General features: G+C 60.1%; 56 protein-coding genes and 1 tRNA gene (2 of these 57 only partly in view). 25 read left to right on the forward strand and 32 right to left on the reverse strand.

Annotated elements, in window-relative coordinates:
• Positions 1 to 136 carry the beginning of a PaaI family thioesterase gene (locus CAF74_RS10610; RefSeq protein WP_085746340.1) on the reverse strand. It extends 248 nt beyond the left edge of the window, so 136 of the gene's 384 nt are visible here — the first part of the coding sequence; the start codon lies at positions 134 to 136; its stop codon lies beyond the left edge, outside the window.
• Positions 136 to 2,460 carry a Tex family protein gene (locus CAF74_RS10615; RefSeq protein WP_085746341.1) on the reverse strand — a complete coding sequence of 775 codons (2,325 nt, stop codon included), beginning with the start codon at positions 2,458 to 2,460 and terminating at the stop codon, positions 136 to 138. The genes CAF74_RS10610 and CAF74_RS10615 overlap by 1 nt, the downstream gene beginning before the upstream one ends.
• A 360-nt stretch (positions 2,461 to 2,820) precedes the next feature.
• Between CAF74_RS10615 and ompR the strand changes: the two genes are divergently transcribed.
• Positions 2,821 to 3,561, forward strand: coding sequence for a two-component system response regulator OmpR (gene ompR / locus CAF74_RS10620; protein ID WP_007952694.1), 741 nt, complete (start codon positions 2,821 to 2,823; stop codon positions 3,559 to 3,561).
• Positions 3,562 to 3,675: 114 nt separating this feature from the next.
• Positions 3,676 to 4,989 carry an ATP-binding protein gene (locus tag CAF74_RS10625; RefSeq protein WP_007952691.1) on the forward strand — a complete coding sequence of 438 codons (1,314 nt, stop codon included), beginning with the start codon at positions 3,676 to 3,678 and terminating at the stop codon, positions 4,987 to 4,989.
• A gap of 84 nt (positions 4,990 to 5,073) precedes the next feature.
• Here the strand turns inward: CAF74_RS10625 and rimK are convergent, their stop codons facing one another.
• The 3 genes from rimK to CAF74_RS10640 form a co-directional block, all read right to left on the reverse strand.
• Entirely contained in the window at positions 5,074 to 5,979 is a 906-nt protein-coding gene (gene rimK / locus CAF74_RS10630) for a 30S ribosomal protein S6--L-glutamate ligase (RefSeq protein WP_007949201.1), read from the reverse strand.
• Complete coding sequence (locus tag CAF74_RS10635) at positions 5,976 to 6,395, reverse strand: ATP-dependent zinc protease (RefSeq protein ID WP_230737646.1); 420 nt, start codon at positions 6,393 to 6,395, stop codon at positions 5,976 to 5,978. Before CAF74_RS10635 ends, rimK begins: the two co-directional genes overlap by 4 nt.
• 75 nt (positions 6,396 to 6,470) lie before the next feature.
• Positions 6,471 to 7,250: an EAL domain-containing protein gene (locus tag CAF74_RS10640; RefSeq protein WP_007952688.1), complete on the reverse strand. Its 780-nt coding sequence runs from the start codon at positions 7,248 to 7,250 to the stop codon at positions 6,471 to 6,473.
• Between the two features lie 116 nt (positions 7,251 to 7,366).
• Here CAF74_RS10640 and CAF74_RS10645 point away from each other — a divergent pair, with 116 nt between their 5' ends.
• Positions 7,367 to 7,774, forward strand: coding sequence for an RNA-binding S4 domain-containing protein (locus tag CAF74_RS10645; protein ID WP_007952687.1), 408 nt, complete (start codon positions 7,367 to 7,369; stop codon positions 7,772 to 7,774).
• A 67-nt stretch (positions 7,775 to 7,841) separates the two neighbouring features.
• Here the strand turns inward: CAF74_RS10645 and CAF74_RS10650 are convergent, their stop codons facing one another.
• Positions 7,842 to 8,642 carry a phosphatase PAP2 family protein gene (locus tag CAF74_RS10650; protein WP_085746342.1) on the reverse strand — a complete coding sequence of 267 codons (801 nt, stop codon included), beginning with the start codon at positions 8,640 to 8,642 and terminating at the stop codon, positions 7,842 to 7,844.
• 104 nt (positions 8,643 to 8,746) lie between these two features.
• Here CAF74_RS10650 and hslO point away from each other — a divergent pair, with 104 nt between their 5' ends.
• Positions 8,747 to 9,649 carry an Hsp33 family molecular chaperone HslO gene (gene hslO, locus CAF74_RS10655; protein WP_085608616.1) on the forward strand — a complete coding sequence of 301 codons (903 nt, stop codon included), beginning with the start codon at positions 8,747 to 8,749 and terminating at the stop codon, positions 9,647 to 9,649.
• Between the two features lie 181 nt (positions 9,650 to 9,830).
• On the forward strand, positions 9,831 to 11,372 hold the full coding sequence (locus CAF74_RS10660) for a phosphoenolpyruvate carboxykinase (RefSeq protein WP_007952682.1): 1,542 nt from the start codon (positions 9,831 to 9,833) through the stop codon (positions 11,370 to 11,372).
• A gap of 174 nt (positions 11,373 to 11,546) precedes the next feature.
• Here the strand turns inward: CAF74_RS10660 and CAF74_RS10665 are convergent, their stop codons facing one another.
• The 5 genes from CAF74_RS10665 to CAF74_RS10685 all read right to left on the reverse strand — a co-directional run bounded on the left by CAF74_RS10665 (position 11,547) and on the right by CAF74_RS10685 (position 14,578).
• A complete protein-coding gene (locus CAF74_RS10665) occupies positions 11,547 to 11,819 on the reverse strand; it encodes a type II toxin-antitoxin system RelE/ParE family toxin (RefSeq protein ID WP_085608617.1) in 273 nt (90 codons plus the stop codon).
• The gene (locus CAF74_RS10670; RefSeq protein WP_085746566.1) at positions 11,819 to 12,262 is read right to left on the reverse strand and encodes a hypothetical protein; all 444 of its coding nucleotides are present in this window, start codon (positions 12,260 to 12,262) and stop codon (positions 11,819 to 11,821) included. Before CAF74_RS10670 ends, CAF74_RS10665 begins: the two co-directional genes overlap by 1 nt.
• A gap of 157 nt (positions 12,263 to 12,419) precedes the next feature.
• On the reverse strand, positions 12,420 to 12,719 hold the full coding sequence (locus CAF74_RS10675; RefSeq protein ID WP_007952679.1) for a hypothetical protein: 300 nt from the start codon (positions 12,717 to 12,719) through the stop codon (positions 12,420 to 12,422).
• 347 nt (positions 12,720 to 13,066) lie between these two features.
• On the reverse strand, positions 13,067 to 14,194 hold the full coding sequence (locus tag CAF74_RS10680; protein ID WP_085746343.1) for a hypothetical protein: 1,128 nt from the start codon (positions 14,192 to 14,194) through the stop codon (positions 13,067 to 13,069).
• A gap of 102 nt (positions 14,195 to 14,296) precedes the next feature.
• A complete protein-coding gene (locus CAF74_RS10685; RefSeq protein WP_085746344.1) occupies positions 14,297 to 14,578 on the reverse strand; it encodes a hypothetical protein in 282 nt (93 codons plus the stop codon).
• A gap of 304 nt (positions 14,579 to 14,882) precedes the next feature.
• Here CAF74_RS10685 and CAF74_RS10690 point away from each other — a divergent pair, with 304 nt between their 5' ends.
• The 4 genes from CAF74_RS10690 to CAF74_RS10705 all read left to right on the forward strand — a co-directional run bounded on the left by CAF74_RS10690 (position 14,883) and on the right by CAF74_RS10705 (position 19,263).
• Positions 14,883 to 15,386 (forward strand): hypothetical protein, encoded by a 504-nt coding sequence (locus CAF74_RS10690; RefSeq protein ID WP_007952668.1) that lies wholly within the window; start codon positions 14,883 to 14,885, stop codon positions 15,384 to 15,386.
• Positions 15,387 to 15,538: 152 nt separating this feature from the next.
• Positions 15,539 to 17,467 carry an ATP-dependent DNA helicase RecQ gene (locus CAF74_RS10695; RefSeq protein WP_085746345.1) on the forward strand — a complete coding sequence of 643 codons (1,929 nt, stop codon included), beginning with the start codon at positions 15,539 to 15,541 and terminating at the stop codon, positions 17,465 to 17,467.
• A 109-nt stretch (positions 17,468 to 17,576) separates the two neighbouring features.
• Complete coding sequence (locus tag CAF74_RS10700) at positions 17,577 to 18,800, forward strand: 3-hydroxyacyl-CoA dehydrogenase (protein WP_085746346.1); 1,224 nt, start codon at positions 17,577 to 17,579, stop codon at positions 18,798 to 18,800.
• A gap of 31 nt (positions 18,801 to 18,831) precedes the next feature.
• Positions 18,832 to 19,263, forward strand: a complete 432-nt coding sequence (locus tag CAF74_RS10705; protein ID WP_085746347.1) for a thioesterase family protein — start codon at positions 18,832 to 18,834, stop codon at positions 19,261 to 19,263.
• A 65-nt stretch (positions 19,264 to 19,328) separates the two neighbouring features.
• On the opposite strand, the gene CAF74_RS10710 is transcribed toward CAF74_RS10705, so the two are convergent.
• The 4 genes from CAF74_RS10710 to CAF74_RS10725 all read right to left on the reverse strand — a co-directional run bounded on the left by CAF74_RS10710 (position 19,329) and on the right by CAF74_RS10725 (position 24,261).
• Positions 19,329 to 19,808, reverse strand: coding sequence for a YMGG-like glycine zipper-containing protein (locus tag CAF74_RS10710; RefSeq protein ID WP_011331978.1), 480 nt, complete (start codon positions 19,806 to 19,808; stop codon positions 19,329 to 19,331).
• Positions 19,809 to 20,096: 288 nt separating this feature from the next.
• Positions 20,097 to 22,445 (reverse strand): FdhF/YdeP family oxidoreductase, encoded by a 2,349-nt coding sequence (locus CAF74_RS10715; protein WP_085746348.1) that lies wholly within the window; start codon positions 22,443 to 22,445, stop codon positions 20,097 to 20,099.
• Entirely contained in the window at positions 22,442 to 23,281 is an 840-nt protein-coding gene (fdhD, locus tag CAF74_RS10720; RefSeq protein WP_085746349.1) for a formate dehydrogenase accessory sulfurtransferase FdhD, read from the reverse strand. Before fdhD ends, CAF74_RS10715 begins: the two co-directional genes overlap by 4 nt.
• A 92-nt stretch (positions 23,282 to 23,373) precedes the next feature.
• On the reverse strand, positions 23,374 to 24,261 hold the full coding sequence (locus CAF74_RS10725) for a LysR family transcriptional regulator (RefSeq protein ID WP_085746350.1): 888 nt from the start codon (positions 24,259 to 24,261) through the stop codon (positions 23,374 to 23,376).
• 137 nt (positions 24,262 to 24,398) lie between these two features.
• Between CAF74_RS10725 and lysM the strand changes: the two genes are divergently transcribed.
• On the forward strand, positions 24,399 to 24,839 hold the full coding sequence (gene lysM / locus CAF74_RS10730) for a peptidoglycan-binding protein LysM (RefSeq protein WP_039764611.1): 441 nt from the start codon (positions 24,399 to 24,401) through the stop codon (positions 24,837 to 24,839).
• A gap of 93 nt (positions 24,840 to 24,932) precedes the next feature.
• On the opposite strand, the gene yrfG is transcribed toward lysM, so the two are convergent.
• Positions 24,933 to 25,595, reverse strand: coding sequence for a GMP/IMP nucleotidase (gene yrfG / locus CAF74_RS10735; protein WP_085746351.1), 663 nt, complete (start codon positions 25,593 to 25,595; stop codon positions 24,933 to 24,935).
• 88 nt (positions 25,596 to 25,683) lie between these two features.
• Between yrfG and nudE the strand changes: the two genes are divergently transcribed.
• Both nudE and cysQ read left to right on the forward strand, forming a co-directional pair.
• Positions 25,684 to 26,250, forward strand: coding sequence for an ADP compounds hydrolase NudE (gene nudE / locus CAF74_RS10740; RefSeq protein WP_085746352.1), 567 nt, complete (start codon positions 25,684 to 25,686; stop codon positions 26,248 to 26,250).
• A gap of 5 nt (positions 26,251 to 26,255) precedes the next feature.
• Positions 26,256 to 27,089: a 3'(2'),5'-bisphosphate nucleotidase CysQ gene (cysQ, locus tag CAF74_RS10745; protein WP_085746567.1), complete on the forward strand. Its 834-nt coding sequence runs from the start codon at positions 26,256 to 26,258 to the stop codon at positions 27,087 to 27,089.
• Positions 27,090 to 27,102: 13 nt separating this feature from the next.
• On the opposite strand, the gene CAF74_RS10750 is transcribed toward cysQ, so the two are convergent.
• The 7 genes from CAF74_RS10750 to rfbB are packed head-to-tail and all read right to left on the reverse strand — an operon-like array spanning position 27,103 to position 34,194.
• A complete protein-coding gene (locus CAF74_RS10750) occupies positions 27,103 to 27,558 on the reverse strand; it encodes a YiiD C-terminal domain-containing protein (protein ID WP_085746353.1) in 456 nt (151 codons plus the stop codon).
• A gap of 40 nt (positions 27,559 to 27,598) precedes the next feature.
• Entirely contained in the window at positions 27,599 to 28,987 is a 1,389-nt protein-coding gene (locus tag CAF74_RS10755; RefSeq protein WP_007952638.1) for a sigma-54 dependent transcriptional regulator, read from the reverse strand.
• Positions 28,984 to 30,792, reverse strand: coding sequence for an ATP-binding protein (locus tag CAF74_RS10760; RefSeq protein WP_085746568.1), 1,809 nt, complete (start codon positions 30,790 to 30,792; stop codon positions 28,984 to 28,986). The genes CAF74_RS10755 and CAF74_RS10760 overlap by 4 nt, the downstream gene beginning before the upstream one ends.
• 36 nt (positions 30,793 to 30,828) lie before the next feature.
• Complete coding sequence (gene rfbD / locus CAF74_RS10765; protein ID WP_085746354.1) at positions 30,829 to 31,698, reverse strand: dTDP-4-dehydrorhamnose reductase; 870 nt, start codon at positions 31,696 to 31,698, stop codon at positions 30,829 to 30,831.
• Positions 31,695 to 32,240 carry a dTDP-4-dehydrorhamnose 3,5-epimerase gene (gene rfbC / locus CAF74_RS10770; protein ID WP_085746355.1) on the reverse strand — a complete coding sequence of 182 codons (546 nt, stop codon included), beginning with the start codon at positions 32,238 to 32,240 and terminating at the stop codon, positions 31,695 to 31,697. Before rfbC ends, rfbD begins: the two co-directional genes overlap by 4 nt.
• Entirely contained in the window at positions 32,237 to 33,112 is an 876-nt protein-coding gene (gene rfbA, locus CAF74_RS10775) for a glucose-1-phosphate thymidylyltransferase RfbA (protein WP_085746356.1), read from the reverse strand. Before rfbA ends, rfbC begins: the two co-directional genes overlap by 4 nt.
• Positions 33,109 to 34,194: a dTDP-glucose 4,6-dehydratase gene (rfbB, locus tag CAF74_RS10780; RefSeq protein ID WP_085746357.1), complete on the reverse strand. Its 1,086-nt coding sequence runs from the start codon at positions 34,192 to 34,194 to the stop codon at positions 33,109 to 33,111. Before rfbB ends, rfbA begins: the two co-directional genes overlap by 4 nt.
• 272 nt (positions 34,195 to 34,466) lie before the next feature.
• Here rfbB and CAF74_RS10785 point away from each other — a divergent pair, with 272 nt between their 5' ends.
• From CAF74_RS10785 to CAF74_RS10795, 3 genes are all read left to right on the forward strand, one after another.
• Positions 34,467 to 37,379, forward strand: a complete 2,913-nt coding sequence (locus CAF74_RS10785; protein WP_085746358.1) for an aminotransferase — start codon at positions 34,467 to 34,469, stop codon at positions 37,377 to 37,379.
• Between the two features lie 179 nt (positions 37,380 to 37,558).
• Positions 37,559 to 38,665 (forward strand): agmatine deiminase, encoded by a 1,107-nt coding sequence (aguA, locus tag CAF74_RS10790; protein WP_007952634.1) that lies wholly within the window; start codon positions 37,559 to 37,561, stop codon positions 38,663 to 38,665.
• Positions 38,666 to 38,910: 245 nt separating this feature from the next.
• Positions 38,911 to 39,123, forward strand: coding sequence for a hypothetical protein (locus tag CAF74_RS10795; RefSeq protein ID WP_085746359.1), 213 nt, complete (start codon positions 38,911 to 38,913; stop codon positions 39,121 to 39,123).
• 65 nt (positions 39,124 to 39,188) lie between these two features.
• On the opposite strand, the gene CAF74_RS10800 is transcribed toward CAF74_RS10795, so the two are convergent.
• Positions 39,189 to 41,279, reverse strand: a complete 2,091-nt coding sequence (locus CAF74_RS10800; RefSeq protein WP_085746360.1) for a TonB-dependent siderophore receptor — start codon at positions 41,277 to 41,279, stop codon at positions 39,189 to 39,191.
• A 255-nt stretch (positions 41,280 to 41,534) separates the two neighbouring features.
• Between CAF74_RS10800 and CAF74_RS10805 the strand changes: the two genes are divergently transcribed.
• The 6 genes from CAF74_RS10805 (at position 41,535) to CAF74_RS10830 (ending at position 46,253) form a co-directional block, all read left to right on the forward strand.
• Positions 41,535 to 42,203: a DsbA family protein gene (locus tag CAF74_RS10805; protein ID WP_085746361.1), complete on the forward strand. Its 669-nt coding sequence runs from the start codon at positions 41,535 to 41,537 to the stop codon at positions 42,201 to 42,203.
• 299 nt (positions 42,204 to 42,502) lie between these two features.
• Positions 42,503 to 43,807, forward strand: coding sequence for an OprD family porin (locus tag CAF74_RS10810; protein WP_085746362.1), 1,305 nt, complete (start codon positions 42,503 to 42,505; stop codon positions 43,805 to 43,807).
• 233 nt (positions 43,808 to 44,040) lie between these two features.
• On the forward strand, positions 44,041 to 44,787 hold the full coding sequence (locus CAF74_RS10815) for a 2OG-Fe dioxygenase family protein (protein ID WP_085608635.1): 747 nt from the start codon (positions 44,041 to 44,043) through the stop codon (positions 44,785 to 44,787).
• 79 nt (positions 44,788 to 44,866) lie between these two features.
• Positions 44,867 to 45,244, forward strand: a complete 378-nt coding sequence (locus CAF74_RS10820) for a GNAT family N-acetyltransferase (protein WP_007952618.1) — start codon at positions 44,867 to 44,869, stop codon at positions 45,242 to 45,244.
• Entirely contained in the window at positions 45,241 to 45,957 is a 717-nt protein-coding gene (locus CAF74_RS10825; RefSeq protein WP_085702720.1) for an AzlC family ABC transporter permease, read from the forward strand. The genes CAF74_RS10820 and CAF74_RS10825 overlap by 4 nt, the downstream gene beginning before the upstream one ends.
• Complete coding sequence (locus tag CAF74_RS10830) at positions 45,936 to 46,253, forward strand: AzlD domain-containing protein (protein WP_007952614.1); 318 nt, start codon at positions 45,936 to 45,938, stop codon at positions 46,251 to 46,253. The genes CAF74_RS10825 and CAF74_RS10830 overlap by 22 nt, the downstream gene beginning before the upstream one ends.
• Here the strand turns inward: CAF74_RS10830 and CAF74_RS10835 are convergent.
• Entirely contained in the window at positions 46,170 to 47,096 is a 927-nt protein-coding gene (locus tag CAF74_RS10835) for a LysR family transcriptional regulator (protein ID WP_085647967.1), read from the reverse strand. The genes CAF74_RS10830 and CAF74_RS10835 overlap by 84 nt on opposite strands.
• A 628-nt stretch (positions 47,097 to 47,724) precedes the next feature.
• On the opposite strand from CAF74_RS10835, the gene CAF74_RS10840 reads away from it, so the two are divergent.
• The 3 genes from CAF74_RS10840 to CAF74_RS10850 are packed head-to-tail and all read left to right on the forward strand — an operon-like array spanning position 47,725 to position 49,328.
• A complete protein-coding gene (locus CAF74_RS10840) occupies positions 47,725 to 47,943 on the forward strand; it encodes a 4-oxalocrotonate tautomerase family protein (protein ID WP_007952610.1) in 219 nt (72 codons plus the stop codon).
• Positions 47,940 to 48,584 (forward strand): DsbA family oxidoreductase, encoded by a 645-nt coding sequence (locus CAF74_RS10845; RefSeq protein ID WP_085746363.1) that lies wholly within the window; start codon positions 47,940 to 47,942, stop codon positions 48,582 to 48,584. The genes CAF74_RS10840 and CAF74_RS10845 overlap by 4 nt, the downstream gene beginning before the upstream one ends.
• A 33-nt stretch (positions 48,585 to 48,617) precedes the next feature.
• Entirely contained in the window at positions 48,618 to 49,328 is a 711-nt protein-coding gene (locus tag CAF74_RS10850) for an SDR family NAD(P)-dependent oxidoreductase (RefSeq protein ID WP_085611183.1), read from the forward strand.
• 58 nt (positions 49,329 to 49,386) lie between these two features.
• Here CAF74_RS10850 and CAF74_RS10855 read toward each other — a convergent pair whose 3' ends face one another.
• Entirely contained in the window at positions 49,387 to 49,653 is a 267-nt protein-coding gene (locus CAF74_RS10855; protein ID WP_039764643.1) for a DUF3077 domain-containing protein, read from the reverse strand.
• A 527-nt stretch (positions 49,654 to 50,180) separates the two neighbouring features.
• Here CAF74_RS10855 and CAF74_RS10860 point away from each other — a divergent pair.
• The gene (locus CAF74_RS10860) at positions 50,181 to 50,606 is read left to right on the forward strand and encodes a type II toxin-antitoxin system HicB family antitoxin (RefSeq protein WP_085746364.1); all 426 of its coding nucleotides are present in this window, start codon (positions 50,181 to 50,183) and stop codon (positions 50,604 to 50,606) included.
• A 114-nt stretch (positions 50,607 to 50,720) separates the two neighbouring features.
• Here CAF74_RS10860 and CAF74_RS10865 read toward each other — a convergent pair.
• The 6 genes from CAF74_RS10865 to CAF74_RS10890 form a co-directional block, all read right to left on the reverse strand.
• Positions 50,721 to 50,796, reverse strand: a tRNA-Thr gene (locus tag CAF74_RS10865).
• Positions 50,797 to 50,872: 76 nt separating this feature from the next.
• Positions 50,873 to 51,688, reverse strand: coding sequence for an FkbM family methyltransferase (locus tag CAF74_RS10870; protein ID WP_085746365.1), 816 nt, complete (start codon positions 51,686 to 51,688; stop codon positions 50,873 to 50,875).
• Between the two features lie 344 nt (positions 51,689 to 52,032).
• A complete protein-coding gene (locus tag CAF74_RS10875; protein ID WP_085746366.1) occupies positions 52,033 to 53,268 on the reverse strand; it encodes a methyltransferase in 1,236 nt (411 codons plus the stop codon).
• Positions 53,249 to 53,938 carry an ABC transporter permease gene (locus CAF74_RS10880; protein WP_007952568.1) on the reverse strand — a complete coding sequence of 230 codons (690 nt, stop codon included), beginning with the start codon at positions 53,936 to 53,938 and terminating at the stop codon, positions 53,249 to 53,251. The genes CAF74_RS10875 and CAF74_RS10880 overlap by 20 nt, the downstream gene beginning before the upstream one ends.
• Positions 53,935 to 54,630 (reverse strand): ABC transporter permease, encoded by a 696-nt coding sequence (locus tag CAF74_RS10885; protein ID WP_085746367.1) that lies wholly within the window; start codon positions 54,628 to 54,630, stop codon positions 53,935 to 53,937. Before CAF74_RS10885 ends, CAF74_RS10880 begins: the two co-directional genes overlap by 4 nt.
• Positions 54,631 to 54,708: 78 nt before the next feature.
• Positions 54,709 to 55,334, reverse strand: partial view of an ABC transporter substrate-binding protein gene (locus CAF74_RS10890; RefSeq protein WP_039764659.1) — the 3' portion only. The gene runs 124 nt beyond the window's last position; only the last 626 of its 750 coding nucleotides appear in the window; the start codon falls outside the window, past its right edge — the gene reads right to left on this strand; the stop codon is at positions 54,709 to 54,711.

Raw genomic sequence — 55,334 nt, forward strand, 5'->3', positions numbered from 1 at the left:
GCAGCTTGCCGCCGCGATTGCGCAGTTCGGGTTCCAGCGCCAGGACGACTTGCGCCACCCCGGTTTCCAGGCTGTGCAGGCGGCAGCCCAACAGCTTGAAAAACGCGCTCTCGACGAGCCCGGCTGGCATATCCATCAGCGTTTCTTCAACTGCTTGGCGTTGGCAAACAGCGACGCCATCGCGTTATTCACCGGAGCCGCCGGGGTGCTTTCCTTGCGTGGCGCCGAACCCTGCGACTGGCGTGGCGCCGAGCCCGGACGCGAGCCACGGGCACCATCGATCTTCTCGCCCGGGGTGTCGCTCATGCGCATCGACAGGCCGACGCGCTTGCGCGGGATGTCGACTTCCATGACCTTCACTTTCACCACGTCACCGGCCTTCACCGCTTCGCGCGGATCCTTGATGAACTTCTCCGACAGCGCCGAAATGTGCACCAGACCGTCCTGATGCACGCCGATGTCGACGAACGCACCGAACGCGGTCACGTTGGTCACCACGCCTTCGAGGATCATCCCCAGTTGCAGGTCCTTCAGGTCCTCGACGCCTTCCTGGAACTCGGCAGTCTTGAACTCCGGACGCGGGTCGCGGCCCGGTTTTTCCAGTTCCTGCAGAATGTCGGTGACGGTTGGCAGACCGAAAGTCTCGTCGGTGAATTTCTTCGGATCCAGACGCTTGAGGAACGCCGCGTCACCGATCAGCGAGCGAATGTCGCGGTCGGTTTCAGCGGCGATGCGTTGTACCAGCGGATAGGCTTCCGGGTGAACGGCCGAGGAATCCAGCGGGTTGTCGCCGTTCATCACACGCAGGAAGCCGGCGGCCTGTTCGAAGGTTTTCTCGCCCAGACGCGCGACTTTCTTCAAGGCCGCGCGGGTCTTGAACGCGCCGTGTTCGTCACGGTGGGCCACGATGTTTTGCGCCAGGGTCGCGTTGAGGCCGGAGATCCGCGCCAGCAGCGCCACGGAGGCAGTGTTTACGTCCACGCCCACGGCGTTCACGCAGTCCTCGACCACGGCGTCCAGGCCGCGCGCCAGTTTCAGCTGCGACACGTCGTGCTGGTACTGGCCGACACCGATGGATTTCGGATCGATTTTCACCAGTTCGGCCAGCGGATCCTGCAGACGACGGGCGATCGATACCGCGCCACGGATCGACACGTCCAGATCCGGGAATTCCTTGGCTGCCAGTTCCGATGCCGAATACACCGATGCGCCGGCTTCGGAGACCATGACTTTGGTCATTTTCATCGCCGGGTATTTTTTGATCAGTTCGATCGCCAGTTTGTCGGTTTCACGGCTGGCGGTGCCGTTGCCGATGGCGATCAGATCGACCGAGTGCTTGGCGCACAGGGCGGCCAGGATGGCGATGGTCTGATCCCATTTGTTGTGCGGCACGTGCGGGTAAACCGTGGCGTGATCCAGCAGCTTGCCGGTGGAGTCGACCACCGCAACCTTGCAACCGGTACGCAGGCCCGGGTCGAGGCCCAGAGTCGCGCGCGGACCGGCCGGGGCGGCCAGCAGCAGGTCGTGCAGGTTGTGGGCGAACACGTTGATCGCTTCGGTTTCGGCGCCGTCGCGCAGCTCGCCCAGCAAGTCGGTTTCCAGGTGGGTGTAGAGCTTGACCTTCCAGGTCCAGCGCACCACTTCACCCAGCCATTTGTCGGCCGGACGGTTCTGGTTCTGGATGCCGACGTGCTGGCCGATCATGCCTTCGCACGGGTGCAGGGTGCCCGGCAGTTCTTCGCCGACTTTCAGCGCGGAGCTGAGAATGCCTTCGTTGCGGCCACGGAAAATCGCCAGCGCGCGGTGCGACGGCATGCTTTTCAGCGGTTCGTCGTGTTCGAAGTAATCGCGGAATTTCGCGCCTTCCTCTTCCTTGCCGGCGATCACGCGGGCACTGAGGGTGGCTTCCTGCTTCAGGTAGGTGCGCAGTTTTTCCAGCAAGTTGGCGTCTTCGGCGAAGCGCTCCATGAGGATGTACTTGGCGCCTTCCAGTGCAGCCTTGGCATCGGCCACGCCTTTTTCGGCGTCGACGAAGCGCGCGGCTTCGGTTTCCGGGGTCAGCGACGGGTCGTTGAACAGGCCGTCGGCCAGTTCGCCGAGGCCGGCTTCCAGGGCGATCTGGCCCTTGGTGCGGCGCTTCTGCTTGTACGGCAGGTACAAGTCTTCGAGGCGGGTCTTGGTGTCGGCGAGTTTGATTTCGCGCTCCAGCTCAGGGGTGAGTTTGCCCTGCTCCTGAATGCTGGAAAGAATGCTGATGCGCCGTTCGTCGAGTTCTCGCAGGTAGCGCAGACGCTCTTCCAGATGACGCAGTTGGGTGTCATCGAGGCTGCCGGTCACTTCTTTCCGGTAACGGGCGATGAAGGGAACGGTAGAGCCTTCATCGAGTAGCGCGACGGCCGCTTCGACCTGTTGTGGGCGTACGCCGAGTTCCTCGGCGATGCGGCTGTTGATGCTGTCCATAAAACCACCTGACAAATTGTGAAAGCAGTCTCGCAGGCGCGTAAATAAAGGCCCGGAGTCTGGTGGGGCGGCTTGATGCTGGCCGCTGCCTGGGTCAAAAGGCATCCCATTGACCCGTGAAATCGAACAATTACTGCGGCGCCCATGAAAATAAGGGACGGCCACCTGCGGTAACGATTCAGACGTTGCCTGACACAAAAGGCCGCGCATTATAACCAGCGTTCTGTCATTCGGGGGCGACGCAGTCTGTAGGCACAAGCCCCGGTTTTCTGGCAGTGAAGGAAAAATCTGCTAACAATGCACACGGTGCGTATAACGGCAGCTACGCCATAATGCGCGCCGAGCTAAAAGGAGCATCCAATGAGCAGCACTGCACAAACTGCTGAAGGCGAAAAAATTCTCATCGTTGACGACGATCCGGGGCTGAGCAGCCTGCTGGAACGCTTTTTCGTCAGCAAGGGCTACCGTGCCCGCGCCGTACCGAATACCGAGCAGATGGATCGTCTGCTGTCGCGTGAAGTGTTCAACCTGGTCGTCCTCGACCTGATGCTGCCGGGCGAAGACGGCCTGACCGCTTGCCGCCGCCTGCGGGGCGCGAACAATCAGATTCCGATCATCATGCTTACCGCCAAGGGCGACGAACTGAGCCGTATCAAGGGCCTGGAACTGGGCGCCGACGATTACCTGGCCAAGCCCTTCAACCCGGACGAGCTGATGGCTCGCGTCAAAGCCGTGCTGCGCCGTCAGGCCGCGCCGGTGCCGGGCGCGCCGGGCAGTGAAGAAGAAAACGTCACGTTCGGCGATTACGTGCTGTCCCTGGCTACCCGCGAACTCAAGCGCGGCGACGAAGTGCACATGCTCACCACCGGTGAGTTTGCGGTACTCAAGGCCCTGGTGATGAACGCTCGTCAGCCGCTGACCCGCGACAAGCTGATGAACCTGGCCCGTGGCCGTGAGTGGGATGCCCTTGAGCGTTCCATCGACGTGCAGATTTCCCGTCTGCGCCGGATGATCGAACCCGATCCGTCCAAGCCGCGCTACATCCAGACCGTCTGGGGTGTCGGCTACGTATTCGTGCCGGATGGCAACTCCACCAAGTGATGGGTGATTTGTAGGAGCGGGTCTGCGGGAAACGGTCGGAAACGCCGTCAGCGCAGACTCGCAATCCGCAATATGCGAGCATTGCTCGCTCCTGCAAGTGTGTAGCGGTTATCCATGAAAACCCCCGTCTGGTTCCCCCAAAGTTTTTTCTCCCGCACCCTGTGGCTGGTGCTCATCGTCGTATTGTTTTCCAAGGCATTGACCCTGGTTTATCTGTTGATGAACGAGGACGTGCTGGTGGATCGCCAATACAGTCACGGCGTCGCCCTGACGTTGCGTGCCTACTGGGCCGCCGACGAAGAGAACCGCGCGAAAATCGCCGATGCCGCGACCCTGATCCGCGTGGTCGGTGCCGGTGTGCCGGAAGGCGAACAGCACTGGCCGTACAGCGAAATCTACCAGCGGCAGATGCAGGCGGAACTGGGTGCCGACACCGAAGTGCGCTTGCGCATGCACTCGCCGCCGGCCTTGTGGGTTCGCGCGCCGAGCCTGGGGGATGGCTGGCTGAAAGTCCCGCTGTATCCACACCCGTTGCGTGGCCAGAAAATCTGGAACGTGCTCGGCTGGTTCCTGGCGATCGGCCTGCTGTCCACGGCGTCTGCGTGGATTTTTGTCAGCCAGCTCAACCAGCCACTGAAGCGTCTGGTCTACGCTGCCCGGCAACTCGGCCAGGGCCGCAGCGTGCGCCTGCCTATCAGCGACACCCCCAGCGAAATGGCCGAGGTTTATCGCGCCTTCAACCAGATGGCCGAAGACGTCGAGCAGGCCGGTCGCGAGCGTGAGCTGATGCTGGCGGGGGTATCCCATGACCTGCGGACGCCGCTGACCCGTCTGCGGCTGTCACTGGAGTTGATGGGCGATCGCACCGACCTGACCGACGACATGGTGCGTGACATCGAAGACATGGACGCGATCCTCGACCAGTTCCTCGCCTTCATTCGTGATGGTCGGGACGAGTCGGTGGAGGAGGTGGATCTCAGCGATCTGGTGCGTGAAGTGGCGGCGCCCTATAACCAGACCGAAGAGAAAGTGCGCCTGCGCCTGGAGCCGATCCAGCCGTTTCCGTTGCGTCGGGTGTCGATGAAGCGCTTGCTGAACAACCTGATTGGCAACGCGTTGAATCATGCTGGCGGCAGCGTGGACGTCGCGGCGTATGTATCCGGTGACACCAGTGCGCCGTATGTGGTGCTGAGCGTGATGGACCGTGGGGCGGGGATCGATCCTTCCGAACTTGAGGCGATCTTCAACCCGTTCACCCGTGGCGATCGTGCCCGGGGCGGGAAGGGCACCGGGCTGGGCTTGGCGATCGTGAAGCGGATTGCGTCGATGCACGGCGGCAATGTCGAACTGCGCAACCGCTCCGGTGGCGGACTGGAAGCACGGGTTCGATTGCCGCTGGGATTGATGCTGCCAAGAGATGCCGTTTAACGGCAGCCTCAAGCGGCAAGTTTCAAGCTACAAGCTACAGCGGCTTTTACTCGCCACTTGCAGCTTGTAGCTCGCCGCTGTTTTTTATCCCTTGCCTTTTGTGCGGGTCATGTTCGGCCCGCCATTCTTCTCGAGATGCTCGATGATGATCCCCGCCACGTTCTTGCCCGTGGTGGTTTCGATCCCTTCCAGCCCCGGTGACGAGTTCACTTCCATCACCAGCGGCCCGTGGTTCGAGCGCAGGATATCCACACCCGCCACCGCCAGGCCCATGACCTTGGCTGCACGCAACGCGGTCATGCGTTCTTCCGGGGTGATTTTGATCAGGCTGGCGCTGCCGCCCCGGTGCAGGTTGGAGCGGAACTCGCCGGGCTTGGCCTGACGCTTCATCGCCGCGATCACCTTGTCGCCGACCACGAAGCAGCGGATATCGGCGCCGCCGGCCTCCTTGATGTATTCCTGCACCATGATGTTCTGCTTCAGGCCCATGAACGCCTCGATCACCGACTCTGCCGCCGTCGCGGTTTCACACAACACCACGCCGATCCCCTGGGTGCCTTCCAGCACCTTGATCACCAGCGGCGCACCGTTGACCATGTCGATCAGGTCGGGAATGTCGTCCGGCGAGTGGGCGAACCCGGTCACCGGCAGGCCGATGCCCCGTCGTGACAGCAGCTGCAACGAACGCAGCTTGTCCCGCGAGCGGGCGATGGCCACCGATTCGTTGAGCGGAAACACCCCCATCATTTCAAACTGGCGCAACACGGCGCAGCCATAAAACGTCACCGACGCGCCGATCCGCGGGATCACTGCGTCGAAACCCTCCAGCGGTTTGCCACGGTAGTGGATCTGCGGTTTGTGGCTGGCAATGTTCATATAGGCGCGCAAGGTGTCGATCACCACCATTTCATGCCCGCGTTCGGTTCCGGCTTCGACCAGACGGCGGGTGGAATACAGACGCGGGTTCCGCGACAGCACAGCGATCTTCATGCAACACCTGTGGAGGAGGTAGATACCGGGAACACCGGCTTGTCTTGTACATATTTGATGCCCGGATTGACCACCAGCTGGCCGTCGATCAGGGCTTTGGAACCGAGCAACAGGCGATAGCGCATGGACTTGCGGCAGGCGAGGGTGAACTCGATTGGCCAGACCCGGTCACCCAAGGCCAGGGTGGTGCTGATCACGTAGCGCACCTGGGCCTGACCGTTCGAACTCTTGATAGTCTTGCGTGCCACCAGCGGCGCTTCGCATCGCCGATGGCGTAACTGCACGACGGTGCCCAGGTGCGCGGTGAAGCGCACCCACTTCTCGCCGTCACGTTCGAACGGCTCGATGTCGGTGGCATGCAGGCTGGAGGTGCTGGCGCCGGTGTCGATTTTTGCCCGAAGGCCGGCGACTCCCAGATCCGGAAGCGCCACCCACTCGCGCAGACCGATAACGGTCAAATGGTCAAATGTCTTCAATGGAAAAACCAACGATTAACGCGTCCACGCTTCAGGGGACACCTGGGCTAACGCTTTGAATGCGGGTCTGGCGAACCAGTAACCCTGCATCAGAAATATTCCGCAGTCCGCCAGGAAATCCCGTTCACCCGCACTCTCTATGCCTTCGGCGATGACTGTAACGTCCAACTCCGCACAGATTGTGACAATCCCCCGAACGATAGCCTGACGAACACGGTCACGGTCGATATCGCGGATCAGCGCCATATCGAGCTTGATCAGGTCCGGTTGGAAATCGGCCAGCAGATTGAGCCCCGAATAGCCGGCACCGAAATCGTCGATGGCCGTCTTGAAGCCGAATTCGCGGTATTCACGCAGAATATTGGTCAAATGGCGATAGTTATCTACGTGCTCGCTTTCCAGTGTTTCGAAAATCAGCCGGTCGATCGGGAAATTGTGTTTTCTGGCAGCCTCCAAGGTGCTGCGAATGCATAACTCTGGACGATAGACGGCGTTGGGCATGAAGTTGATCGACAAGTGTGTCTGCATATTAAGCTCGGCTGCGCCTTCGATGGCGCGAGTCCGGCAGAGCTGGTCGAAACGGTAGCGGTTATCTTCTGTAACCTGATCCAACACGGTTAAAGCGCCTTCACCAGCCGCACCACGAACCAGTGCCTCGTAGGCGTACACCGACTCGTCACGCAGATCCACGATGGGCTGATAAGCGAACGAAAAATCGAAGCCCAGCGGCTCGCTTTGCTGGCAGCCCAGGCACCCGGATTTGGGCGAGGTCAATGAAGACGGAAATTTGGTCACTCGATCACTCCATGCCGTTGAACCGGCGAAGATCACAGTTTATCTGGAGGGCCGGATTCTTGCGCCCGACAGAATCGGTAGTACAGTTCCGACTACTGGCTGAACGAGGAATTCATATGGCGCAAAAACAGGAAGAGGACGACAAGGTCCGTCTCGACAAGTGGCTGTGGGCCGCGCGTTTTTTCAAGACTCGCGCTTTGGCCAAGGCTGCCATCGAGAGCGGCAAGGTGCATTGTCGGGGAGAGCGCTGCAAGCCTGGCAAAGAGCCACGCATTGGCGATGAGTTCGAGATTCGCACGGGCTTCGATGAGAAGACCGTTGTGGTTCAGGCCCTGTCGATTGTGCGTCGCGGCGCACCTGAGGCGCAGACGCTGTATGCCGAGACCGAGGCGAGTATTGCCAAACGTGAAGCGGCTGCGGCGATGCGCAAGGCGGGCGCCCTGGGCGTGACCACCGACGGTAAACCGAGCAAGAAGCAGCGTCGGGATCTGTTTAAATTTCGTGGGAACAGTAGCGGCGAATAAAAAAACGCAGCCTGCCGGCCTGGGTTCAAGACCCGCCGGCGGCTGCGTTTTTTTCAGTAACCGTTGATTACTGCGCGGACACCACACTCATCCGCGAAACCATCGGCAGTTTGCCCAGCAGCCGGAAAACCGGCGCCGTGACCTTCAACCAGAAGTTCGCCGCGTGATAAGCAAACGGCGTGTAGTAACCCCAGCCCAGTGCCCACACCGCCAGCAGCATGCCGCCGATATAATCGTCCTGGCCCCAATGAGCACCGGCGACCAGACGCGGCAACATGAACAGCAGTGCCAGACCCCAGATCACCAGAAACTGACCAGCCGTACGGCTGAACACGCCCATGAATAGCGCCCAGATCAGCAGCACCGAGGCGTGGTCACCGGGGAAACTCTGGCTCGAGCGGTCCTTCAGTTCCCAGGTCTTCTCCAGATGCGGGAAGTAATCGCTGATATGCACGGCACCTTCGAGCACCATCGACGGGCTGCTGTGCTGCCAGCCCATGTGATCGGCGAACTTGGAAAACAGCGCGCGGATCACCACCATCAGCAGCAGGATCGAAAAAAATCCGAAAAAGGCGCGACGCACGTCAATCGCCCTGAACACCCAGTCGCCCTTGATAAGCAGCGCCAGCAGAATCAGGCCGACGACGATGTCGAACGGTCGCAGACTTGCAATTGCCCAGATGTGGAGCCATATGGGGTTGCTGGCCAGCGGTGCATTGAGTGAGCGGAACAGCCACTCGTCGAAAATCACACACAGCATCTGACCCGTAGGCCATAACCAGAAAGCCAGTAGTGCCAATGGCACAACGTTGCACAGAACCAGCCGGCCGAGGTTCCACCTTGATTGGAACAAACCCGGATTGTTCATAAAATGCCTCCCGTGGCTGAACATCGGCATCAAAAAGGATGCCAGAAGCGCGGGATTTTCATTCTTTGTAACCATTTTGTCATCACATTCAGATACCCAGACCTATGACCGATTTCCTCGATACCGATTACACCCAACGCTTCATCTTCGATGACAGCGACACGCGCGGCGAACTGGTGTCGCTGGAGCGCAGCTATGCCGAAGTGCTCGCCAAGCACCCGTACCCGGAGCCGGTTGCGCAATTGCTGGGCGAACTGATGGCTGCCGCCTCGTTGCTGGTGGGCACCCTGAAATTCGATGGCCTGCTGATTCTTCAGGCCCGTTCCGAAGGCCCGATTCCGCTGCTGATGATCGAATGCTCCAGCGAGCGCGAAATCCGCGGCCTGGCGCGCTATCACGCCGAGCAGATTCCTGCCGACGCGACCCTCGGTGATCTAATGCCGAACGGTGTCCTGGCCTTGACCGTCGACCCGATCGCCGGCCAGCGTTACCAGGGCATCGTCGACCTCGACGGCGAAACCCTGTCCGACTGTTTCACCAACTATTTCGTCATGTCCCAACAGGTTGGCACTCGCTTCAAGCTGTGCGCCGATGGCCGTCGTGCCCGTGGTCTGCTGCTGCAGCAACTGCCGGCCGATCGCCTGAAAGACGAAGAAGAACGCGCAGCCAGCTGGCAGCACATCACCGCGCTGGGCAACACCCTGACCGCTGATGAACTGTTGAGCCTGGACAACGAAACGGTTCTGCATCGCCTCTACCATGAAGAGCAGGTTCGTCTGTTCGATGTGCAGAAACTGCGCTTCCACTGCAGCTGCTCCCGCGAGCGTTCGGGCAATGCACTGGTCAGCCTGGGGCTGGAAGATGCGCAGGCGCTCGTGGCCGAGCAAGGTGGAAAAGTCGAGATCGATTGCCAGTTCTGCAACCAGCGCTACCTGTTCGATGCGGCAGATATCGCTCAATTGTTCGCTGGAGCGGGCGTTGAGACGCCGTCAGATACCCGGCACTAAAACGGTTCAGCGCAGGTAAATTCACTGCTCAACGACGGAATTACGCCGTTACGACGGGAGGGCCCTACTCTTTTTGGGCTTTTCTGGCATAATCCGGCCCACTTTTTTCGCGGTAGTAGTGCACGACTTTCTACTACAAAACGTTTGGAGCACACTCGGCCACTGGCCGACGGGGAACCTCATGACGCAAGCCAATAACGCCGTGTACACCGATCTGAGTGTTGATGATCTGGTAAAAGAAGCCCTGAACCGCGGTGAAGGCGAGCTTGCCGATACCGGCGCTCTGGTTGTTCGCACCGGTCACCGCACCGGCCGTTCGCCAGTCGACCGTTTCATCGTCGAAGAGCCTTCCACCCAGGCTGCCATTGCCTGGGGCCCGATCAACCGCAAGTTCCCGGCCGACAAGTTCGACGCGCTGTGGGCTCGTGTTGAAGCATTCAACAACGCGCAAGAGCATTTCGTTTCCCACGTGCATGTAGGCGCGGCCGAAGATCACTACCTGGCCGTGAAGATGACCACCCAGACTGCCTGGCAGAACCTGTTCGGTCGTTGCCTGTTCATCAACCCGGCCCAGTACAACCCGGCCGGTCGCGAAGAGTGGCAAGTGCTGAACGTCGCCAACTTCGAGTGCGTGCCAGAGCGTGACGGCACCAACTCCGACGGTTGCGTGATCATCAACTTCGCCCAGAAGAAAGTGCTGATCGCCGGCATGCGTTACGCCGGTGAAATGAAGAAAGCCATGTTCTCCGTGCAGAACTTCCTGCTGCCGGCCGCTGACGTGCTGCCAATGCACTGCGCTGCCAACATCGGCGAAGAAGGCGACGTGACCCTGTTCTTCGGTCTGTCGGGCACCGGCAAGACCACTCTGTCCGCCGACGAAAGCCGTTACCTGATCGGTGACGACGAGCACGGCTGGGGCGAAGGCGTTGTCTTCAACATCGAAGGCGGTTGCTACGCCAAGTGCATCGACTTGTCCGAGAAGAACGAGCCGGTCATCTGGAAAGCCATCAAGCACGGCGCGGTACTGGAAAACGTCGTGATCGACGACGCCAAGCACGCCGACTACGCCGATGTCAGCCTGACCCAGAACAGCCGCGCGGCCTACCCGCTGGAGCACGTTGCCAAGCGTTCCGAGAAGAACCTGGGCGGCGAGCCAAACGCTGTGATCTTCCTGACCTGCGACCTGACCGGCGTCCTGCCGCCAGTGTCGATCCTCAACGAAGAACAAGCGGCCTACCACTTCCTGTCCGGCTACACCGCTCTGGTGGGCTCGACTGAAATGGGTTCGGGCAGCGGCATCAAGTCGACCTTCTCCACCTGCTTCGGCGCACCGTTCTTCCCGCGTCCGGCCGGCGAATACGCTGAACTGCTGATCAAGCGCATCCGCGGCTTCGGCTCCAAGGTCTACCTGGTCAACACCGGCTGGACCGGCGGCGGCTACGGCGTCGGCAAACGCTTCAACATCCCGACCACTCGTGCAGTGATCGCAGCGATCCAGAGCGGCGCGCTGATCGGTGCAGCCACCGAGCACCTGGACACCATCAACCTGGACGTGCCACTGGCCGTACCGGGCGTCGAAACCAACCTGCTCAACCCACGCAACACCTGGGCTGACAAGGCTGCGTACGACGAAGCTGCCAAAGCACTGGCCGGTCTGTTCATCGAGAACTTCAAAAAGTTCGAAGTGAGCGACGCGATCAAGGCTGCCGGGCCTAAGTTGTAAGGTTGGGTTTGTAGCGAATGAAAAAGCCGCCTCTTGAGGGCGGCTTTTTTGTGGGTGACGGGTTGGATCTCATTGTCAGATCAACTGCCATTATTCCCGCACAATCCGTGTTAAAGAGCCAGAATAATGCTACTTAAGGAGCCGCGAATCCCCTGAGCATTTTCTCTCCAGCCATCATGGCCATTGCCGTCTGGTATGCAGCACTCGTAGTACTTCCACAACATCAACTTTGATTGCGTAGATGATGACGTAGTTTGGAGTGACGACGATTTCGCGGGTACCTTCCGCGATACCTTTTCGGTACAGGGCTGGGTGCTGGCGAGCGCTTTCTCCTTTCAGTTCGAAGGCCTCATCGAGTTCAATCGCTGCAACGGGATTTTCCTGGCTGATACGCTCCATGATGTTGTCTCGGTCATCCAGCGCTTCTTGGCGCCAGACCAACCTCATCAACGTGCTCGCTGACGAAGGGCATCCCGTTTGGCGGCAAATATCCTGCGAGCGTCTTCATCGCTGACGCTGGGTCTTGGGTCATCAATGCTGATTTGTACCTGTTGCTTGACCCATTCTTCATACGCAGCTGCTTCATGAGCTTGTTTCATCGCTTCGGCGCGATCAGGGCGAGCATAGGTTTTTATCTGTAGGGGGTCGTAACTGGAGGCGTCCACATCGAAGTGATTGATGCCCACTCCTTGCAGGTAGGTCACCAGTGTTTCAAGCCGCTTGAACATACGTACCTGGCCACTGCGTTGTGCGGTCAATGAGTATTCTTTGCTTCCTTGCTGAATCTGAATCGACCAGCCACCGGGTTTGGCGACGATATGTGCGCTACTGATCGAACCGTTCTCAAACAGCCGCGTGAGAGTGCTGTGATCAATGGTTTCAGTGGTCATGAAGGCAAGCCCTTGGTTGAACAATGGCTCCCATCGTACGCAATCAATAATAGTTTGCAAAATTCTGATCCTTAAGTTTCGCGCCGGAGATGTCAGCGTCAGTGTTCGAGATAGGGGCAGACAGTTCTAGCTGTGAACACGCCTGCCGAGGAATTCGTCAGGCCGGCGCTTTCCAGTTGAGCATTCGTTGCTGGGCGACCTGGAGCAGGTCATAGCCGTCTTTGGTGAGAAGGTAGAGCGCGTGCGTGATGTGCGGGATGTCTTCTACGTCGGCGTGTTTGAAGCAGAGGCAGTAGAGGGTTTGCAGCAGGTCGCTTGAGGCGCGCAGGCGCTGGACGGCGCATTCGAGGATGTCTTGCGGGTTGGCTTCGGTGTCGATGACGAGGGGCTTGGTGTCGGTGAGGTTGGAGTCGAGTGGGCGGTAGCGATCGGAGTGGAGCTCGTTCCATGATTTCATTTTTTAGATCCTCAATTGCTTCGAATGAAGCCACCACATCGTGACCAAGCGACTGGAGGCGACTGTGTTCGGGTTGGTCAACCGGTGAGGATCATGCACATACCCGGCACGCTCGAAAGCGTCCCAAACACAGCCACCATAACGCTGCTGGCAATTGAGTGCCGGCAGCATACAGCGGACGCGAATGCATGATCCATTCGGGTGACCAAGCCCGAGTCGCTGAATTGGCAGCGACAGTCACAACTATAGGTTTCAGCCCACTGGCGCCGATAGAAGACAAGGCGCCGCTGCGTGTAGGAACGGGATGCAGATTCCGGCAGGCCGTTCCTACAGTTCAATCACGGTTTTCAACGAATCGCCCGATACCCCTCAACATCCAGCACACTCGTGGTCAGCCCGGTCGCCGGGCTGTAGATCGTGCCTTTCACCGTGGAAAACGGAACGCCTTTGCTCCCCAGCGAAACGTACCGTTCGCCCTGATCCAGCTCGGTGAACCAGGTGTAGGAGCACTTCTCCATCGCCTTGTATTTCGCTGCCGCGTTGACGATGGTGGCGGCATGGTTGCGCAGGTCGGCGTCGGTGAGGTTGAGGTTTTTGTCGAGGGCGGTGCCCCAGCGTTTCAGGCAGACCTCGGCAAAGTGGCGGACGATGAGGCCGGGTTCGGCCAGCACTTTTGGACCACTGTTGCCGTCGGCGGAGGCGTTGCCGACCAGGGTGGCGTGACGGCCGGGCATGGGGAAGATGCTGGTCTTGGTGCCGGTCGCGGTTTGCGGGATGACGCAACTGAAGCCCTTGGAGCGCTCATCCCGCGCATAGAAACCCACATATTCTTTTACGTTGCTGTTGAGCTTTACCCGTTGGTCCTGAAAGTTGCCAATACCTGGTACCGGGTCGATGGCAAAGATATTCACTGGAATGTTTTTCAGTGCACTGTCGTTGAACATGGCATTGGCCAGCATATGGCAACTGATACCGCCGCGGCTCCAGCCCACCAGATTGACTTTTGTTGGAATAACACCGTCCTTGCGAAAGGTTTTAATAATCTGTTCCTGTAACTTCTGTTGCGTGACGCTGCGATCGCCATAGTTATATTTGCGCCACAGCCAGGAACCTTCGACTTTTACATCTTCAATCGGAATGCCGGCGGCTTTTAGGCGGTTGTATTCCGCCTCTGTCAGTTTTTCGCGCTGCCAGTCGCACTTGCCTTTGATGATGTTCATCGCGTGCAGGACGTTTTCCTCCCAACCCTTGCCGAACAAGGTACCGCTGAGGCCGTAGTCCTTGGATTTTGTGAACAGTTCATCAGCTTGCAGGTTGCTGGTGCCGGGGCCATCGACCACGATCCATTCGGCGAACTCGCGGCCAACGTGATGAGAGGCAAGTGTGGAAACCAATTCACCGTCCCAATAGTTTTCGTGGGTGTCATCAAACTTTGTCGAACCCGTACCGCAAAAGAAAATAGTCAGCGTAGTCATGTTGTTGCTCTTGGTTGATGTAAGAGCAAACAGGCTAGTTCCGATCTTTGTTGTAATGGAAGTGATGGGTTGTTGCGAGCTTTGTAAGTTGGTCAGCTGGCTTTAACTATTTATTCGTTGTCTGGCAACTTCCAACAAGTCACAGCCGTCCTGCGTCAACAAATAAAGCGCATTGACGATGTTGGGGATATCTTTCACGTCGGCTTGTTTGAAACACAGGCAGTAAAGAGTTTCCAGCAGATCACTGGCGGCACGCAGGCGTTGATCGGCGGCATTGAGCAAATCACCCGGTGATGCTGCGGTGTCGATGACCATGACCGGGTTGTCGCCGTCGCAGGTCTTGAGAGGGCGAAAACGAGTATTCAGCGGTGTGAACATGTTCATGATTGAGGTGTGTCCTTTACGAAGTCGCTTCGGCGGGCCGACACAGTGTTTTCAGTCGCGCCGGCCACTATAGAAGGGCGCCGTCGAGTGGGACAAGACAGCCACAATGGACAGAATTCGTAGGGGTTTTTCCGGGGTTCGGGCATTTGCCCTACGCGTTTTTGCGGCTTTTTCACAGCCAAACCCTGATGGGCGAAATTTCCTACGTGTTTGTCGGGCGATTCCCGTTAAAGATCTGTATGGTGCGCGCCAGAATCCGTGGGGTGTTTCCAAACGTCCGACACAGACTTAAAGGGAATTAGGTATGCAGTGGCTACGAATGGCCTCGATCGTTTTGCTATGGGCCAGTGGTTGTCGTTTGGCGTTGGCCTCCGAGGCGGGCAATGGGCTGGTGCTCACGCAAGTGGAGCGCACCGAATGGCCGGACGCACTCACGACCCAGGCCAGCATCGACACGGCGTCCCGCGCCGAAGTGCTGATGTTCGGCAAGGCACTGCTGGCCAGCGAAGGCCTGGATGAGTCCGGGCTGAAACAACGTCTGGGCGTGCCGCATGTGCAGCTCAAGTCGATCCGCCAGGTGCGTGACGGCCTATGGGATCGTTTGCTCACCACCTATCGCAACGCCAGCCAGAACTGCGACGAGCAAGCGTTCTGTCCTCGGGTGCGCAGTGTCGCCGACCTGCGTCAGTTGGCGGCGGCATTCACTGGTGATATCAGCCCGGCCCATGCACTGTGGGCCAGCAAAAGCCAGGGCGTGCACGAGCAACTATTGAACGAGCAATTGCGAGTGGCGGTGTTGCAGCCGTAGTCCCGCCGTCACAGTCCCGCCGTCACGACGTTGGCCAAAGGCTGGAGGTCGTCGGGTATCATCCCGTATCGATTTGACCCCGACCTTTTCTCGACGCGCTGCGATCGCCCGCTAGGCTGTTGGCATCACAGCGGTCAACGGAGTGACAGCGAATGCACAACACCCTGGAACAGGTTTTCGGTTATCCACAGTTTCGACCCGGCCAGGAGACTGCGATCAGCGCCGTTCTCGCCGGGCGTTCGGCCGCCGCGATATTTCCCACCGGCTCCGGCAAGTCCCTTTGTTACCAGGTGCCGGCGCTCTTGTTGCCACACCTGACGCTGGTGGTCTCGCCGCTGCTGGCGCTGATGCAGGATCAGCTCGAGTTTTTGCGACGACACGGGATTTCGGCAGGCAGCATCGATTCGGCGCAGAGCCGCGAAGATGCCAATGATGTGATGGCACGTGCCCGTTCCGGCGAACTGAAGATCCTGATGATTTCCGTGGAGCGCTTGAAGAACGAGCGCTTTCGCAATTTTTTGCAGCAGGTGCCGATCTCGCTGCTGGTGGTGGATGAGGCGCACTGCATTTCCGAATGGGGCCACAACTTCCGCCCCGACTACCTCAAACTGCCGGACTACCAGCGCCAGTTCAACATCCCGCAAACCCTGCTGCTGACTGCCACGGCAACGCCGAAAGTGATCGCCGACATGCAGGCGAAATTCGCCATCGCGGCAGAAGATGTGGTGACCACCGGTTTCTATCGACCCAACCTCAATCTGCTGGTCGAGCCGGTGCGTGGGCAGGACAAGCGCCGACGGCTGGTGGAGTGGATGAGCGAGCGCGCGGGGCAGCCGAGCATCGTCTACGTCACGCTGCAGAAAACCGCCGAGCAGATTGCCGAACATCTTGAGCGCAATGGCATTCAGGCCGAGGCTTATCACGCCGGTTTGCCCCATGAGCAACGGGACGGGATCCAGAAGCGCTTCATGGGCGGGCAGTCCAATTGCATCGTCGCCACCATTGCCTTCGGCATGGGCATCGACAAGAGCGACATCCGCAACGTGGTGCATTTCGACCTGCCCAAATCCATCGAAAACTACAGCCAGGAAATCGGCCGCGCCGGACGTGACGGGCAGCCCTCCGACTGCCTGGTGCTGGCCAACCGCGACAGCCTCAACGTGCTGGAAAACTTCGTGTATGGCGACACGCCGGAACAGGACGGCATTCGTCATGTGCTCGACGAGTTGCAGGCCGCCGCGCCCGAAGGCCAATGGGAATTTCTGCTCGGGCCGCTGGCGGACCAGAGCAACATTCGTTCGTTGCCTTTGAAGACGTTGCTGGTGCAACTGGAGCTGCGAGGACTGATTGCCCCGCGCTACGCGTACTACGCCGAGTATCGCTTCAAATACCTGCTGGAACCCGAGGCGTTGCTTGAGCGTTTCGAAGGTGAACGGAGGGATTTCGTCGCCGCGATCATCCAGACCTCAAGCCGCGCACGCACCTGGGCCACGGTGAATTTCGAGGCGATGTACGAGCAGTATTCCGCCGAGCGCAACCGGGTGGTGAAGGCGCTGGATTACTTTCAGGAGAAGGGCTGGGTCGAGCTTGAGAGCAAGCAAATGACCGAGGTCTACAACGTCCAGCGCAGCGATTTCGACAGCCAGGCCCTGAGCGCTGAACTGCATGACTATTTCACCCGCCATGAGCAAACCGAAGTGGCGCGGATTCACGCCATGCTCGAGCTGTTCGCCACCGAGCGATGCCTCGGATATCGGCTGGCCGAATATTTTGGCGATCACAATGCACCGCAGCAGTGCGGACATTGCTCGGTGTGTCACGGGCAAGTCGCCCGGCTGCCGGCGCCGCCGGAATTGCCGGCGCTTGTGGATAAAAACTTTACGGAGTTGTGTGGAGAATTTATCCACAGGCACCAGCAGCACGCTGGCAGCGCTCCGTCGGCGGAGCGGTTGACCCGGTTCCTGTGCGGAATCAGCGTACCGTTGTTTACCAAGCTAAAGGCCCGGGCCATTTCCGGGTTTGCGGCGCTGGAAGAATATCCCTACGCGGAGGTTCGGGCCTGGGCTCAGGCGCATCTGTGAGGTCTCGAATCCATCTGGTGAATGTCGATCATCACGGCAATGAACTTCAAAAATGCCCGGTGGCTGACTATGGTGATGGCTGTCTTCGGATCGCCAACAAGAGAACAACATGAGCCAGACATCCTTCGCTATTCAGCAGGCCGCCGTGATCGGCGCCGGCACCATGGGCCGCGGCATCGTCATGTGCCTGGCCAACGCCGGCGTGTCGGTGCAGTGGGTCGATAACAATCCACAGATGCTCGAGCAGGCGCTGGCCACCGTGGCCGATACCTACGCGCACAACGTGCGACAGGGACGGATCGACCAGGCCGAGGCCGATGCGCGGATTGCCCGTATCAGTGCGGCGCCAGACTATGTGGCGATCCGCAATGTCGACCTGGTGATCGAAGCGGTGTACGAGAATCTTGAGCTCAAGCAGAAGATCTTCCGCGAGCTCGATGGCGTGCTGAAGCCCGAAGCGCTGCTGGCGAGCAATACCTCGGCGCTGGACATCGACGCCATTGCCGCCGCGACACGGCGTCCGACTCAAGTGCTGGGCCTGCATTTCTTCAGCCCGGCGCACATCATGAAGTTGCTGGAAATAGTCCGTGGCGCGCAGACATCACCGGCTGTGCTTGAGGCTGCGCTTGAGCTGGGCAAGCGCATGGGCAAGGTCAGTGTGGTGTCGGGTAACTGCCACGGTTTTATCGGCAACCGCATGCTGCATCCGTATGTGCTCGAAGCGCGCAAGATGTTGCTCGAAGGGGCGTATCCGCATCAGGTCGATGCGGCGTTGCAGAGTTTCGGTTTCGCCATGGGGCCGTTTCGCATGTACGACGTGGTCGGCATCGATCTCGAGTGGCGTGCCCGCGAGCTCGCCGGCAAGGGGCAGGACGCGCCCGAGGTTCAGGTGGATAACCGCTTGTGCGAACAGGGTCGCTTCGGTCAGAAGTCCGGCAACGGTTATTACCACTACGAGCCGGGCAGTCGTCAGGCCGAGCATGATCCCGAGGTCGATGCGCTGGTGTTGAGTGTCAGCGAAGGGTTGGGATTTCATCGGCGGGATATCGGCTCGGAGGAGATCCTTGAGCGATGCCTGCTGGCGTTGGTCAACGAGGGCGCGAAGATCCTGCAGGAAGGGATTGCCGAGTCGGCGCATGACATCGATCAGGTCTATCTGAATGGCTATGGCTTCCCGGCGGAGCGGGGCGGGCCGATGGCCTGGGCGGACGATCAGGGGCTGGCCGATATTCACAAGCGATTGCTGGCGCTGGAGACCCGGCAGGGTGATCACTGGCGGCCGGCACAATTGATCGGCGAGCTGGCGGCGCGCGGCAAGGGTTTTTATCTTTAGACTGAGCAGATCACTTCAGGAATCGACACTGATGTCCAACCCGATGCCGCAACGCAGCAATTACCCACACTTCCAGCCGATCACCACGCGCTGGCATGACAACGACGCCTACGGTCACGTCAACAACGTTACCTATTACAGCTTCTTCGACACGGCGGTGAACACCTACCTGATCCAGGTCGGAGGGCTGGATATCCATGACGGCGAGGTGGTGGGATTTGTGGTGAGTTCGTCCTGCGACTACTTCGCGTCGATCGCTTTTCCGGATCGAATCGAGATTGGCCTGCGGGTCGGCAAGCTGGGCAACAGTTCGGTGCAATACGAACTGGCGGTGTTCAAGGAAGGAGAACAGGAAGCCTGTGCCGCCGGGCGCTTCGTGCATGTATTCGTCGACCGGGCATCCAATCAGCCGGTGTCGATTCCGGCCCGATTGCGCGAAGCGCTGGAACGCCTGACGGTGTGACGGACAAAAAAAATCGCAGCCCGGGGGAGCTGCGATCTGGGGGTATCAGCTAACGAGGCCAGGCCTCAGTCGCGATAGTAGCGGTGGTGCTTGCGATGGCCATAGGCATGGCCACGACCTGGGTGACGGTCACGGTAGTAGCGACGATCATCATGGCGACGATCGTAATGACGATCATCGTCATCGCTCTTGTTGCCCATGTAGTTGCCCAGCGCGCCACCCGCGCCGCCGCCGGCTGCTGCGCCGATCAGGCTGCCGGTGGTGCCGCCCATGCTGCGGCCGACCACGTTGCCGCCGGCTGCGCCCAGCGCACCACCGATGGCTGCTTCGCCACGGCTGCGCTTGTCGGCGCCCACCGCACTACCACCCGCGCCGCCCAGGGCTGCGCCAATGGTTGAACCTGTACTGCCGCCTAACGATTGACCGACGACCGAGCCAAGAACCCCGCCCAATGCGCCGCCCACACCTGCTTCGGTGGTGCCTCCGGCAGAAGCGAAGCCACTGACCAGGCCAAGGGACAACAAGAGAATCGAGGAGAACTTCATAGAGGAGCCTCAAAGGGATGACGGCGCGATCCTGAGGCTCTGGAATGGGCGTGACAATCGAAATCCGACGAATAGCACGACCTGTATACAATTCTGCAAGTTGCTGATTTTTGGGCGGAACTTAACGGTTTTTCGCCGGTCTTTATCTACTTCGGACAGGCCGCTTTGATCACAAAGCGGCCTTTTTTGTGGGCGTTTGAAAAGTGTCGGCGAGATCTATCGAGTCTGACTTTCGGACGCGGAGCGTCCACGGCTTCGCTCCCACGCAGAGCGTGGGAGCGATCAGAATCAGGCCGACTTGGCCATGATCAGCCCCGTCTCACTCGCCGCTTCCAACCGGATAGCGATGAATTTCGACGTCGGCGTATGGCTGCCATCGCCGGTGCTTTCCAGCGGCACCAACGGGTTCACCTCTGGGTAATAAGCCGCCGCCTGCCCCGCCGGAATATCGAACGCCAGCAGCGTGAAGCCCTTCACCCGACGCTCACGACCATCGTCCCACAGCGACACGATGTCAGCCTTCTGCCCCGGTTTGAAGCCCAGGCGAATGATGTCCGCCTCGTTGGCGAACAGCACATCACGTTGCCCCTTCACCCCGCGATAGCGGTCGTCGAGACCATAAATCGTGGTGTTGTACTGATCGTGGGAACGCATCGATTGCAGGATCAGGTCCGGCAGTTTGCCGGTGGCGCGGGTGCGTTCGTGGATCAGATCCTTGGGCAGCATGTTCGGTTTGAAGTTGGCCCGACCCGACGTGGTGTTCCACTTGCGCGCGCCGGCGCTGTTGCCGAGGTAGAAACCACCCGGGTTCTTGACCTTCTCGTTGAAATCCTTGAAGCCCGGGATGGTGTCGGCGATCAGTTCGCGGATACGCCGGTAGTCGGCCACCAGCCAGTTCCAGTCCACCGGTTTGCTGCCCAGGGTCGCGGCGGCAATGCCGGCGATAATCGACGGCTCCGAGCGCATCTGGCTCGACAGCGGCTGCAACTGACCGTTTGAGGCGTGCACCATGCTGAACGAGTCTTCCACGGTGACGGCCTGCGGGCCTTCGGTCTGGATATCGATGTCGGTACGGCCCAGGCACGGCAGGATCAACGCGTCCTTGCCGTGAGCCAGGTGGCTGCGGTTGAGCTTGGTGCTGATCTGCACAGTCAGGTCGCAGTTGCTCAGGGCCTGGAAGGTGCGCGGGCTGTCCGGCGTGGCCTGGGCGAAGTTGCCGCCCAGACCGATGAACACCTTGGCGCGACCTTCGGCCATCGCATGAATCGCTTCGACCACGTTGTGCCCGTTGTGACGTGGAACCTTGAACTGGAAGCGACGCTCGAGGGAATCGAGGAACGCCACCGGCGGACGCTCGTTGATGCCCATGGTGCGGTCGCCCTGCACGTTACTGTGGCCACGCACCGGGCACAGACCGGCGCCGGGTTTGCCGATGTTGCCGCGCAGCAGCATCAGGTTGGCGATTTCCTGGATGGTCGGCACCGAGTGACGATGCTGGGTGATGCCCATCGCCCAGCACATGATCACGTTCTTGCCTTTGGCGTACATGCGCGCCGCTTGCTCGATTTCCACCAGGGTCAGGCCGGATTGCGCGACGATCTGCTCCCACGGCGTGTCATCGACGACGCCGAGGTATTCCAGCACGTTGACGCTGTGTTCATTGAGGAAGTCGTGATCGAACACCGCCGGTGCGCCGGCCTTCTGCGCCTCGCGTTCCCATTGCAGCAGGAACTTGGCCATGCCGCGCAGCACCGCCATGTCGCCGCCCAGCGCCGGGCGGAAATACGCGGTGTTGGTCGGCTTGTCGCCGTTGGTGAGCATTTCGATCGGGTGCTGTGGATGCTGGAAGCGTTCCAGACCCCGCTCTTTCAGCGGGTTGATGCACACCACCTGAGCGCCGCGTTTCACCGCTTCACGCAGGGGTTCGAGCATGCGCGGGTGGTTGGTGCCCGGGTTCTGGCCCCAGACGAAAATCGCGTCGGCGTGTTCGAAATCGTCGAAGGTCACGGTGCCTTTGCCGACGCCGACACTCTGCGCCAGCGCCACGCCGCTGGCCTCGTGGCACATGTTCGAGCAGTCGGGGAAGTTGTTGGTGCCGAAGGCGCGCACGAACAGTTGATACAGGTACGCCGCTTCATTGCTGGCGCGGCCGGAGGTGTAGAACTCGGCCTGATCCGGACTCGACAGCGCTCGCAGGTGTTTGCCGATCAGCGCGTAGGCATCGTCCCAGCTGATCGGCTTGTAGCGATCGGTTTCGGCGTCATACACCACTGGCTCGGTCAGGCGACCCTGATATTCGAGCCAGTAGTCGCTCTGTTCGAGCAACGCGGTGACGCTGTGCTTGGCGAAGAATTTGCCGTCCACCCGGCGCTTGGTCGCTTCCCAGTTCACCGCCTTGGCGCCGTTCTCGCAGAATTTGACCATGCCGCTTTCCGGCGAGTCGCCCCAGGCGCAGCCCGGGCAGTCGAAGCCGCCGTTCTGGTTGGTCTTGAGCATCATGCGCAGGTTTTTCAGGGCGTTGTCGCTGGTCAACCAGGCCTGGGCCACGCTGATCAGGGCGCCCCAGCCACCGGCCGGGCCCTTGTAAGGCTTGTAGCGCGGAACGGGTTTCTGGTCGGCTTGATGATGTTGGCTCACGGGTGTTTCTCCATTTCTGGGCTATACACCCGCGGCGCGTTTTTCTGCGGCAGGTGAATGAGATTGAGGTTATGGCGTCGGGCCCATTGCACGGCGAGGCCGGTGGGCGCGGACAGGCTGACCAGGGTCTGAATCCCGGCCCGCAGGACTTTCTGGATCAATTCGAGGCTGCAACGGCTGGTGACAATTGCCAGGCCGCCGGCTGTGGATATCTTTTGCCGGATCAGACCGCCAATCAGCTTGTCGAGGGCGTTGTGCCGGCCGATGTCTTCGCGGCCCAGCAGCAATTCACCGCTGGCGTTCATGAACACCGCCGCGTGCACCGCACCGCAATGCTGGCCGAGCGGCTGAAAAGCGCCGATGTGCTGGCGCAGACCGTCGAGCCATTCGATGGGCGGCAAGGGGGCGCCGGGTAAAACCTTGAGGTCAGGCAGCGCCTGCTCTACCGCTTCCACGCCGCACAACCCGCAACCGCTGGTGCCGGCCAGTTGCCGACGCTGCTGTTTGAGGTTCCAGAAAGCGCGGTTGGCGATGGTCACTTGCGCGTATTGCGCCGAGCCCGAGCCGGTCAGTTGCAGGTCGTAGATGTCCGAGGCGTCTTCGATGATGCCGCTGCCGAGGCTGAAACCGACGATGAAGTCTTCAAGGTCGGTCGGCGTCACCAGCATCACGGCCTGACTGATGCCGTTGTAGGCAATCGCCAACGCGACTTCTTCGGCCAGCGCGGTGCTGGCCGATTCCGCGAGGGGGAGATCGCTGTAGCTGTAGGTCTGACTGGCGGCTGGCGCGGGCGTTTCGAGAGCAGGCGCCGCGCAGGCCGGGCGCTTGGCGTTCATGGCATCACCGACGGATTGATCAACGTTAAGACTAGGCGCGGCAAGATGTCGCGTCTAATCGCTAGTGTCGATCCTTCGATAGATTCCGTCGATCAAGCCTCCGCTGGTGATTTTTGATAGAGCGCGAAACAGGCCTCGGCCAACGCCGATCGTGGGGCGCCGCGACGCATGATCAGCCCTAGTCGGGCAAGGGTCTGGGCGTTTTCGATGGGTTGCAGGCGCAGGTTATCCGTGAGGTTTTCCAGGCCGCCATCGAGTGGCATCACCGCGCAGCACAGCCCGCCGTGCACCGCTTGCAACAATTGGTGAACGGCGTCGGTTTGCAGCAATGGCTGTGGGGTCAGGCCGCGACTGTGGAAGTTATGGTCGATGGACTGGCGAAAGTGCATGCCACTGGTGAGCATGCCCAGGGGCAGTTCGATCAGTGATTCCCAACTCAGCGGCGCTTCGCCAAAGCTGAAGAACCGCTGGTCGTAGAGCAGGCCCATCTGCGTTTCACTGAACGCCAGGGATTCAAACCGCTCGCCGTCGAGGCGGTCCAGGTAGGACACGCCAATGTCGATGCGATTGTTCGCCAGTTGCTCCAGAACCTGTTCCGAGCTCAGCGAGGACAGCTCGAAGCGCAGGTTCGGGTGTTGCGCGTGCAGGCGCTGCATCAACGGCAGCGCATCGAAACTCGACAACGGCACCACGCCCAGGCGCAGGGTGCCGATCAGATTGCCGCGACAGGCCGCCGCTTCCGCCTGCAAGCCGTCGTAGGCCGCCAGTACCGTGCGCGCCCAGGCCAGCACCCGTTCGCCCGGCGCGGTAAAGCCTTCGAAACGCTGGCCACGGTTGACCAATGGCAGGTCGAGTTCTTCTTCGAGGCTGCGCAGGCGCATCGACAGGGTCGGCTGGGTGATGTGGCAGCGGGCGGCGGCCTGGCCGAAATGGCGGGTTTCGTCGAGGGCGATGAGGAATTTCAGCTGCTTGATGTCCATCTTCGCTCCGGGGCGCTGGCAAGGGTGGGCGATTCTACCGCTTGCGCGGGGGCAGGGTCATTGGTCGGGCCGCAACCGGGTTTGTCCAGGGTGGTCTAGGCTTGGGCGTCTGGAACTTAAATCAAGGAGTGTGCGCGATGAGTCTTTTGAGCTTTGTGAAAGAGGCCGGTGAGAAGTTGCTAGACCTGTTGACCCCTGGCAACGCCAATGCCAGCGAGCAATTGAAGGAGCACATCAGCAAGGTCGGGTTGGGTAACCCGAATGTTCAGGCGACCGTGGACGGTGACAAGGTGACGGTCACCGGTGAAGTGGCGAGCCAGGAAGAGAAAGAGAAGATTCTTCTGGCAGTGGGCAACATTGCCGGTGTCGGCAGCGTCGATGACCAGATCACCGTGACCGGGCCGGTTGTGGCGGCGGCGCGTTTTGTGGTCGTGAAGAAGGGCGACACCCTCAGCGCAATTTCCCTGGCGGTGTATGGCAACGCCAACCAGTACAACAAGATCTTCGAGGCCAACAAGCCACTGCTGTCACACCCGGACAAGATTTATCCGGGGCAGACGCTGCGTATTCCCGAGTAACCGCAGATACCGCTATCGCGAGCAGGCTCGCTCCCACATTGGAATGCATTTCAGTTGTGGGAGCGAGCCTGCTCGCGATGGGGACGATGCGGTCTACAGGCCCGCAATCAAATCCCGATAATCCTCGACCGCCGCAAACTCCCCGGTGTCCTTCGGCCCTTTGCGGCTGTCCGGCTCCTTCACGGCCAACAAATGCGTCACGCCGAAATTCCGCGCACTGCGCAGGATCGGCAAGGTGTCGTCGATGAACAGGCTGCGTGCCGGGTCAAAACCGATATCGGCCTGCAACGCGTCCCAGAACTGCGGATTCTCCTTGGGAAAACCGTAATCGTGAGAGCTGATCAGCCTTTCAAAGTACGGCGCCAGTTCGATTCGTTCCAGTTTCAGCGACAGTGAATCGCGGTGCGCGTTGGTGATCATCACCACGCGTTTGCCGGCTCGTTTGATCGCTTCCAGAAAGGTGTCGGCGTCCGGACGCAGGGCGATCAGGTGGGCGGTTTCCAGTTTCAGTTCACGCACCGACAGCTTCAGCTCCGCGCTCCAGAAGTCCAGGCAGTACCACTGCAACTGACCGGCATGGCGCTCGAACAGCGGCTGCAATTCCATTTCCGCCATCGCCCGGCTCACGCCGTGCAGTTCGGCGTAGCGCTGCGGCAGGTGTTCCAGCCAGAAGTGGTTGTCAAAGTGCAGGTCGAGCAACGTTCCGTCCATGTCCAGCAGAACGGTATCGATGTCGGACCACGGTAATGAAGGCATGGCAACGTCTCGAACGGTAGAAAGATATCCGACGCAAACAATCGGAAAAGCCGCGTTATAGTAGCGCGTTCACGCCAAGGAGCTTTGCATGCGCCAGAAACCCACCGTACTTGCCCGCGAGATCGTCGCCACCAGCCGGCTGTTCTGCGTCGAAGAGCTGAAGCTGCGTTTCTCCAACGGCGTTGAACGTACCTACGAGCGACTGGTCGGCAAGGGCGCCGGCTATGGCGCGGTGATGATAGTAGCGATGCTCGATGCCGAGCACGCGGTGCTGGTCGAGGAATACTGCGGCGGCACCGACGAATATGAACTGTCGCTGCCCAAAGGCCTGATCGAACCCGGCGAAGACGTGCTGGCTGCCGCCGAACGCGAACTCAAGGAAGAAGCCGGTTATGGCGCGCGACAACTGGAGCATCTGACCGAGCTGTCGTTGTCCCCCGGTTACATGAGCCAGAAAATTCAGGTGGTGCTGGCCACCGATTTGTACGAAGAGCGCCTCGAAGGCGATGAGCCCGAGCCGATGCGTGTGGACAAGGTCAACCTGCGGGAACTGTCGGCGCTGGCGCAGAATCCGAATTTCAGTGAGGGCCGCGCCCTGGCGGCGTTATACCTGACCCGCGACCTGCTTACCCAGCGCGGATTTTTTCAGGCATGAGTGAGATATCGATGAATTTTCCCCATCCGTTGATGGCGCCGGTGGTCGAGCTGGCACTGCGGGCCGGCGAGGCGATCCTGCCGTTCTGGCGTGCCGGTGTGGCCGTCACCGCCAAGTCCGATGATTCGCCGGTGACGGCGGCGGACATGGCCGCGCATCACGTGATCGTGGCCGGCCTGACAGCGCTGGATCCGAGCATTCCGGTGCTGTCCGAAGAGGACGCCAACATCCCGCAGAGCGTGCGCGCCGGCTGGCAGCGCTGGTGGCTGGTGGACCCGCTGGATGGCACCAAGGAGTTCATCAGCGGCAGCGAAGAGTTCACCGTCAACATCGCGCTGATCGAGAACGGCCGGGTGGTGTTCGGTGTGGTGACGATGCCGACCAACGGTCGCTTCTACGTCGGCGGAGCCGGGCTTGGTGCCTGGCGCGGCGACACGGGCGGCACGCCGGTGGCAATTCAGGTTCGTGACGTGCCGGGACCTGGCGAAGCGTTTACCGTGGTTGCCAGCCGCCGTCATTCGAGCCCGGAGCAGGAACGCTTGCTCGCCGGATTGAGTGCCAGCCTTGGAGAGTTGCAACTGGCCAACATCGGCAGTTCGCTGAAGTTCTGTCTGCTGGCCGAAGGTGCTGCCGATTGCTACCCGCGTCTGGCGCCGACTTCGCAGTGGGACACGGCGGCGGCGCAGGGCGTTCTGGAAGGGGCGGGCGGTGAAGTGCTCGATCTGAGTGGCGCAGCGTTCTGTTATCCAGCTCGGGAGTCTTTGTTGAACAGTTTCTTCCTGGCGTTGCCGGCGAAAGCAGCATGGCGGGCGAAGCTGCTCGAACTCGCCCGCTCGTAAGCGCGCTCAGTCTTCAGCGGTGCAGGACGTACTGCCCGCTGAAGGTCACTGCATACTCATCGCTACCGGCATTGATGACCCGCGTATGCAGAGTCAATCGCGCCCGTCCGTAACGCTGATACATCGCCAGAAATTTCTTCCACTGCGTTGCACTCGGTGACGGGCAGATCGCAATGGCATCGCCGGTCACAGGCAGTGGATAACTGATCTGCCCTTCCTGAATCACGATGTGCCCGTCTTCGATGCCTTCCTCTTTCAAACGCAAATGCAGCCAGCCCCAGCCGGCCAGCACCGCGCCGCAATACAGGCTGCCACCGAACATGGTGCTCTTGTGATTGACGTTGGCGTCCAGCGGCAGATGCAGGCGCAGTTGCTGTTCCTGCCAGTCGAGCACCTTGAGGCCTATGTCCCGGGTCAGTGGGATATCGTGGTGAAGGACCGATTCCAGATAACGACTGTCGTGCTTCATGCCCGGACCTCTTGCGGCAGAAAAGTGAATTGAGCGTGCTTCATTCGGATTCGTCGGAATGGCCGCCGCTGCCAGCGAAATTCAGACCGTGCTTGCGCAGTTTGTCGTGCAGGGTCTTGCGCGGAATGCCCAGGGCTTCGGCGAGACTGCGCACGGAACCGTGAGAACGGGCCAGTTCGGCGGCGATCAGGGATTTCTCGAAGTTTTCCACTTGCTCGCTGAGCCCGCCCGCCGTGATTTCGACGGTGGTGCCGGGGCTGCCATCGGGCTGCGTGTTGTCCAGTGCCAGTTCCAGACCGAGGGCAAAACGCTCCGCCGCGTTCTGCAATTCCCGCACGTTGCCCGGCCATGAGTGCCGCAGCAGCAACGCCCGTTGCGCCGGTTGCAGTTCATGCGGTGGCAGACCATGGCGGGCGCTGGCTTCGTCGGCGTAATGCTGGAACAGCATCAACGCGTCTTCGCCCCGTTCACGCAGTGGTGGAATGCGCAGCGGCGCCACATTGAGGCGGTAATACAAGTCCGCCCGGAATCGCCCCTGATCCGCGGCCTGGCGCAGGTCTTCCTTGGTGGCGGCGATGACGCGGATGTCCAGCGGGATCAACTGATTGCCGCCCAGACGCTCGACCACGCGCTCCTGCAGCATGCGCAGCAGTTTGACCTGCACGTCCATGCTCATGCTCTCGATTTCATCGAGGAACAACGTGCCGCCATTGGCAAATTCGAACTTGCCGATCCGGCGCTTTTGCGCGCCGGTGAAGGCGCCGGGCTCATGGCCGAACAATTCGCTTTCGACCACCGATTCGGCCAGCGCGCCGGCGTTGATCGCCACGAACGGGCCGTTACGCCGGCTCGACAGATCGTGCAGGGCGCGGGCGACGACTTCCTTGCCGGCGCCGGTTTCGCCGAGGATCAGCACGTCGGCCTTGGTCGCCGCCAGCGCGCCGATCTGCTCGCGCAGGCGTGACATCGGCGCGGACTGGCCGACCAGCCGCGCGCTCAGTTCGTTGCGATCACTCAGGGCCATGCGCAGGCTGCGGTTGTCCAGCACCAGACGCCGCAGGGCCAGGGCGCGGCGCACGCTGTCGAGCAGGGCGTCGCTGGCGAAAGGTTTTTCCAGAAAGTCATAGGCACCGGCGCGCATGGCCTGCACGGCCAGTGGCACGTCGCCGTGGCCGGTGATCAGCAGCACCGGCAATTCCGGATCCTGAGCGTGCAGTTCGCTCAGCAGCTCCAGGCCATCCATGCCGGGCATGCGGATGTCGCTGACCACCACGCCCGGCCAGTCGCGCTCCAGTTGCGCGGCCAGGCCCTTGGCTTCGGACAGCGGGAGAATTTTCAGGCCGGCCAGATCCAGAGTCTGGCCGAGGGCCTGACGCAGGTGCGGGTCGTCGTCGATCAGCACCACCTGAATGCGGTTGTCGATGGTCATGCGCTTCGATCCTCGGACGGTTGCAGGCTGACCCCGGGCGCGCCGGCGCGCAGCCGCAGGGTGATCAAGGCGCCACCTTGCTTGTGGTTGGCGAACGACAGTTCACCGCCGAAGGCGCGCATCAGGGTTTCGCAAATGGCCAACCCCAGACCCAGGCCTTGAGTGCGGGTCTTGGTCGTGTAAAACGGTTCGCTGGCACGGCCCAGGGCTTCCATGCAGAAACCCGGGCCATTGTCGCGAATGTACAGGTTGACGCCGTCATCGGTGGATTCGGCACTCAGCCACAATTTACGCGGCGGGCCTTTCTCGGTCAGGGCATCGAGAGCGTTGGCCAGCAGGTTGCCCAGCACCTGGCGCAGTCGGGTTTCCCCGGCTTCGACCCACAATGTTGCGGCGGGCAAGTCGCGGATCAGCTCGACATCCATGCTCCGGCGACGTTTGGCCAGCAAGGCGAGTGCGTCGTCCAGCGCCGGTTGCAGGGCGACACTTTCCGGGGCGTGGCGGTCGCGACGAGCGAAGGCGCGCAGGTGAGCGATGATCGAGGCCATGCGCCCGGTCAGCTCGCTGATCAGTTTGAGGTTGCCTCGGGCGTCTTCGGTGCGTTCGTGGTCGAGCAGCACTTCGGCGTTTTCGGCGTAGCTGCGGATCGCCGCCAGTGGCTGGTTGAGTTCGTGGCTGATGCTCGCCGACATCGTCCCCAGCGCCGACAGTTTGCCGGCCTGCACCAGATCGTCCTGGGCGCGCACCAGTTCCTGCTGGGCCTGTTCGCGTTCCAGCACCTCTTGCTTGAGGCGCCGGTTGAGGCCTTCGAGATCGCTGGTGCGTTCGGCAACCCGGCCCTCAAGTTCCCGCCGGGCCTTGGCTTCGAAGGCGATCCGTTCCAGGTAATGACGACGACGCTGCATCATCAGGCCCAGCAACAACATGACTACCAGCAAGGTGGCGCCGCCGATCGCCACCACCGTGCGCACCGGTCGGTCGATCAAGGTACGCGGGGCAAGAATGCTCACGCTCCAGCCGGTTTCCGCGATCTCCTGGGTTTGCGGCAACCACGCGGTCGGGCTCAGGTTCAGCGGGCGTGGCTCGCGGGTCGGGTAGGGCTGGATCGCGGTGATCGCCGCGCGCTCGGCATCACTCAGGGTGCGGGTCGCGCGAAAGCGCCATTCCGGGCGCGAGGTGAGGATGACCACGCCGTTGTGGTCGGTCACCAGCAGTTGTTCCGGGGTTTTGCCCCACAGGCTTTCGGTGTGGTCGAGGTCAACCTTGATCACCAGTACGCCGATGATTTTTTCGCCGTTGCGCACCGCTGCGGCGAAGAAATAGCCGCGTTTGGCGGAAGTGGTGCCCAACCCGAAGAAGCGCCCGAGGCGGCCGGCCATCGCTTCGCTGAAGTACGGCCGGAAAGAGAAATTGCGCCCGACGAAGCTGTCGTGCTTGTCCCAGTTCGATGCAGCGAGCGTCTGACCGTTGGTGTCCATCAGGTACATGACTTCGGCGCCGGTCTGCGCAGCGATGTTCTTCAACAGGCGGTTGGCGTTGCCCTGGGTGACACCGTCGTCCGGCGCCCCGAGCACCGCGCGCAGGGCCGGCAGGTCGCCGAGGATTTGCGGCAGTACTTCATAGCGATGCAGGGTGCCCAGCAGGTTGGCGACGTAGAGGTCGAGGGTCTGGCGGTTCTGGCCGGCCAGTTCGCTGCGGTAATAGCGCTCGGCGAGATGCTCCAGCGGCCACAGCAGCGGAGCCAGACACAGGGCCAGCAGGGCGAGGCTGCGCCAGCGGGGGCGACGGGGAAGAGTCGGAGTCATGAGCATCGGGCGCCTGTGGGTACAGGCGCATTATGCCTAGGCTTGCCCGGCAAGACACTCGTGCAGCGCGGTTTGCCAGTCCGGCAGACTGACGCCCCACTCACGCTGCAGGCGACTGCAGTCCAGACGCGAATTCAAGGGACGTGCAGCAGGCGTCGGATAGTCGCTGGAAGGGATCGGTATCAGTTCTGCGCACGGTTTGCCCTGTTCACGCAGCGCTGCGCCAATAGCCTGGGCGAAACCGAACCACGAGGTATGCCCGCCGGCCGTCAGGTGGTAGGTGCCCCAGACCCCGGGTTGCCCTGACTGCCAGCGTTCGATAAGTGCCAGGGTGCTCTGGGCAATGGTGCCCGCCCAGGTGGGGGCTCCGACCTGATCGGCGACGACCCGCAATTGTGGTTTTTCCTGGAGCAATCGCTGCATGGTCAACAGGAAGTTCCGGCCATGGGTGGAGTAAACCCAACTGGTTCGCAGAATCAGGTGTTGCCCCTGAACGTCGGCGATGGCTTGCTCGCCTGCCAGCTTGCTTTTGCCATAGACACTCAGCGGGGCTGGTACATCGGATTCGTTGTAGGGCTCTGGCTGGCTGCCGTCAAAGACGTAATCGGTGGAGTAATGAATCAGCGGCGCACCAAGCCGTGCTGCTTCCTCGGCCAAGACACCGGGCCCTGTCGCATTGATGGCGAAAGCCAGCTCGGGCTCGCTTTCTGCCTGGTCGACTGCAGTATGGGCCGCAGCGTTGATAATCAGATCGGGAGCGATCTGTCTGACCTGCTGGCGGATTTGCGCGGGCTGAGCCAGGTCAAGCCGGTCACGCCCGAGCACGATCAGATCGCCTGTATCGGCCAGGCGCAACTGCAGCTCTTTCGAGACCTGACCCTGCTGTCCACAGATGAGGATTTTCATGGGAACAGGTCAGCCTCGTTCAGGCTTTTACCGTTCTGATCCTTGGCCGAGAGCTGCGGGGCAGATTCGAGTTGCCAGTCGATGTCCAGCGTCGGGTCGTCCCAGCGAATACATCGCTCGGCAGACGGCGTGTAATAGTCGGTGGTCTTGTAGAGAAATTCGGCAACCTCGCTCAGCACGACAAAACCGTGGGCGAAGCCTTCGGGTATCCAGAGTTGGCGACGATTGTCTGCCGACAGGCGCAGGGTGAGCGATTTGCCGAAGTGCGGCGAGCTGCGCCGGATATCCACGACAACGTCGAGCACTTCACCGACGGTCACTCGCACCAGTTTCCCCTGGGTGTTTTCCAACTGATAGTGCAGACCACGCAATACGCCTTTCTGCGAGCGCGAATGGTTGTCCTGTACGAACTGCGCATTCACGCCCGTCGCTTCGGCAAACGCCTTGGCATTAAAGCTCTCGTAGAAAAAGCCGCGTTCGTCACCAAACACTTTGGGTTCGATGACCATGACGCCGGGCAGATCGGTTTCGATCACGTTCATTGGTTTTCTCCGGCAATCGAATACAGGTACTGGCCATAGCCGGTCTTGCCGAAGTACTGCGCGCGCTCGAGCAGATGTTCGCGGCTGATCCACCTGTTCAGATAGGCAATCTCTTCCAGGCACGCGACTTTGAGGCCCTGGCGGTGTTCGATGGTCTGCACATACTGGGAGGCTTCAAGCAGGCTGTCGTGAGTACCGGTGTCGAGCCAGGCGAACCCGCGTCCGAAACGCTCGACCTGCAGATCGCCACGCTGCAAATACGCGTTGTTGACGTCGGTGATTTCCAGTTCGCCACGCTGCGATGGTTTGACTGCCTTGGCGATCCTGATCACGTCGTTATCGTAGAAGTACAGACCCGTCACCGCGTAGCTGGACTTGGGCTTTGCGGGTTTCTCTTCGATGGACAGGGCGCGCCCTTCGCGGTCGAAGTCGATCACGCCGAAGCGCTCTGGATCCTTGACCCAATAGCCGAACACTGTTGCGCCGTGAGGTTTGCGGGCGGCTTTCTTCAACTGTTCGCTGAAGGATTGGCCGTGGAAAATGTTGTCGCCGAGAATCAGGCACACCGGATCATTACCAATGAACTGCTCGCCGATCAGAAAGGCCTGGGCCAGTCCGGCGGGGGATGGCTGCTCGGCATAGCTGAACGAGACCCCGAACTGGCTTCCATCGCCCAGCAGGTTGCGATATTGCGGAAGATCCTGCGGGGTGGAGATGATCAGGATGTCCTTGATCCCGGCCAGCATCAGCACCGAGATCGGGTAATAGATCATCGGTTTGTCGTAGACCGGCAACAGCTGTTTGGATACGCCGAGCGTGATTGGATGCAATCGTGTGCCGGAGCCTCCGGCGAGAACTATGCCCTTCATCATGCGAGCAGATCCTTGATGTCGGTGGAACCCAGGCGTTCGCCCTGATAGCTGCCGTCCTGAACGCGTCGGCACCATTGAAGATTGTCCAGATACCACTGAACGGTTTTGCGCAGGCCGGTCTCGAACGTTTCTTCAGGAACCCAACCCAGTTCGCGTTCGATCTTGCCGGCGTCAATGGCGTAACGCAGGTCGTGACCGGGACGGTCCTTGACGAAAGTGATCAGGTCAGCGAATCGAGCGAAGCCCTGAGGCTTGTTGTTCGGTGCCAACTCTTCGAGCAATGAGCAGATGGCGTGCACCACCTCAATGTTCTTTTGTTCGTTGTGTCCGCCAATATTGTAGGTTTCACCCACCGCGCCTTCGGTGACCACTTTCAACAGCGCCCGGGCATGATCGTCGACGAACAGCCAGTCACGGACTTGCTGACCGTTGCCATACACCGGCAGTGGCTTGCCGGCCAGTGCGTTGAGGATCACCAGCGGGATCAGCTTTTCCGGAAAGTGGTAGGGCCCGTAATTGTTCGAGCAATTGGTCAGCAGGACGGGCAGTCCATAAGTGCGGTGCCACGACCGGACAAGATGATCGGACGCCGCCTTGCTTGCGGAATAGGGCGAGCTGGGGGCGTAGGGAGTTGTTTCGGTGAACAGATCGTCGACGCCATGCAGGTCGCCGTAGACCTCGTCGGTCGATATATGGTGAAAGCGGAAGGCACTTTTTTCCGGCTCGGCCAGGCCCTGCCAGTAGGCACGGGCCGCTTCCAGCAGGCTGTAAGTACCGACGATATTGGTCTGAATGAAGTCCGACGGCCCATCGATGGATCGGTCGACATGGGATTCGGCAGCCAGATGCATGATCGCATGAGGCTGGAAGCGCTTGAGCAGGGTGCTCACTGTGGACTGATCGACGATATCGGCTTGCACAAATTCGTAACGGCTGTTGTCGGCGATGCTCGTAAGCGATTCGAGATTGCCGGCGTAAGTCAGTTTGTCGAGGTTCAACACCTCGTGAGCCGTGTTGCAAATCAGGTGGCGAACCAGTGCGGAGCCAATGAAGCCGGCACCACCGGTGACGAGAATACGCATGCAGGTTGGCCTTTTTCCGTAAGACTATAAAGCGAGTGGAGCATAGCTTGTCGGCAGGGGAGGGGCGGCACAAGAGGGTTGCCCGCGGTATTTTGTCCGCGCAGCTCTGTGCCGGCGGGTATTCGACGTACGGAAGCCGGGCGCACTCCATCCAATGGAGCAGCGGCGGCCGAGTGAAACAGGGCAGTGATCGGCGCGGGGTTTACGGGGGGTTGATTATCCATCGGTGCAGTGGCGATATAGGCGCCTAATAAAATTTCAGGGGTCGTTCCATGTCGTTCGCCACGTTGATTCATCGCGCCAGTCTTCCGGGCCCACAGGTCACTGCAGAGCAGGCCTTGCAGGTTCTGACGCAGCATTACGGGCTGAGCGGCAAGTTGCAGGCGCTGGGCAGCCAGCAGGACCTCAATTATCGCGTGGACAGCGAACGCGGGCGATTCGTGCTGAAGATCTGCCGGGGCGACTATTCGCTGGTGGAACTGCAGGCCCAGCACGCGGGGCTGAGGTACCTGGCCGATCATGGCGCTGTGCAGGTTCCTCGGGTGATCCCGGCCAACGACGGCCAGGACCTGTTGTCGCTGGAGATCGGCGGCGAAGCGGTGCATGTACGTCTGCTCGATTACATCGAGGGCCAGCCGCTGACAGCTCTCGATCACCTTGGCCACGATGTCGTCGCCGGTTTCGGCCGGCTCTGCGGCGAAATGGATCTGGCCCTGGCCGGGTTCGACCATCCGGGACTCGAGCGCACGTTGCAATGGGACGCGCGCCATGCCAGCGCACTGATCGAGCACCTGCTGCCGGTCATCGAAGACGAACGCCAACGCGCGCTGATCGCCGAGGCTGCCGCACAGGCCAGGCTTCGTTTGCAGCCGCTGCTGGAAAAGCTGCCGGTGCAGGCGATCCACATGGACATCACCGACGACAACGTAGTCTGGCAGCGTGATGCCCGGCGGCACTGGCAGTTACAGGGCGTCATCGATTTCGGCGATCTGGTGCGCACCTGGCGTATCACCGATCTGTCGGTCACCTGCGCCGCGTTGCTGCATCATGCCGCCGGCGATCCGTTTGTGATCCTGCCGGCCGTGCAGGCCTATCACGCGGTCAATCCGCTGCAACACGAAGAACTGCTGGCGCTGTGGCCGCTGATCGTGGCGCGGGCGGCGGTGCTGGTGCTCAGTGGCGAGCAACAGGTCAGCATCGATCCGGGCAATACCTACAGCCGCGATAATCTGAACCACGAGTGGGAGATCTTCCGGGTCGCCACCTCTGTGCCTCTGGCCTTGATGGAGGCGGCGATTCTCACAGCGGTCGGCCAGACCTTGCCGACCATCGACAGTGAAGGCTTTGCGCCGTTGTTGCCCGGTCTGGTCGGGCGCGAATTCGCGTTGATCGATCTGGGTGTGTTGAGCGCGCACTTCGAGGCGGGCAATTGGGAGCAGCCTGGCATCGATCAGCGCCTGTTGAGTGAAGCAGCGGCCATCCACGGTCTGGCGGCCAGTCGATACGGGCAATACCGGTTGTCGCGCACCCGGCCCGACAGCGCCGATGAGCCAGAGACATTCCCGCTGCACGTTGAATTGCATGTGCCCCAGAGTTCGACGGTGGAAGCGCCGTTTGCTGGCGTACTTCACCTGTCGGCCGACGGCGCGCTGCGACTCGATGGTTCGCAATTGAGCCTGCGCTTGCTGGGCGTGAAACCTTCATTGCACATTGGCGCAGCGCTGGTCAAAGGCCAGGTACTGGGTTCGGTGGACGGTCCGTTGACCGTGCAATTGATTCGCGGCGCACAGCTGGAAGCGCCGCTGTTCTGTACACCATCACGCGCGTTGGCGTGGCAGGCGTTGTCCCCCTCGCCGGCCGCACTGCTGGGCCTGGCCTGCGACGCCGAACCCGAGCTGGACGCAGCTACCTTGCTGGCGCGCCGCGACGCCAGTTTTGCCCGCACCCAAAAGCACTATTACGTCGACCCGCCGCGCATCGAGCGCGGCTGGCGCAATCACCTGATCGACATGCAGGGCCGTTCCTACCTCGACATGCTCAACAACGTCGCGGTGCTCGGCCACGGTCACCCGCGCATGGCGGCGGTCGCGAGCCGGCAGTGGTCGCTGCTCAATACCAACTCGCGATTCAACTATGCGGCGGTCGCCGAGTTTTCCGAGCGTTTGCTGAAGCTGGCGCCGGAGGGCATGGATCGGGTGTTCCTGGTCAACAGCGGCAGCGAGGCCAACGACCTGGCGATTCGTCTGGCGTGGGCCGCCAGCGGTGGGCGCGACATGATCAGCGTGCTGGAGGCCTATCACGGCTGGACGGTCGGCGCGGACGCAGTGTCGACCTCGATTGCCGATAACCCGCAGGCCCTGAGCAGTCGCCCGGACTGGGTGCATGCGGTGACCGCTCCCAACACTTATCGCGGTGAGTTTCGCGGCCCGGATTCGGCGCCGGATTATGTGCGCAGCGTCGAACATCATCTGGCGAAGATCGATGAGCAGAAACGCCAACTAGCGGGGTTCATCTGCGAGCCGGTGTATGGCAACGCGGGCGGGATCTCGCTGCCGCCGGGTTACCTGAAAAAAGTCTATGAACTGGTGCGCGCCCGGGGCGGCGTGTGCATTGCCGATGAGGTGCAGGTCGGTTACGGGCGCATGGGCCACTTCTTCTGGGGCTTCGAAGAGCAAGGCGTGGTGCCGGACATCATCACCATGGCCAAAGGCATGGGCAACGGCCAGCCGCTGGGCGCGGTGATCACCCGCCGGGAAATCGCCGAGGCGCTGGAGGCCGAGGGCTATTTCTTCTCGTCCGCTGGCGGCAGTCCGGTGAGCTGCCAGATCGGCATGGCGGTGCTCGACGTCATGGAAGAAGAAAAACTCTGGGAAAACGCCCAGGTGGTCGGCGCTCATTTCAAGGCCCGGCTGGAGGCGTTGATCGATCAATATCCGTTGGTCGGCGCGGTGCACGGTTCCGGGTTCTATCTGGGGGTCGAGCTGATCCGCAATCGGGAAACCCTGGAACCGGCGACCGAGGAAACCACGCTGTTGTGTGATCGCCTGCGGGCGCTGGGGATTTTCATGCAGCCGACCGGCGATTACCTGAACGTCCTAAAGATCAAACCGCCGATGGTCACCTCGCGTCAGAGCGTGGATTTCTTCGTCGACATGCTGGCGAAGGTGCTGGAAGAAGGGCTCTGAGGCGATGCGAACCCGATAAATACCGATTTGTATCGGTATTTATCGGGTTAAATTGGGATTGTTTTTTCTTTATGGCTTCTAAAGTCGATATTTATCGTTTATAAAGTCGCCATAGTCCGTCGTCCATCCCTGTACGGCGTGTTGAAAAACCCTCGACGGTTCCCTGGAGTCTGATCGACATGACCACATTGAAAAGCACACCACGCGCCGATGGCTTTTACATGCCGGCCGAATGGGCACCGCAAACCCAGACCTGGATGATCTGGCCCGAGCGTCCGGACAACTGGCGTCTCGGCGGCAAACCGGCGCAGGCCGCCCACGCGGCAGTGGCCAAAGCCATCGCGCGTTTCGAACCGGTCACCGTGGCGGTCTCTGCCGGCCAGTACGAAAACGCTCGTGCTCGCCTCGACGTGCCGAATATCCGCGTGGTCGAGATGTCCAGCGATGACGCCTGGGTTCGCGATAGCGGCCCGACTTTCGTGATCAACAACAGCGGCGAAGTGCGCGGTGTGAACTGGGACTTCAATGCCTGGGGCGGCTTCGACGGCGGCCTGTATTCGCCGTGGAACCGCGACTCTCAGGTCGGCGGCAAGATCCTCGAAATCGAGCGAAGCCCGCGTTATCGCACCGAAGGCTTCGTGCTCGAAGGCGGCTCGATTCACGTCGACGGCGAAGGCACCCTGATCACCACCGAAGAATGTCTGCTCAACCGCAATCGCAACCCGCACCTGGGTCGCGAAGAGATCGAAGCGGTGCTCAGCGAAAACCTGTCGGTGGACAAGATCATCTGGCTGCCGGATGGCCTGTTCAACGACGAAACCGACGGCCATGTGGATAACTTCTGCTGCTACGTGCGTCCGGGCGAAGTGCTGCTGGCGTGGACCGACGATCCGCAGGATCCGAACTACCCGCGCTGCCAGGCCGCGATGAAAGTGCTGGAAAGCAGCACCGACGCCAAGGGCCGCCCGTTCACGGTGCACAAGATGCCGATTCCGGGGCCGCTGTTTGCCACCGAAGAAGAATGCGCGGGCGTGGATCCGGTGGACGGCACTCAGGAGCGCAACCCGAGCGTGCGCCTGGCCGGTTCCTACGTGAACTTCCTGATCGTCAACGGCGGTATCATCGCGCCGAGCTTCGACGATCCGATGGACGCCCCGGCCCGGGAGATCCTGCAGAACCTGTTCCCGCAACACGAAGTGGTGATGGTGCCGGGTCGCGAACTGTTACTGGGCGGCGGCAATATTCACTGCCTTACCCAACAGCAACCCGCGCCGCACAAAGAGTGAGTGCGGATGTAACAGCTTGAGTTGATTGAAAAATCGACCGGTCAGTCATTCGTTGCCCACGCTTGAAGAGAAACCCGCAGCCCGTCAGGACTGCGGGTTTCTTTATGTCCGCTGGTCGACTATTTCATGACGTTGGCATAGCTCTTGTATCGCTCATTACGCACTAGGGAGGGGGGAGAACTTCAACAGTTCTGTCATAAACCTTGGATAACGTAGCCGCTCATGAACGGGGAGAGAGCGCTGAAATGAACGCCGAAGTGAACGTAATCAGCGAGCGGACGTTGCATCCCATGACGGTAAATAGTGAGTCGCTCCAGATTGTCGCGCACTGGTTGAAGTCCAATGGAACGCGTCAGATCAGGGAACCTGATCCGCGCCGGATGATGATCGAGCGTTACCCCGCTGGCCTGTTCAGCGAGGCCGAACTGGACGCATTGTGGGATGTGATGGAAGGATAAGAAGAACAAACAAGGATTGTAAAAAGCGCTGCCGGGATGGCAGCGCTTTTTTTATGGGCGCGATATCAGAAGCTGTAGGTGCCGGTGACGACCAGGCTACGCGGTGCGCCCGGCTGGATCTGGAACGCGCTGGTGGCCGACGAGTAATACTCGCGGTCGGTGATGTTGTTCAGGGCGCCACGCAGGTCCCAGTCCTTGTGGCGGTAGCCGACCAGCGCGTCCCAACGGCCGTAGCCCGGCAACACGGTGGTGTTGGCGTTGTCGGCATAACGCTGGCCGACCAGGGTCAGGCCGGTTTCGGCGTACCAGCCCATTTCCGGTTTCCAGGTCAGGAACAGGCTGCCGTTGCGCTTGGCCACGTTGTTCACGCGTTTGCCTTCCAGGCCGTTGTTGTCCTTCTCGATGGTCGCGTCCTGCACGCCTACACCACCGCGCACATACCAGTTGCCGACGATCTTGCCGGTACCGGTCAGCTCGATCCCGCGCGAGCGTTGCAGACCGCTGAGCACGGTCAGGGTCGGGTCGTTCGGATCGGTGGTGCGGCGGTTGTAGAGTTCCAGCTCATAGACGGCGAGGGTGGTGCTCAGGCGATCGTCGAGCCAGTCGCTCTTCACGCCGATTTCTTTCTGCTTGGTCAGCTCCGGGCTCAGGTCATTGGTGTTACCGGCCGCGCCCGGGGTGATACCGATCAGACCACCGCCTACCGGCGAGAAAGTCTTGGTCCACGAGGCGTAGAACGAATGATTCTGCAGCGGCGTCCAGACCACGCCGAAACGCGGGCTGGTACTGTGGCTGTCACGGTCTTCGGAGATGTTGCGCAGCTTGTTGGTCGACTCGATATCGAAGGTGTCGTAGCGCAGGCCGGCCAGCAATTGCCATTGATCGTTCAGGCGCAGTTGATCCTGAACATAGACCGCGCGGCTTTCGACTTCGGTGTGGCTGCTGCTCGACACCTGCATGCGCCCGGTGTGGCGCAGGTCGCGGTTGGGGGTGTACAGATCCAGCGACGGCACGGCGGAACTGCCGCGCCCGGACGTGGCGGCGTTGTACAGCGTCGGGTCGCGGCGCTGGCTGCCGGTTTCGAGGCCGGTCAGCAGGCGGTGCTCGAGGCCGAAAGTTTCGAATCCGCCTTCCAGCTCAACGTTGTTGAACACGTTACGGGTGGTCAGGTCCTGCTGCCAGTGCTGGCGGGTGACCTTCTGCGTCGCCGGGGTGTAACCGGTGAGGTAGGTGTTGTCGAAATCGCTGTCGAGCTTGAACACACCGAGTGTGTGGCGCAGTTGCCAGTTGTCGTTGATTTCATAAGCCAGTTTCGAGCGCAGGGATTGCGTTTTGTCGTCGATGAAATCGTGATCGTTGCCGTAGGTCGTGTCCCGGCCGACATCTGCCGGACGTCCACCGACCCCGGGAATGCCGCGATCCGGCGTGCGGTTGTAGCGGCTGTATTCGTATTGCACCAGCCAGTTCAGGTCAGGCGTGAGCTGCCAACTCATCGACGGTGCAAACAGCTGGCGATTGCCGCTGACGCCGTCGCGGAAGCTGTTTTCGTCCATGTTGCCCATGTTCAGGCGCAGGCTGATGTTGTCGCTCGGGTCGGTGCTGAGATCGGCGTACAGGCTGCGCAGGTCTTCGCTGCCACCCTGGGCCTCGATGGTCGAGCGGCGGCCGAATTCGGGTGCCTTGCTGACGCGGTTGACGATCCCGCCCTGGCTGCCACGGCCATACAGCACGGCGGCCGGGCCCTTGAGCACTTCGACGCGTTCGATGTTGTGCAGGTCGCGCTTGTACTGGCTGTCGTCGCGGATGCCGTCCAGATAGAAGTCGTTGCTGGCGTCGAAGCCGCGGATGCGCAGGCTGTCGAAGCGCGTGTCGCCGCCGCTGCTGACGTTGGGCATGCCGCTCAAGGCGTCGCCCAGGTCATTGGTGCCGTAGTTGGCGAAATTGGCGGTCTTGACCGAGTCGATCGCCTGGGGCACGTAACGCACCGGGGTGGAGGTGCGGGTCGCGGTGTTGCTGACCTTTACGCGCGGATCATCAACCTGCGCTTCTGCGCTGATCGACGTGGCGGGAAGCTCGGTCGCGGAGTAAGCGAAACCGGAGGACAAAAAGGCAGAAAGCCCAAGCGTGACGGGCGTGAGACGGAACGGGGCAGGCATTGAAAAGCGCATCCGAAAGGTTGGAAGAATTCGAGCGCGCGAATGGTAATGCTTTGCATTTACTCCCGTTAATTATTCCTGAAAGGTTCCGTGGTTTGATTGTGTCAATTTATTTCATGTTTGTGTCGGAGCGGACAACAAGCGCATTTGACCGATTGCCGAAACAGACTGAAAGCCATTCCGGCGTTTTTCCGCAACGACCGAGGGACTAATGTGCCGACATCGTTTTTCCCACCTTCTGAGCGGAGCTTTCCGATGACTCTTCATTACATCTACGACCCGCTGTGCGGCTGGTGCTATGGCGCCAAACCACTGGTGCAGGCCGCCCAGCAAGTGCTGCCCGTGATCGCCCACGCCGGCGGCATGATGACCGGCGCCAACCGCCAGAACGTTTCACCGCAACTGCGCAATTACGTGATGCCTCACGACCGACGCATTGCCGAATACACCGGTCAGCCCTTCGGCGAAGCTTATTTCGAAGGCCTGTTGCGCGATCACTCGGCGGTGTTTGATTCGGCACCACCGATTGCCGCTGTGATGGCAGCGGAAAAAATCGACGGTCGTGGCCTGGAGCTGCTTGGCCGTTTGCAGACTGCGCACTATGTCGAAGGGCGGCGAATTGCCGACGAAAGTGTGCTTGTGGAATACGCGGTAGAGCAGGGCTACAACGCCGATATGTTCTTGAACGCCGTGAAGTCCGTCGACACCGAACAACATATAAAGAACAGCCGTGCCCTGTTGGCAAAACTGGGTGGGCAGGGTTTTCCAACTTTCGCTCTGGAACAGGACGGTCAGTTCACACTGGTTGATATCGGGCCGTGGCTGGGCAAGCCAGAAGCCTTCGCCCAGTGGTTGAGTGAGTCGTTTACGCCTGCGCCAGGGACTGAAACCCTGCAGGTCTGTGGCCTCGATGGTTGCGCGTAATCCCGCATCAAAATCCCTGACTGCGAGCAATTCCGTGCACGAAGCCATCGCAAAATTTACTTTTTTTAGACGTTTTTCGCCTATTTAAAGACGATTCTTGAAATTGACACATTGTTGAGGGCGCGGCTACGATTCGGCCCAACGCCTGTGGCTAACCGCCATGACTCAAAATTAGGAGCAGGCCCGCCATGACATTGTCTTGAGCGGGTCTTTTTGTTTCGGGGTGAATAAAAGAGTGCAATAAGCGCCGTTTCAGCCGTTCGACACAGCGCGTTTCAACCCGTAATAAGGAAAACAAAATGTTGAACAAGCGAATCAGTCTGATCGCACTGGGGATGTTGAGTGCCACTTCGGCCATGGCTAACGACCAGGCTGAGTCCAAGGGTTTTGTGGAAGACAGCAGCCTCAAAGTGCTGCTGCGCAATGCCTACATCAATCGTGATTACAAAAACGGTAACGACGATAAAGCCGAGTGGGGCCAAGCGGCCATCGGTACGTTCTCGTCCGGTTTCACCCAGGGCACCGTCGGTGTGGGTGTGGACGCGTTCGGTCTGTACGCGCTGCGTCTGGACGGCGGCAAGGGCCGCAGCGGCGCCGGCGGTATCGACTTTTTCAAGCAAGACAACAACGGCAACCCGGCTGACGATCTGGCCAAGGGCGGCGCGGCAGTCAAATTCCGTTTCTCCAACACCGTGCTGACCTACGGTGACCAGATGCCGGCCCTGCCGGTGCTGAACTACGACAACTCCCGTCTGCTCCCAGAGAGCTACACCGGTACCTTGATCACTTCCAAAGAGATCAAAGGTCTGCAGCTGGATGCTGGCCGTTTCACCGCGGAATCGCGCAAGAGCGATGAAGGCCGTGACAGCGGTGGTCTGAAGTCGATCAACGTGTTGGGCGGTAGCTACCAGTTCACCGAAAACTTCAAGGGCGCGCTGTACGCTTCCGATGTCGAAGACGTGCTGAAGAAGCAATACGTGAACGCCAACTACGTGTTGCCGTTCAACAAGGATCAGTCCCTGACCCTGGACTTCAACGGCTACCGCACCAAGCTGGAAGACTCCTACATCCGCGAGAACACTGTACCGGGTAAAAGTATCGTCACTGGTGACGACAACAAAATCTGGAGCCTGGCAGCAACCTTCGCCACTGGTCCGCACTCGTTCACCGTGGCGCACCAGCGTTCCACCGGCGACAGTAACCTGGGCTACGCCTACGGCGGCTACCAGAAAGATCAACATCGTGTCGGGGACGGTGGCAACACCATCTACCTGGCCAACTCCTACTGGTCCGACTTCAACGCTGAAGACGAGCGCAGCTGGCAGTTGGGCTACGGCCTGGACTTCAGCGCATTCGGCGTACCGGGTCTGAGCTACAACTTCGCGTACGTGCGTGGCGACAACATCACCACGTCCACCAGCGAAGGCGGCACCGAGCGTGAGATCTTCAACCAGTTCAAGTACGTCGTGCAAAGTGGCCCGGCCAAAGATCTGAGCATCAAGCTGCGCAGCTCGATCCTGCGTGTTTCGCAGAAATCCAGCGAATACAACGTCAGCGGCAATGAGCTGCGTGTGTTCGTGGATTACCCGATCAACATCTTCTGATGATCGATTGAACCCGCGAAACGCGACAGAAAAACCCCGACTGGTTCGGGGTTTTTTTTTGACGCTTTTTGAAAAAACAGCATAAAAACCCGTGTTTTTGTCATTTGAAATGCACTTTCAAGCCGTTTCAAATCGCGTTTCAAACAGGGCTTTAAATGCCTGAAATTCTTTCTCATGGACGCAAATTCTCCACCTAATAGATTAGGCCGCTCAATGCAGCGGAGAATTTGGTAATGATCGTTTTAACCAGAGAAGTGGGCGAATCGCTACGGCGCGACAAGTACGCCAATGTGCAGGGTGCTGACTTCAATCTCTACGGTCATTTCGCCGACTTCGTCAGACTGACCAAAAGTTGGGAAAACATGGAGCCTGACAGTTACTACGGTCAGGCCGAAGCCGGCATGCGTTACCGTCGTTACAGCGACTTTGAATACAACCCCAAGACTCGCGAACTGAAGCAACTGGAACATCGCGCGTACGTGCAGTCCAAGGCCAACAACAGCTATGTGGGCGGCGTGGTGCGGCACTTCCAGGACTTCTCGGACGAAGTCATCAGCTCGCCGGTAATGCGCAGCCTGATCGACACCGATTTTGAAGTGTACAAAAGCGTGTTGCCGGAAGAACTGCACGATGAAATCTGGCAGTGCCAGATCCATCAGATCCGCATCGAGATCAAACCCGGCAAACAACTGGAAATCACCCCGGAAGGGATTCACTGCGACGGTTATCCGTTCAGCGGCGTGCACTTCTGGGGCCGCAACAATGTCGAGGGTGCGGAGAGTCGTCTGTACGACATCCACGAGCATCAACTGGCGTCGACCACCTACCAGGAAATCCTCGACACAACTTACTTCCTCGACCGCGACATGCGCCACTACGTGACCCCGGCGCGCAACACCCATACCCATGCCATGGCGTACCGGCAGATCCTGGCAATTTCTTTCTCGCGGCCCGGGACCGCTTTCGACATTGTTCGCTAATCAGATCACCCAAATAGACGGCGTCGAATGCTCGACGCCGGTGGTGCTGCGGCGCGCGACGGCCAAGGACGCGCAGCGCATGGAGCGCTTCTTCCGCCAGTTCGACGAAGTGTCGTTCTGTGAATGGCAGGACGCCAAATGCCTGCGCGGCGTGTTGATCCAGAAAACCACCACGGCCTATCTGGCGTTCGACGTCGAAGGCGAGATCGTCGGTGCGGTACTGGGCGGCATGCTGGGCAGTCGCGGCACGATCAACCATCTGGCGGTCAGCCTGCGCTATCGCAGCCAGGGTGTAGGCCAGCGGCTGGTGGAAGCGGCGTCGGCCGACATGAAACGGGTCGGTGTGCTGCGGATGTTTCTGTTCGTCGACGATGCTAACCTCGCGGGCAAGCGTTTCTGGACGGCCCAGGGTTTTTGCGAACCTCACGGCGAGCGGACATTTGAGAGGGATCTATGAATGAAACATCCGGCAGTGCGCCGCTGATGGTCGACCGTCAGCCATCGCGCACCTTTGCCGAAGCCAGCCCGGTGGTGGCCGGTTACTTCACCGTGTCGTTCGTGTTCGGGCTGATGGCCGTCAACGCCGGGCTACCGCTGTGGCTGCCGGTGGCCATGTGTCTGTTCGTGTATGCCGGGGCTTCGCAATTCGCGGCGCTGGCGCTGATCAGCAGCGGGGCATCGCTGACCACCATCGTGCTGACCACGTTTCTGATCAACGCGCGGCACATGCTGATGTCGGTCTACATGGCGAAGGCCCTGCGCGCGCTGGGCCTGAGCCGCATGGAGCGCTGGTGTTACGCCGGCGGCCTGACCGATGAATCGTTCGCCTTCCACAGCGTCAAACTGGGCACTGGTGCGCCGGTGAACATTCGATATCTGATCGGCTTCAACCTGTTCTGCCACACCTCTTGGGTGATCGGCGGATTGCTCGGCGCCCTGTGCGCGCAGTACGCGTCGCACCTGATCAAATACCAGCTCGATTACGCGCTGACCGCGATGATGCTCTACGTGCTGGTCTCGCTGTGCAACACCCGCAACAAACTCATCGCCGCTATGGCCGCAGTCGTCTGCATGGGCGCACTGAGTCTGGTGGGCAGCTCGCCATTCAACGTTTTCATCGCCACGTTTGTGGGCTGCGGAGTGGGTGTATGCCTGACCAAACGTTCCTGATTCTGGTGGTCGCTCTGATGATGGCCGTGACCTTCCTGCCACGGGCCTTGCCGCTGCAGGTCAACACCGAGCACTGGCCGCCCTTCGTCGCGCGGGCGCTGGAATACCTGCCGGTGGCGATCGTCGCTGCGATCAGCCTGACACCCTTGTTGATCAAGGATCAGCACATACAGCTCGATCGCCCGGAATTCTATGCAGCGATTCCGACGCTGTTATGTGCGTATTTCAGCAAAAACCTCTTTCTCAGTGTGGCGGTTGGGACGGCTGCGTACATTGCGCTCGGCTCGTTCATGTAGCGGCAGATCGACCACGTCGTTCAACGCCTGGCCGGACAGATCCGGGTTGTTCACCGCCAGGCGCACTTCGAGGAAATCCTCGAACCCGGGGAAAATCGTCAGGCCGTTTTTCTGCGCGGCCTCGCGGGAGACCATGCCGACCGCGTCCATCTGGGTGATGAGCGACAAAGTCAGCGTTTCGCTGCAGGAGTAGATCGTCCGCTGACTGTTCTCGTGATTGCCCAGCCCTGCGTCGAGAAAACGCAAAAAGCTGTGGGAATACGGACAATCTTCTGCGGGACGCACCTGAAACTTGTTGCCGAGCAACGTCAGCGGATCGTTCTCCTGACCACAGTGCGCGCCGACCACCTGCACCTGCACTTCAGGCAGGACAATGCTCGGCAGACCCGGACGCTGCGGGCCGATCAACACCGCAAGGTCGAAGTCCTCGTTCTTCAGCTTGCTGAGGTTTTCCATCGACTCGGCGTAGCTGAATTCCATCTGGTAATCGGGAAACACCTCGATCAGGCGCCCGATCAATCGTCGGTTGAAATCCGGGTCCAGCGTGGTGTTCAACGCCACTTTCAATGTGCGTTGTCCCGGCACCTTCAATGCTTCGACTTTCTCTTCCATCTGCCGCGTGGCAATCAGCACTCTGTCCATATAAGGCGTCAGCTCGGTGCCTTGCGGCGTCAGCGTCAGCCCCTTGTTGGATCGTCTAAACAAGCGGAAACCGAACTGCTCTTCGACCTTGTTCAACTGTGCGGCCAGGGCCTGCACGGTCAGGCACGAATGCTCGGCTGCGGCCGACAACGAGCCGGTCTGCACGATGCGCATGAGGTTGCGTAAGGTTCTGCTATCCATGGGTAATGCCCTCTGAAGTGGGCTGGGTATTGTTGTGTACGTGACGACCTGAACGGCGCCATTTGCTGGCTATATTCCTGCACCTGAGCATAGTTGTCGCGCAATTAGTAGCGAATTGATGTCCCTGCCGATGGCTGGAGGCTGACACAGGATCGGGGTTTTTGGTGACGTGGGGGTGATTGGGGTCAAAAAAAGTGCACGGTTTGGGTGCGTCTGCGGAGATTTTTCAAGGGAAACGACTGACAGGGTAAGCGCGTTATGCCAGCAATTGAGCAGGCGTATCTCAAAGGAAGTTCAAATAACGCTCATAAAAAAGCCGACATCACTGTCGGCTTTTTTGTCGAAATCACTCGAAATTGTGCTCCCTCAAGCAGGGGAGAAGAGGTCTCACCCGAACGCTGATTTTCAGGTCATCAACGGGGTTCCTAACGCCGACTATCGCCACCTGATGGCAGCCGGTTTCGCGCTCTTGGAGGGATTCTCTGTCACTGAACTTCGGCTTGTCAATTCATTACACCACCTCACAAATGAAGTACCCCACCCCTACTTTTTCCCCTCCCGGCACACGCCTAAATTGAGCTCCAACACCTGACCATCATCCCGAGGGCAGGTCACTGGAGTAGTCGTCATGCCATTTGTCAGCGTACGCATCACCCGCGACGGTGTTACCCGTGAGCAGAAAGCTCAGGTGATCGCCGAAATCACTGAAACCCTGGAACGCGTCCTCAACAAGCGCCCGGACCTGACCCACATCGTGATCGAAGAAGTCGACACCGATAACTGGGGCTACGCCGGCATCACCACCACCGAGTACCGCCGACAGCTGGCGGAACGGGGCCAGTCATGACCCCGACCGTGACCATCGATTTCGTCTCCGACGTGGTGTGCCCCTGGTGCGCACTCGGGGCGACAGCGCTGGAGCAGGCGATCGGCAATCTGGCCGGCGAGGTTTCGGTGGAGCTGACCTACAAGCCCTTCGAACTCAACCCGGACATGCCCGCCGAAGGCGAACCGGCCGTGCAGCACCTGATGCGCAAATACGGCCGCACCGCCGAAGACGTCGCCGCCGGCAAGAAGATGCAGATCGAACGCGGCAAAGCCATCGGTTTCGAGTTCGACCTGGAGAAACGCACCCACTTTCACAACACCTTCGATGCTCATCGATTGCTGATGTGGGCGGCGCAGGAAGGGCGGCAGATCGCGCTGAAAAAGATCCTGCTGCGCGCTTACTTCCGCGACGGCGACAACCCCAACGATCACCCGACGCTGATCCGTCTGGCGACCGAAGCGGGACTGGATGCAGCGAGGGCCCGCAAGGTGCTGGTCAACGACGAATTCGCCAGCGAAGTACGGCAACTGCAGGCGTTTTACCGGCAGCACGGAATCAACTCGGTGCCCGCGCTGATCCTGAACGGCAAGCACCTCGTCTCCGGTTCGCAATCGGTCGAGTACTACGAACAAATGCTGAAACAACTGGCTAGCGCCTGATTCAACGCCTACTTATTGATTGAGGATTTCATCATGAGCAATTCGAAAAAAACTGTCGTTATCACTGGTGCTTCCCAAGGTCTGGGCGAAGGCATGGTCAAAGCCTTCCGTGAGCTGGGCTACAACATCGTCGCCACCTCGCGCTCGATCAAACCGTCGAACGACCCGCAAATCCTGACCATCGCCGGCGACATCGGCGACCCGGCCACTGCTCAACGCGTGATCAGCGAAGGCGTGGCACGCTTCGGCCGCATCGACACCCTGGTCAACAACGCCGGCATCTTCGTCGCCAAACCGTTCACCGCCTACACCCCGGAAGACTACGCAGCGGTGCTGTCGGTCAACCTCAACGGCTTCTTCTACATCACCCAACTGGCCATCGCCGAGATGGAAAAACAGGGCAAGGGTCACGTGGTCAACATCACCACCAGCCTGACCGACCACGCGGTAGACGGTGTGCCCTCGGTCCTCGCTTCCCTGACCAAGGGCGGCCTCAACGCCGCCACCAAATCTCTGGCCATCGAATACGCCAAACGCGGGATCCGGGTGAACGCGGTGTCGCCTGGCATCATCAAAACGCCGATGCACGGCGAAGAAACCCACGCGGCGCTGGGTGCGCTGCATCCGGTCGGGCACATGGGCGAGATCGACGACATTGCGCAGGCGGTCGTGTATCTCGATAACGCGAATTTTGTGACCGGCGAGATTCTGCATGTGGATGGTGGGCAAAGCGCTGGGCACTGATTGATCCGGTAACACAAAGCTCTTGCAGCGATGCGAGGGCTTTTTTATGGGCGACGGTTTATGGATCCGGACTCAGCACTTTGACCGCGTCATCGACCAGCGCCTTGCTCAACTCCTGCAAATATTGCGAGGCGCAGGCGTGGAGTTCCGGGTCGTTGGCGGCAGAAGTATCTGATGTGAGCAGTTTGGAAATGTGCAGCAGGTGGGATGCGTGGGAGAGGGCGGTAACAACCGGGACGCCGGAGTTGGTGCGGAAGAGCGCGTGGTTGGATTGGAAGGAAAAATGGGTGAGGCCGAGGGTTTTTAGGTCGTGGGGGTTGGTCATGGCTTCACCTACCTTTTGTTGGGAGGTGGAAGGGGCAGACTTTGGACGGATCGATGCTAATCATTTGTGAAACTCCCTGTATCAAATGAGGCTGCCAATTCGTTCTCAGGCGAAAGGGTGGCAGCTATGCGCAGGCTGAGAAACCGGAGATACAGGAACCCGGCAGGCTCGAAAGCCTCCCACGCACAGCCGCCATTGCACGGAAATGCAGGCACAAAAAAAACGCCGGCAAACGTGGGTTGGGGCGCTGGTGCGCCTGCATCTTACGCGGGTTCTCAGGCCCGGTCGCTGAATTGGCAGCGACGGGTTTGACGGTAGCGTGGGGGAGAGGGCAGCGCAATCGTGGCTAGGTGGTGGCGGGCAGGCCGACATACTCGCATGCAACACTTGTGTTGCATGGGTAACAAATATGTTGCACGTTCGGTCTGCCGAAATAGTGCGTGATGCGCATAAGCGATATCGAGTTTCAGCGATGCAGCTACGCCACAAGGGTGAGACTGAGTTTGTACCCCATGAGAGGAAACGTGATGTTCGAATATGCGTTGGAAGTCCACGAGGAGCCGAGCAGTGTCTGGTTATCCTGCGCAGAAATTCCAGAGATGCACGCCGCTGGCGATACCCTCGAGGAAGCACTCGACAGCGCCATTGATGCGATGGAAACGGCATTGTCGATTTACGTTGATGATCGCCGGTTGATTCCGACAGGTGATGCGGGGGAGCAGGAAGGTGACGCGGTATTGCGTCTGCCTATACTGACTGCGGCAAAGGTTGGGCTCTGGAATACGCTTTTGGAGTCTGGGATAAGCAAAGCTGAACTGGCACGACGCTTGGGTGTGCAACGACCCCAGGTAGATCGGTTAGTTGATTTCCTGCACCACTCCAAGATAGAGAATGTCGAGCGTGCATTGCAGCAGCTTGGGCGCCGGATTTTGCTTTCGGTTGAGGCTGCGTAAGGTTGAAGAAAAGCCCCCGATAGTGATGGCTGTCGGGGCTTTTCATTTGGAGTGGAAAACACACCCTCCAGAAACAACAAAGCCCCTGCATTTTCGCAGGGGCTTCGTTTTGTATGGTGCCGGCACCAGGAATCGAACCCGGGACCTACTGATTACAAGTCAGTTGCTCTACCATCTGAGCTATACCGGCGTGTGGGCGACGATTATAGCGACTCGGGTGCTTCTGTAAACCCCTGAATTCAGACTATTTTTGCGCCCTCTGCGATTCACGCCCGGCGCAGGACGTTGCGCAGTTTTTGTACAGCGCGCCAGGCGCGGCTGTTTTGCATGGCGCGCAGTTGGGCTTCGGCCTGTTCGGCGCGTTGCAGGGCGGTTTCCAGGGCCGGGTTTACCGGGTGGGCGAGGTTGTGGCCTTTGCACAGCTGGAAGTTGTCGAGGTTGCACGGTGGCAGGTCGAACGCGGGTTTGAGGTTGATGTGTTCGTTGGCCAGGAAGAAGCTGTTGAGGCCGTCGAACAGGACGTTGGTGTAGCCGGCGTCGGTCACCAGGTGTTCCCAGGTGTGGTCGCGCTCCCATGGGGTTTCGATGAGGATGATCCAGGGGCGGAAGCGGCTGAAGTCCATGCCGCGCAGGACGGTTTCTTCGTGGCCTTCGACGTCGATTTTCAGGAAGTGGATCGGCCGCTCGGCGGCGTGTTCTTCGCAGATCGAGGTCAGTGTGCGTGCGTTGACAGTGAAGCTTTGCACGTCCATGCCGAGGTTTTTGCGTTCTTGCGCAACGATTGGGTCAGCGGTGGACAGGCCGGTGTCGGCAATGCCGTAGAAAGTCAGTTCGCCCGGGTGGTCGCTGGCCACGCATTGCAGCGTGGTGTCGCGGGGGCGATGCTGGCGAAGTGCGTCGTGGTAGTTCTGCATCGGTTCGACGTTGATGCCCTGCCAGCCGCGATCATAAAAAGCTTTGGTGACCGAATCGTGGATAGGGTCATTGGCGCCGACATCGATATAAAAACCGTTTTCAAAATACTGAAGGGCGCGCCAAAGGCGAACGTCCTCGAAATTCTGTGCGTAAGAAATGAACGTCACGGTCGCTTCCTGTCGGTCAGATTTTTCTTGTTCGGGCGCGCGCTACCTGCACGGCGTAGGTCTGTATAGCAAGGGCGGATGGCAGGCGCAATTGCCCGTTGCCGGCGTCCGCGATTCGGCGGTTATGTCCTTTTGCTCGAGGGCTTATGCACAACAGGCTTTGAAGAGGACGGGCTTAGAGGAGATTTTGTGGACGGGTTCTCATTTGGGTCGCAAATCCCTGTTTTGCCGGTTTTTTATCTATATGAACAAAAAATGACCAGCACTGTTAGTGGCCTGAAACAGCCGTGGATATTGGATCCACGATAATTCCATCAACAGAGTTATCCACAGGCTGTGGAAGATTAAACGCGCTCTGCCAGCAACAGGAAATTGCGCGGTGTGAGCGGCGCTTCGCAGAAGGTGCCGAGACGTACGACATAGCCCTGTTCGCTGAGGAAAAGTGCCCGATCAAGATTCAGCCAAAGCTCCAGCGGCCGCCGGAACAGTCCGCGGAGCAGTTCCAGGTTGCGAACTTCGGCCAATCGCTGCCAACCGGCGGCTTCCAGTGCTACCCAATCTGGCGAGCCAATTGTGGATAACTCTTTGAGTGCTGCCAGATCGCAGCAGTAATCGGCGAACGGTTTGTCCAGCCAGGCGCTCGGCAGGGACGGCGTCGGCAGGTATTCGTCGACGCCACGCACTTGCCGTTGCAACTTATCGAAAGCGAGCCTGCGGGCCATGGAAGTGTCACGCTGACGTCGGACGCGGACACCGGCGGTGACGGTCTCGCTCATTGGCAGTGAAAGATCTTCCAGCGAGAGCTGTAGGTCTGATCGCGAACCTGCGGAGGACAACGCCTGATATTCAGTGCGACTGATCCGGTTGTAGCAGCACGGGGCGATCGCCAATTGTCGGCAGCCAGCGGCGGAGGCCAGTTGCATCAATCGAACATGCAGATCGCCGCAAGCATGCAGGGCAACAGGCGTGTGTTCGGCGTTCAGCAATAAAGCGGTGTTCGCCGCGAGCACATCCTGCTCGACATGCAGCGCATGCAGGTGATGGCGCTGACTCAGCGCCTGACCGCTGGCAACCAGCGCCGGATCGTATTCCAGACAGGTGAGTTGCTGATCAGCGCCGAGCAGGCGCCGGCCCAAGTGGCCTTTGCCCGAACACCAATCCAGCCAGTGCTTCGGTTGCGTAGGAAACGACAAGCGGCTGGCGAAGGCTTCGATCTGCTGCCATTTGCGCCCCGGCACATCGACATTCAGACGATGCCCGGCAGCTTCCAGCGAATGCGCAGGCAACTCACCGACCGAACTCAACTCAAGCGACAACGCCGCCAATGAAGCAAAGGGCTCCGGCGCTTCCGAAAGATCGGCAGGGTGGTTATGGGCGTTTTCCGCATCTTCCAGCGAACGTCCGCGTAGCCACGAGGCCAGTTCCGGGTAGGACGCTTCCCAAGGCAGTTGCAGATGAGTGAAAGGGCGGGGTTTCCACAATCCCTGATGGGCCGTGAGAAATGCATCCAGTGCCGTGAAACGGGCGAGCAGGGCCTCGCCCGTCAGCACGCCGGAAGAATCAGCGCCCTTGGCACGCATCGACGCGCAGCCAGCGTTCCAGCAGCTTGAAGCCGCGAACCAGCACGTAAGCCATCACCAGATAGAACACGCCGGCAGCGAAGAAGATCTCCACCGGCAAGTAAGTGCGGGCAATGATCGTGCGGGCCATGCCGGTCAGCTCCAGCAAAGTCACGGTGCTGGCCAGGGCGCTGGCCTTGAGCATCAGGATCACTTCGTTGCTGTAGGCCGGCAGGCCAATGCGCGCGGCACGCGGCAGGATGATGTAGAACAGCGCTTTCGGCCGGGACATGCCCAATGCCCGCGCCGCTTCGATCTCGCCCGGCGGAATCGCCTGGATCGCGCCGCGCAGGATCTCGGCGATGTATGCCGCCGTGTGCAGTGTCATGGTCGCGGTGGCACACCAGAACGGATCGCGCAGGTACGGCCACATCGAGCTGTTACGCACCGCATCGAACTGCGCAAGGCCGTAATAGACCAGGAACAGTTGAACCAGCAACGGCGTGCCACGGAAAAAGAAGATGTAGGCGTAGGGCAAAGCGCGCACGTACCACAGCTTCGAAGAACGGGCGATGCCCAGCGGAATCGCCAGCAGCAAACCGGCGATCACAGCGATGGCCACCAGCTCCAGGGTCAGCGTCGCGCCCTGGGCCAGTTTCGGCAGCCACTTGATGATGACTTCCCAATTCATTGAGCGCTCCTCGCGAAGCCGCGTGCGGCGCGTTTTTCCAGCAGGTGCATGCCGATCATCGCCAGCACGGTCAGGCACAGGTACATGAGCGCCGCCACCATATAGAAGGTGAATGGCTGCTTGGACACGGTCACGCCGATCTGCGCGTGGCGCATGATTTCTTCCAGACCGATGACCGACACCAGTGCGGTATCTTTCATCAGGATCATGAACAGGTTGCCCAGGCCGGGCAGGGCGATGCGCCACATTTGCGGCATGATCAGCCGGGTGAAGATCCGCCATTTCGACAGGCCCAGGGCCACGCCGGCCTCACGGTGGCCTTTGGGAATGGCGAGGATCGCGCCACGAAACACTTCTGTGGCGTAGGCGCCGAAGCACAGGCCCAGCGCGATGACGCCGGCGGCGAAGGCGCTGAGTTCCAGTTCGGGGTTGCCGAGGAATTCACCGAACGCGCGCATCGCGTTGACCGTACCGAAGTAGATCAACAGCACCCAGAGCAATTCCGGGACGCCACGCACCAGGGTCGAATAGGTTCCGCCAAGCCATTGCAGCGGCTTGTACGGGGAAGTCTTGGCCAAGGCGCCGAGCAGACCGAGCACCAGCCCCAGGCACAGGGCCGAGAGTGCCAGTTTGACGGTCATCAGCGCGCCGGCGAAGAGCGCCGGGCCGAATCCGTAGAGGTCGATAATCATGGATTTCTTTTCAAATCGCGGCAGGCAAGGCCGGGGATCGGCGTCGTCATGTAACGGCGCCGATCCGGCAGGTCAGGATCAGTAGATGCTGAACGGGAAGTACTTGTCGTTGATCTTCTTGTAGGTGCCGTCGGCAACGATTTCCTTCAGCGCGGCATTCAGCTTCTCGCGGATCGGGTCGCCTTTACGTACAGCGATACCGATCTTGTCGCTTTCTTCCACCGGGTCGCCTTTGAATTCGTAGGCTTTACCGGCGTCGCTTTTCAGCCACTCGTAGTTGACGTATTTGTCGGCGAGGATGCCGTCCAGGCGACCGGAAGTCAGGTCGAGGTAGGCATTTTCCTGGGTGTCGTACAGCTTGACGGTGATGTCGTCACCGAAGTTGTCTTCCAGGAAGGTGCCGGCCAGGGTCGCGCGCTGGGCGCCGATCACCTTGCCTTTCAGCGCAGCCTTGTCGGTTTTGAAGTCGACGTTTTTCGGCGCGATGAATTGCAGCTTGTTGGAGTAGTACGGGTCGGTGAAGTCCACCGCTTGCTTGCGCTCGTCGGTGATCGACATCGAGGAGATCAGGAAGTCGAACTTCTTGGCGTTCAGGGCCGGGATGATGCCGTCCCAGTCGGAGGTGACCACGGAGCATTCAACTTTCATCTTGGCGCACAGGGCGTCGCCGATGTCTTTGTCGAAGCCGACGACGTTGCCGCTGG

It is taken from the genome of Pseudomonas sp. R45(2017) (assembly GCF_002112305.1).
In the GTDB taxonomy this organism is placed as follows: domain Bacteria; phylum Pseudomonadota; class Gammaproteobacteria; order Pseudomonadales; family Pseudomonadaceae; genus Aquipseudomonas; species Aquipseudomonas paraglycinae.

Excerpts from the sequence above, each read along its gene's own strand:
- CAF74_RS10615 (WP_085746341.1), bottom strand. The coding sequence starts at position 2,460 with ATGGACAGCATCAACAGCCGCATCGCCGAGGAACTCGGCGTACGCCCA.
- ompR (WP_007952694.1), top strand. The coding sequence starts at position 2,821 with ATGAGCAGCACTGCACAAACTGCTGAAGGCGAAAAAATTCTCATCGTT.
- CAF74_RS10625 (WP_007952691.1), top strand. The coding sequence starts at position 3,676 with ATGAAAACCCCCGTCTGGTTCCCCCAAAGTTTTTTCTCCCGCACCCTG.
- rimK (WP_007949201.1), bottom strand. The coding sequence starts at position 5,979 with ATGAAGATCGCTGTGCTGTCGCGGAACCCGCGTCTGTATTCCACCCGC.
- CAF74_RS10645 (WP_007952687.1), top strand. The coding sequence starts at position 7,367 with ATGGCGCAAAAACAGGAAGAGGACGACAAGGTCCGTCTCGACAAGTGG.
- CAF74_RS10650 (WP_085746342.1), bottom strand. The coding sequence starts at position 8,642 with ATGAACAATCCGGGTTTGTTCCAATCAAGGTGGAACCTCGGCCGGCTG.
- hslO (WP_085608616.1), top strand. The coding sequence starts at position 8,747 with ATGACCGATTTCCTCGATACCGATTACACCCAACGCTTCATCTTCGAT.
- CAF74_RS10660 (WP_007952682.1), top strand. The coding sequence starts at position 9,831 with ATGACGCAAGCCAATAACGCCGTGTACACCGATCTGAGTGTTGATGAT.
- CAF74_RS10665 (WP_085608617.1), bottom strand. The coding sequence starts at position 11,819 with ATGAGGTTGGTCTGGCGCCAAGAAGCGCTGGATGACCGAGACAACATC.
- CAF74_RS10670 (WP_085746566.1), bottom strand. The coding sequence starts at position 12,262 with ATGACCACTGAAACCATTGATCACAGCACTCTCACGCGGCTGTTTGAG.
- CAF74_RS10675 (WP_007952679.1), bottom strand. The coding sequence starts at position 12,719 with ATGAAATCATGGAACGAGCTCCACTCCGATCGCTACCGCCCACTCGAC.
- CAF74_RS10680 (WP_085746343.1), bottom strand. The coding sequence starts at position 14,194 with ATGACTACGCTGACTATTTTCTTTTGCGGTACGGGTTCGACAAAGTTT.
- CAF74_RS10685 (WP_085746344.1), bottom strand. The coding sequence starts at position 14,578 with ATGAACATGTTCACACCGCTGAATACTCGTTTTCGCCCTCTCAAGACC.
- CAF74_RS10690 (WP_007952668.1), top strand. The coding sequence starts at position 14,883 with ATGCAGTGGCTACGAATGGCCTCGATCGTTTTGCTATGGGCCAGTGGT.
- CAF74_RS10695 (WP_085746345.1), top strand. The coding sequence starts at position 15,539 with ATGCACAACACCCTGGAACAGGTTTTCGGTTATCCACAGTTTCGACCC.
- CAF74_RS10700 (WP_085746346.1), top strand. The coding sequence starts at position 17,577 with ATGAGCCAGACATCCTTCGCTATTCAGCAGGCCGCCGTGATCGGCGCC.
- CAF74_RS10705 (WP_085746347.1), top strand. The coding sequence starts at position 18,832 with ATGTCCAACCCGATGCCGCAACGCAGCAATTACCCACACTTCCAGCCG.
- CAF74_RS10710 (WP_011331978.1), bottom strand. The coding sequence starts at position 19,808 with ATGAAGTTCTCCTCGATTCTCTTGTTGTCCCTTGGCCTGGTCAGTGGC.
- fdhD (WP_085746349.1), bottom strand. The coding sequence starts at position 23,281 with ATGAACGCCAAGCGCCCGGCCTGCGCGGCGCCTGCTCTCGAAACGCCC.
- CAF74_RS10725 (WP_085746350.1), bottom strand. The coding sequence starts at position 24,261 with ATGGACATCAAGCAGCTGAAATTCCTCATCGCCCTCGACGAAACCCGC.
- lysM (WP_039764611.1), top strand. The coding sequence starts at position 24,399 with ATGAGTCTTTTGAGCTTTGTGAAAGAGGCCGGTGAGAAGTTGCTAGAC.
- yrfG (WP_085746351.1), bottom strand. The coding sequence starts at position 25,595 with ATGCCTTCATTACCGTGGTCCGACATCGATACCGTTCTGCTGGACATG.
- nudE (WP_085746352.1), top strand. The coding sequence starts at position 25,684 with ATGCGCCAGAAACCCACCGTACTTGCCCGCGAGATCGTCGCCACCAGC.
- CAF74_RS10750 (WP_085746353.1), bottom strand. The coding sequence starts at position 27,558 with ATGAAGCACGACAGTCGTTATCTGGAATCGGTCCTTCACCACGATATC.
- CAF74_RS10755 (WP_007952638.1), bottom strand. The coding sequence starts at position 28,987 with ATGACCATCGACAACCGCATTCAGGTGGTGCTGATCGACGACGACCCG.
- CAF74_RS10760 (WP_085746568.1), bottom strand. The coding sequence starts at position 30,792 with ATGACTCCGACTCTTCCCCGTCGCCCCCGCTGGCGCAGCCTCGCCCTG.
- rfbD (WP_085746354.1), bottom strand. The coding sequence starts at position 31,698 with ATGAAAATCCTCATCTGTGGACAGCAGGGTCAGGTCTCGAAAGAGCTG.
- rfbC (WP_085746355.1), bottom strand. The coding sequence starts at position 32,240 with ATGAACGTGATCGAAACCGATCTGCCCGGCGTCATGGTCATCGAACCC.
- rfbA (WP_085746356.1), bottom strand. The coding sequence starts at position 33,112 with ATGATGAAGGGCATAGTTCTCGCCGGAGGCTCCGGCACACGATTGCAT.
- rfbB (WP_085746357.1), bottom strand. The coding sequence starts at position 34,194 with ATGCGTATTCTCGTCACCGGTGGTGCCGGCTTCATTGGCTCCGCACTG.
- CAF74_RS10785 (WP_085746358.1), top strand. The coding sequence starts at position 34,467 with ATGTCGTTCGCCACGTTGATTCATCGCGCCAGTCTTCCGGGCCCACAG.
- aguA (WP_007952634.1), top strand. The coding sequence starts at position 37,559 with ATGACCACATTGAAAAGCACACCACGCGCCGATGGCTTTTACATGCCG.
- CAF74_RS10795 (WP_085746359.1), top strand. The coding sequence starts at position 38,911 with ATGAACGCCGAAGTGAACGTAATCAGCGAGCGGACGTTGCATCCCATG.
- CAF74_RS10800 (WP_085746360.1), bottom strand. The coding sequence starts at position 41,279 with ATGCCTGCCCCGTTCCGTCTCACGCCCGTCACGCTTGGGCTTTCTGCC.
- CAF74_RS10805 (WP_085746361.1), top strand. The coding sequence starts at position 41,535 with ATGACTCTTCATTACATCTACGACCCGCTGTGCGGCTGGTGCTATGGC.
- CAF74_RS10810 (WP_085746362.1), top strand. The coding sequence starts at position 42,503 with ATGTTGAACAAGCGAATCAGTCTGATCGCACTGGGGATGTTGAGTGCC.
- CAF74_RS10815 (WP_085608635.1), top strand. The coding sequence starts at position 44,041 with ATGATCGTTTTAACCAGAGAAGTGGGCGAATCGCTACGGCGCGACAAG.
- CAF74_RS10820 (WP_007952618.1), top strand. The coding sequence starts at position 44,867 with ATGGAGCGCTTCTTCCGCCAGTTCGACGAAGTGTCGTTCTGTGAATGG.
- CAF74_RS10825 (WP_085702720.1), top strand. The coding sequence starts at position 45,241 with ATGAATGAAACATCCGGCAGTGCGCCGCTGATGGTCGACCGTCAGCCA.
- CAF74_RS10830 (WP_007952614.1), top strand. The coding sequence starts at position 45,936 with ATGCCTGACCAAACGTTCCTGATTCTGGTGGTCGCTCTGATGATGGCC.
- CAF74_RS10835 (WP_085647967.1), bottom strand. The coding sequence starts at position 47,096 with ATGGATAGCAGAACCTTACGCAACCTCATGCGCATCGTGCAGACCGGC.
- CAF74_RS10840 (WP_007952610.1), top strand. The coding sequence starts at position 47,725 with ATGCCATTTGTCAGCGTACGCATCACCCGCGACGGTGTTACCCGTGAG.
- CAF74_RS10845 (WP_085746363.1), top strand. The coding sequence starts at position 47,940 with ATGACCCCGACCGTGACCATCGATTTCGTCTCCGACGTGGTGTGCCCC.
- CAF74_RS10850 (WP_085611183.1), top strand. The coding sequence starts at position 48,618 with ATGAGCAATTCGAAAAAAACTGTCGTTATCACTGGTGCTTCCCAAGGT.
- CAF74_RS10855 (WP_039764643.1), bottom strand. The coding sequence starts at position 49,653 with ATGACCAACCCCCACGACCTAAAAACCCTCGGCCTCACCCATTTTTCC.
- CAF74_RS10860 (WP_085746364.1), top strand. The coding sequence starts at position 50,181 with ATGTTCGAATATGCGTTGGAAGTCCACGAGGAGCCGAGCAGTGTCTGG.
- CAF74_RS10875 (WP_085746366.1), bottom strand. The coding sequence starts at position 53,268 with ATGCGTGCCAAGGGCGCTGATTCTTCCGGCGTGCTGACGGGCGAGGCC.
- CAF74_RS10880 (WP_007952568.1), bottom strand. The coding sequence starts at position 53,938 with ATGAATTGGGAAGTCATCATCAAGTGGCTGCCGAAACTGGCCCAGGGC.
- CAF74_RS10885 (WP_085746367.1), bottom strand. The coding sequence starts at position 54,630 with ATGATTATCGACCTCTACGGATTCGGCCCGGCGCTCTTCGCCGGCGCG.